Source organism: Paucilactobacillus vaccinostercus DSM 20634 (assembly GCF_001436295.1).
Lineage (GTDB): Bacteria > Bacillota > Bacilli > Lactobacillales > Lactobacillaceae > Paucilactobacillus > Paucilactobacillus vaccinostercus.
Genome location: NZ_AYYY01000014.1, coordinates 57,672 through 115,342, shown reverse-complemented (window position 1 = coordinate 115,342; position 57,671 = coordinate 57,672). Strand labels below are relative to the sequence as shown.

The following is a 57,671-nucleotide window of genomic DNA, read 5'->3' as shown; positions in this document are numbered from 1 at the left end:
GCGGTGGTGATTAACATTGCCAAAATGGGCACTTGTGCCTTGGGCTGATTGCTAAAGTAGACGTAGGTTTCGATGTTATCGTAAAACTGCGTCACGGTGTGTGGTGCAAATGGTGCTTGAGACATAGTGGTCAACTACTTTCTAATTGTAAGTAGCCACATTGTACCGTCTTCTCGGGAGAAGCGCAAAATAAACCACTTACGCTAGCACCAGTCACTGAGCGGTTCGGCGTGTTAAAAAATAAAAAGCCGAGCTCATTTGGCCCAGCCTCATCAAATTTACAATCGTTTGGAAATTTTGTATTCTTTCGGATGCTTTTCATGATCCTGGGGAAGGGCATCGTTGGCGTAGAAAATAGCGTATTCTTCGTCATCGGGCCCCTTCGCAACGACGAGTTCATCGGCCGATTTTTCCCGTTTATAGATTTGACCCTTACGAACGGCCTCGTTGTAATCATGAATATTGGCGATGGAATCACCGGGATTAAAGAAAATACGATCTGCCATGATAATCAGCTCCTTTAGTTATGCACGACTTACAATATCGATACTGGTTTGTTCAATGATGTGACCGGCACTGGCATGATAAAAGGCGTTGAGCCAGTAGCCGTCGGCTAAGTCCAACTTGGTATTTAGTGCGTAGACGGTTAGCGTGTATGTGTGATCTTGATCTGGTGGTGTCGGCCCCGTGTAATGGCGGGTAACGGCGGGATTAGTGCTACCCACGAGACTCCCCGCGTTACTGTTATTTCCCTGAATCATCTCAAATGAATGCTGGCGACTGGCGTCTGCCGGAAATGTGGTGATGTGGGGATCAATATTGGCGGCGGTCCAGTGAATCCACGTGAACCCACAAACTGGAATCGAATCATGATCGATCAAGGTCAATGCGAGTGACCGAGTTGAGGTTGGGACGTCACGAATGGAAAAGGGAAACGAAACAACAGGATGCCCATCGGTTTGATCAACGTGATCAGCATACTTACCATACCGATCGGCCAGTTGCCCGTTAGTAGTTGGAACTTGAATTTGCATGGCATAACCTCCTTAGCCAAATTAAATTGAGGCGTTGATAAAACGCTTGCGATTAACTTTATTATAACCGTTTTGGGGGACGATCGGCCAGTAATCGACCATTTAGTGCTTGACTTTTAAATGGTCACGAGATATTCTACTGTTAATTTAATATTCGTCCACATAAAACCAATGAGGTGGAGATCAAGGTAGCCGTGCCCGTACAGAGAGTTGACGATGCTGAGAGTTCAATCGAACGCAGACTACTAAATGGACCACCGAGGGAGCAGTGAAAGGCGTGCGTCATGCACGATCGAGTATTCTGTTACGTCAGACACGCGTCAGTTGTCAGGAATGTGTTTGCATTTCGAAATGGAGAGTAGAAGATTTTGTGTCGTCCCACATCAAAAAGTACCCCAGTAAGTCAAACGGGGGCTAACTGAATGGTCTGGGAGACCCGTCTTCTAAAATAAGGTGGCACCGCGGAAGAATCCGTCCTTATAGCAAATTAAATTTGTTATGTGGACGGATTTTTTGATTCCCAAAAATTGATGAAAAGGGGTAATACCGATGCAACCATCTCAAGCAACGCTCCAAAACTACCAAAATGACTTTCAATACGTCCCCGTCAAGATCGAGGCCGAAATTCCAGATTTTGACGTCTATCAAATTACAGATTATCTGGATCAATACTACGATACCTGCACCCAATTGACGATCAATAATCATGATCAACAAAAATACACCTACTTGGTCATTAATCCAAGTCAGGAAATTATTGTGGAAGAAGACCAGGTACTGGTCAATGGCAAACGCCAAGAACAGGATGCACATCATTACATTAAGCAACTGTTGGAGACGCATCGGACCCCGAAGATCAAGGGGATGCCACCGTTTAGTGGCGGGTTGATTGGCTATTTCGCCTATGAATATATCAAGACGGCGGTGACTAAGTTGCAGAAATTGAGACGGCTTCCAGATCACCAGCCACTAGCCCGGCTCTTACTGGCGGATACCGTTATTGCCTACGATCACGAGCGGCAAATCTGTGAACTAATCAAGGTGATCGGCACTGATGATTTAACTGCCAATTATGAACAGGCCGAAAAACAACTCACGGTTCTCAAGAACATGTTGACTCAAATTCCCCACCACGACTTACAAAATTTTAACTTACTGACTGATTTTCAGCCACGGTTTACGCTCTCGCAGTACAGTCAGGGGGTAGAAGAAATTCGTCGGGAAATCGAGCAGGGGGAGGTCTTCCAACTCATCTACTCGAATCCACAACATGCGCGGTTAACGGGTAATTTGATCCGTGTTGCCCAGCGACTAGCCCGCGATAATCCATCCCCCTACGAGTTTTACTTTCATCAGGGAGACTATCAGGCGGCAGTCGCCTCACCGGAAACGTTGGTGCGCCGCGAAGATGACAAGCTATTAACCTACCCACTGGCCGGCACCCGTCGCCGGGGGAAGACGGATAAGGAAGACGTGGCCTTCGAAAAGGAGCTAACGACTAGTACCAAGGAATTGTCGGAGCATAATATGCTGGTCGATCTGGGCCGCAATGATCTCGGACAGGTCAGTAAAATTGGGACGGTTAAGGTGACGAGTCACGCCCATATTTTACGATTTTCACAGGTCATGCATTTAGGTTCCACGGTTGAATCAGAAGCCATCGAGCAGCTCACGGCCATCGATTTATTAGACGCAGTCTTTCCGGCTGGCACCCTGTCTGGGGCACCGAAAGTCCACGCCATCGAGCTGATTTACCAACACGAGCGCATTACCCGGGGGCTTTACGGGGGCTGTTTCGGCTACTTTGACTTCAATGGTGATGTGGACATGGCCATTGGTATTCGGCTCGTGTACACGCAAAAAGACCAGGCGACGATTCATTCGGGAGCCGGAATCGTTGCGGATAGTAACGACAAGCACGAATTTCAGGAGTGTTTTAACAAGGCACGGGCAGTGAATTTGGCGATTGTCAAAGCAGAGGAGGGGTAACGGCATGAAGGTTTTGATTGATAACTATGATAGTTTTACGTATAACCTATACCAGCAAATCGGGGCGTTTGATCCTGAAATTATCGTGGTCAAAAACGATGAGATTACGCTTGACGACCTTAAGGCAATGCATCCGAGCCATTTGATCCTATCTCCCGGACCTGGTCGTCCGGAAGATTCGGGCATTAGTTTGGCCGCCGCACGCTATTTTGCCAACCGGATTCCCATGTTGGGTGTCTGTATGGGGTTGGAAGTTATTTGCGAGGCGTTGGGCGGTCAGTTGAAATTGGCGAAGACGTTGATGCATGGTAAGTCCGGCCAAGTCACCCTGGATACGACCGATCCCCTGTTCCGCAACTGCCCAACCGAGGCCATGGTGGCACGCTATCACTCACTAGTTTGTGACGGCGATTCACTGCCGGGAATTTTCAACGTGCCGGCTTACTCAGCTGATGGTGACATCATGGCGCTCACGATTCCATCCATGCAGATTTACGGGATGCAATTTCATCCTGAATCGGTAATGACCGAACCGGGCATCGGGGATCAAATGATTCAAAATTTTTTACAGGCGTCCATTGCAAGCGGCGCAACGAACTAAGAATGAGAAAAGTAAAAAAATGAAAAGAAAATGTTGACAAAGTTCTCATAATGTTTTAATGTTTATAGCAACTTAATATTCGTCCACAAAAAACCAATGAGGTGGAGATCAAGATAGCCGTGCCCGCACAGAGAGTTGACGTTGCTGAGAGTTCAATCGAACGCAGACTATTAAATGGACCACCGAGGGTTTTCCCGAAAGGCAGTACGCTGTCGAGTACGGAAAAACGTCGCGGCATACGTCAGTTGCCAGAAATGTGTTTGCATTTCGTAATGGAGAGTAGAGGGTCATAACGTTAAGTTTTCAAGTGCTGCTGAGTTCATCGTTCATTTTTATCAAATGGCGAATGGATTTGGATGCCGGATGACAGGTTACGCTAACCCTCTAAAATAAGGTGGCACCGCGGAAATAAAATCCGTCCTTATAACAAATCTAATTTTGTTATGTGGACGGATTTTTTTGTTGATTGAATTTAAGGAGGCAAACGCGATGCTTATCAAAAAACCAGCCAAACGATGGTGTTTTCCCGTTTAATTAATTGTCACTCAGCCAACTCAAACTAGAAACGGGGAAATTAACCATGATCGAAACAGCAATTAAAAAAGTCGCCAACAACGAAAACCTAACCTTTAACGAAGCCGAAAGCGTGATGGATGAAATCATGAACGGCAAAACGAATGACATTCAAATTTCGTCTTACTTAACCGCCCTGAGCATGAAAAAAGAAACCGTCGCTGAAATTGCCGGAAGTGCTAAAGCAATGCGTGATCATGCCTTACCATTCAACGCCGGTGAAGAAGTGCTTGAAATTGTCGGCACTGGTGGTGACCACGCCAACACCTTCAACATCTCCTCAACGTCAGCGATTGTGGTTGCGGCAGCCGGTGTTCCGGTTGCCAAGCATGGTAACCGAGCTGCGTCATCGAAGAGCGGCGCGGCCGATGTCTTGGAATCGTTAGGAATTAATATCAACCTAGCGCCAGACCAAAGTGAACAACTGTTGCAACAAGTTGGGTTTAGCTTCATGTTTGCACAGGAGTATCACCAAGCAATGCGTTTTGTAATGCCAACCCGCAAAACGCTCGGCATTCGAACCGTCTTTAACATTTTAGGGCCGCTCACCAATCCCGCCCATGCATCGCGTCAGTTGCTCGGGGTTTACGATGAAGCCTTACTGGAACCACTAGCCAACGTGCTGGTTCAGCTGGGGGTTACGGATGCATTAGCCGTTAACGGTCAGGACGGATTGGATGAAATTACCCTGACGGCACCGACGAACGCAATTGAGGTTCGACACGGCCAACTCACTAAATTAACCATTGATCCTCATGATTATGGGTTCGAGTACTGTGAGAAAGCTGATTTAGTGGGAGGGACGCCAGATGAGAACGCGCAGATTACCCGCGATATTTTAGCGGGAGCTAAGGGACCTAAACGTGATGTTGTCCTCCTGAATGCGGGGGTTGCGCTTCACGTTGCCAACCCTGAATTGACGTTCGCTCAGGGCATTGAAAAGGCCGCCGCAATGATCGATAGCGGCGCCGCATTAAATAAACTAAACGAGATTATTACGTTTACCAAAGGAGCGGTCGCATGATTCTGGACGATTTAGTTGCTGCCACAAAAAAACGGGTGGCGGCGAGCAAAGCGACCTTACCACTGACGGTACTGGAACGCGAAGCACGCGCCTTGCCGGTTAGTGAGCAACGGCCCTTTGAAAACCGCTTGAAACAGCCAGGCTTTCACATTATTGCCGAGGTCAAGAAGGCCTCACCTTCCAAAGGATTGATTGCCCCACAGTTTCCCTACCTCACGATTGCGCAAGAATACGATCGGGCTGGCGCAGATGCCATTTCGGTACTGACCGAACCAGATTACTTTCAGGGATCGTTAACCTACCTCAAAGAAATTGCTACAGCGGTGACAACGCCGGTTCTGCGCAAGGATTTCACGGTGGATCCCTACATGATTTACGAGGCTAAGGTGGCCGGTGCGGCCGCCGTTCTCCTGATTGTCAGCATCCTGACCGATGACCAATTACGAAATTATCTGGCACTGGCCGATGAGCTCGGGTTGTCGGCGCTGGTTGAAGCCCATGATGAAACCGAAATTAAACGGGCATTGGCTGCCGGTGCGCGGATTATTGGGGTTAATAACCGGAACTTGAAGACCTTCACGGTGGACTTTAGTAATAGTGAACGACTCCGACAACTGGTGCCTAACGATCGCGTGTTTGTTGCTGAAAGTGGGGTGAAGCAGGCGCGTGATGCTGATGAGCTTCAACAACACAACATTCACGTGTCGCTGATCGGCGAAACACTCATGCGGGCAACAAATAAAACACAACTGATTCATGAATTGAAGGGGATGAAAACGGGTGACCAAGGTTAAAATTTGCGGACTGAGCACGGTTGAAGCGGTCCAAACAGTGAACCAAATTCAAGCTGATCTGGCGGGCTTCGTGTTTGCACCAAGCAAGCGCCAAGTGAACTTTGATCAAGCGCAGCAACTGCGTCAAGTGCTCGAGCCATCGATTGCCGCGGTCGGCGTTTTCGTTACACCAGATCTGGCTTTGATATCACGGTTAGCGCAGGCAGCAGCCATTCAAATTGTGCAGCTTCACGGACCGCAAGATCAGGCCGTTACGGATCGCATTCATCAACTGGGGTTACGTGTTACTCAGGTACTTCACCCAGGGGACACCCTGACGACGACCCCCGATTACGTGATGTTTGACGGCGTTCATCCGGGAAGTGGGCAACGGATTGCCTGGCAAGACATCACCCAAATGCACCAACCGACGTTTCTCGCCGGCGGGTTAACCCCCGCTAACGTTGAGACCGCCATTGAGCGGGTACATCCCGACTTTGTCGATGTAAGCTCGGGAGTTGAAACGAACGGTATTAAAGATCCAACTAAAATAATTGAATTTACACGGAGGGCACATCATGCAGGAAACGAAAACAACAACTACTAATGAAGAAACAGGTCGTTTTGGGGATTTTGGTGGGCAGTACATTCCCGAAACCTTAATGAGCGAAATTGAACGACTGACTGAAGCGTACGACCACTATAAAAACGATCCTGAATTTAAGGCTGAGTTACACGATTTACTCGTTAATTACGCGGGACGGCCATCGCTGTTATACCACGCTAAGCGGATGAGCAAGGATCTGGGGGGCGCACAAATTTACTTTAAGCGTGAAGATCTAAATCATACCGGATCGCATAAAATTAACAACGCCCTCGGGCAGGCCCTACTGGCGAAGAAGATGGGCAAAACCCGTCTGATCGCCGAAACCGGTGCGGGTCAACACGGGGTGGCCACGGCCACCGTCGCCGCACTGTTGGGGATGGAATGTGAAATTTACATGGGGAAGCTGGATACGGAGCGGCAAGCGTTGAACGTTTACCGGATGGAAATGCTGGGTGCTAAGGTTCATCCCATTAGTTCCGGAACTGGGACGTTAAAGGATGCCGTCAATGCGGCACTGCAGGAATGGACACGACGGGTTGACGATACCCACTATCTGATTGGCTCGACGATGGGGCCCCATCCCTTCCCAACGATGGTGCGCGATTTTCAAGCGGTTATCAGTAAGGAAATTAAGGAACAAATCATTAAGGAAGCCGGTAAGCTACCCGATGCAGTGGTTGCCTGCGTTGGTGGGGGAAGTAATGCAATGGGCGCCTTCTACAACTTTATCGACGACCCTGAAGTGCGGTTAATTGGGTGCGAGGCAGCCGGTAAAGGACTAAACACGGAACAACACGCAGCGACCTTGGAAAAGGGTCGCCCTGGGATTTTCCACGGCATGAAGTCCGTCTTTTGTCAGGACGATGATGGTGATATCACGGAAGTTTATTCAATTTCCGCGGGGTTAGATTATCCTGGCATTGGCCCCGAACATGCTTACTTACAAGACATTAAGCGCGCGGAATACGTCGGAATTACCGATGATGAAGCGGTCGACGCCTTTGACTTTATTGCCAAAGAAGAAGGGATTGTGGCGGCCATCGAAAGCTCACACGCCGTTGCCTACGTGAAAAAATTAGCGCCAACGATGCGACCAGATCAAATTATCGTCTGCAACTTATCGGGACGTGGTGATAAAGACGTCGCTGCAATTGCGCGTTATAAGGGGGTAGATATTCATGACTAATTTACAAGCAGCATTTAATGATCCGCAGACACTAGTTGCGTTTACGGTGGCCGGAGATCCTAATATCGACAAAAGTATCGAGTACGTGGTGGCGATGGCGAACGCCGGGGCGGATGTGATTGAACTGGGAATTCCGTTTAGCGATCCGATCGCTGATGGTCCCGTCATTCAAAAGGCGGGCTTACGGGCGTTTGATGCGGGAATCGATACCGACAAAATTTTTGCGATGGTTAGTGAAATTCGGCAGCAAACGGATGTCCCGTTGGTCTTCTTGTCCTACTTGAACAAGCTCTTTGATTATGGGTACGACGCCTTCTTTACCGAATGCGAAAACCGCGGGGTAAGCGGGGTGGTGATTCCCGATCTGTCGTTTGAAGAACGTGGAGAACTAGAAGGTGCCGCCCAAGCGCACAATGTGGCCATCATTCCGTTGGTTGCGCCAACTTCGGGCCATCGCATTGCCAAAATTGTTGCGGGAAGCACCGGCTTTATCTACCTTGTGTCATCGCTGGGCATCACCGGCGTGCGGGACGATAATCAAATGTCTGCCGATTTGAACCAGTTGGTGACCGAGATTAAAAAGTACACGGACGCCCCCGTTGCCGTCGGGTTTGGGATTCATACTGAACAGCAGGTCACACAAATGAATCAGATTGCCGACGGGGCGATTATCGGCTCTGGCATCGTGAAATTGATTGAAGAGGATCCTGAAAATGCGACCGATAAGATTGTGGCGTACGTGAAAGCAATCAAGGCCTAGAAACTACACAAAAATCCGTTCTATACAACCACTAATGGGGTGTGTAGAACGGATTTTTAATGTCAGTGATACTGATACGCCATACAGGGTTAGCTAAATTTTAGGTGAACACTGACCGTTAGGGCCTGAAAGAGTTGTGCCCAGTCGGCTGACTTAAGGTCAATCGAACCTGCTTCGATTTTTCTTAAGTCGCCTTCAGAAAAATCAGGAATAATGTGAGTGACGTCCGTCAGGGTTAGTTGCTGTTTCCGACGGTAGTGTAAAAAATTCCATGATAGTCGATGGTTGAGGGCGAGGTTAAGAATCGGGGTGGGATCTTCGTCGTTAACCACGGCTGCGATAATTTTAGCTGTTGCCTCGGGGGTAACGTCTTTTTTAGCGTGGTCGCGTAAAAAATTCCATTCGCGCCAGGTGAGAACCCCTAAAATTTGATCGTAACGTTCTTTTGCGTCGTGATACGCGTCGCTGCCGAATTCGGCAGCATCGATTGTGGCTTGCCAAAGCTGTAGGTGCGTTAATACATCTTGATAAGTCATATCATCTTCTCCAGTGCTGTGAATTAAGTAATATCGTCTGTGTATATAATTATAATACATAACATAAGTTAAAAAAGATAGATAAACGTGCAACTTATTTAAATCATAAGTAAATTTTAAATTTTGGAATATTTTTGGTGGTTAATTCATGCGAAGGGCTGGCCGTTCGCTGAGGAATATGATAATTTTAAAGCAACGTCATCATGCAGCAAAAACGGTGATTATTTATTTATATAATATGGGGAACATGTGGATAGACTTAAGTGGGCTAAATTAAGGTGGTAGATTGGTTTGATGGGGCAAATAAATCAACAACAAAATAGCGCTGATGGCAGAAGCAATCGCTTGCGAACGTTGAACGAGTATCGCGACGCCATCAACGAATTAATGAGTGAGAACATGCAGACACATCATCGATACGCGGCGCATGCGATCGGTGCCGAGTCGCCCGATTGTACAGGGTGTGCACGCTATCAAATTTTGGTGCAGATTGAAAATATCATTCGGGGATTCATTAACGATGAAATCATGCATAATCAGCACTTGACGTTGACGTCGATGACAGCGGTGCATTACTATTCGGTCGTTGATGAGCGGGGGACACAGCAAATTTATCGGGCCCCGAGCATTGATCGGACGCGGAAATTATTTGCGCTGTACAATGGTACCTACCGAATGATGGGGATACCGGCTCGAATTGACCGCTGCAAGGTCGAAATTATGATTAAATACCTCATTGCTGACACCCACGAAAGCGACCGGCTGGTTCGATCACTCGCTAATGATCATATTTTTGCCGGATTGGTGATTGAAAATGATGATCACCAGTTGATGCGCGTCTTTGAAGATTTAGCAGCTCAGCTTTAAGCGACAATTTTGTGAACAGATTACGCGATTAACAATTAAATCGAATAAAAGCGTCTATTACTTTCTTAGTATTAGACGCTTTTTGATTTTCACTAAAAAAAAGCGTCTTTTTTCGCATGATGTTTACAAATTCATCATATTTTAAGCGTTGGGAGCTTAAATTTCTCGGTTAATGTACTTGTCAGAGTAACAAACGACATGTGAGTTGGAGGAGTTCAAATGAAATTAACACATCAAAATAGCACGCTAATCGTTGATAACCAAACCGTCACCTTTAATCACCGCTTGCTGTTGCAGCAAACAGATGAATCGCCCATCGTTTTTCTGGGGCATGGTGAAGAAACTGTGACCATGTATCGGGGCAACTTTGACATTGATGATCAGGTGGACACGCGATTGGCGCTCACAATCATTAATGCCTACCAAGTCGCGGATAAGCTGGCGCTCGAATTCGGGTTTCAAGATGTTCACTATTTGACACTGGAATTGACGATCGATGATCAGGGCCGTTTAGTAATGATCCCGCAACAAGTGGCGGCGCACTGGAATCGGATTTGGCTCCGACTAGCGGCGACGGCCGATGAAAAAGTTTACGGTGCTGGAGAACAGATGTCCCATTTCAATTTGCGGGGCCGCCACTTTCCGTTGTGGACCTCCGAACCGGGTATCGGGCGGAATAAACACACACTCACGACTTTTAAGGCGGACGCCGACCATGCGGGTGGAGATTATTACACGACCAATTATCCTGAACCGACCTTTGTTTCCACCCATAAATACTACTGTCACACAACTTCTTACGCCTACGCCGATTTTGATTTTCGGCACCCCGATTTTCACGAATTACAGCACTGGCAAGTGCCTACGTCATGGACGTTTGAAACGGCGGAGACCTATGTCGGCCTTATTGAACAATTAACCAGCTTATTAGGACGGCAAGCACCATTACCCGACTGGACGAATCAGGGGCTGGTTGCTGGCTTGCAGGGCGGGACGCCCCGAATTGAAACGCTCAAACGACGGTTTCAAGACCACCACGTTGCGTTGGCGGGTATTTGGGCGCAAGACTGGGAAGGCATTCGCATGACCAGCTTCGGTAAGCGGCTCTTTTGGAACTGGCAGTTCGATGACAACCTCTATCCTGAATTACCGGCGCAGGTGAAGCAATGGCGCCAGGAAGGGCTACGGTTCTTAGGCTATATTAACCCGTACGTGGCGGTCGACTCCCCAATGTTTGCCCAGACGAATCCAGATTACTTTGCGAAAAACAAACGGGGTGAAGTTTACGAAGTAGACTTTGGCGAATTTAATTGTGGCGTCGTTGATTTCACGAACCCGTACGCATTCAAATGGTTTAAATCGGTCATTAAAACGAATCTAATTGATGCCGGGTTTGCGGGCTGGATGGCCGATTTTGGCGAGTATCTTCCAACCGATGTCGTGCTTGCGGACGGCTCTGACCCGATGGTGATGCATAATCAATGGCCGATGCTTTGGGCTAAATGCAACTATGATGCGATTCACGAAGCCGGCAAAGAAGCTGAAATTGTCACCTTTATGCGGGCCGGTGCGACGGGCAGTCAGCGCTATAATCCCCTCCTCTGGGCCGGAGATCAAAGCGTCAATTGGAGTCTTGATGATGGAATTGCTTCCACCATTCCGGCCGCGTTATCAGCCGGGATGACAGGCAACGGCCTGACACACAGTGATATTGGTGGCTATACCAGTATGTACGGTAATCTTCGGACGAAGGAACTTTTTATGCGTTGGGGCGAAATGGCGGCCTTTACGCCGTTCATGCGTAGTCATGAAGGCAACCGGCCGGCCGAAAACTTCCAAGTGTACGACAGTGGCGAAGCACTGGATCACCTCGCGAAGTTTACCCACGTGTTTCAGCGACTCACACCGTACCGCCAAGCGGTAATTAAAGAAGTGGTGGCGCATGGCACGCCAGCACAACGGCCACTCTTTATGCATTACGAGGATGATCCGGAATCCTACAGCATTCAATACGAATACCTCTTTGGCCGTGATTTGCTAGTTGCCCCCGTCTACCAAGCAGAGAAGCTGAAGTGGTCGGTATACCTGCCCGATGATGACTGGGTTAATTTGTGGACCGACGAATCGTTTCGTGGTGGACACCACGAAGTCGATGCGCCACTCGGCCAGATTCCGGTGTTCTACCGGAAACAATCTAGCTATACAGATTTATTTAAAACACTCAAACAAGCTTAACTTATTAGACAGCTTCACGAATTCGTCACACAATTCTTATTTTGTTAGCAAAATGATCACTACTTTTCCATTAGTGATCCATAAACAGACCATAACTATTTAGTAAAACAGACTATGAAAGATTTATTATTCAAATAATGAATCGGTGAATAAAGGAGGGCGAGTAAAAATGGCCTATCAAATTATAAATCCCGCAACGGGAAAAATAGAACAAACTTTTGAACCAGCTGATAATCAACTCATTGAAGCGGCACTGAATCGCAGTGCTACCTATTACCGCACCCAGCGACAAGTCACTTTTCAACAACGGGCCGCACAACTCGCCGAAATTGCTCAGATTTTTCGGGATCATGTGGCGCAATTAGCCTCGGTGGCAGCCACTAACATGGGGAAACGATATCAGGAAGGCATTGGCGAAGCCACAGCGGCGGCCAATATTGCGCAGTACTACGTCGATCACGGCTTAACAGCGTTGACGGCGCGGCAATATACCTACCTCGATGGTAAAAAGGCAGTTTTGCAATACGAAGCGACCGGTACGGTACTCGCGGTGGAACCATGGAACTTTCCGTACACACAAGTGATGCGTGTCTTTGCTCCCAACTTTTTACTCGGAAATCCGGTGATTTTAAAGCATGCGCGAATTGTCGCGGGATGTGCGGACTTGTTCGAACAGTTAGTTTGGGCGGCCAACGTCGATCACGGGGCCTTCCAAAACCTCTTCATTAACAGTGAGCAGGTGGCAACGATGATTGCTGATGCACGAATTCAAGGAGTGGCGTTGACCGGTTCGGCGCAGGCTGGAAGTGCTGTCGCTGCCGAAGCCGGCCGGGCCATGAAAAAATCAACGTTGGAGTTAGGTGGCAACGATGCCTTTATCGTTTTAAAGGGTGCCGATATTGACCAAGCGGTGCTAGATGGCGCGACGTCACGGTTGCGCAATGCCGGTCAGGTTTGCACGTCGGCGAAACGATTTATCGTAGAACGCGATGTGGCCGAGGCCTTTACGACCGGAATGATCGCCCAATTTAGACAGCGGCAACTGGGGGATCCATTAGACGAAACGACCACGTTGGCCCCCATGGCGTCGAAAGCCATGCAATTGAATTTGCAGCACCAAGTAGACGTCGCTGTTGAAAACGGGGCTCAGGTCTTAGTTGAAGGTGGCGCGGTTCTTGATCGGCCAGGCAACTTTTTCAAGCCCGTCTTACTGACTAATTTGACCCCTGACAACCCGATGTACGATGAAGAATTTTTCGGTCCGGTGGGCCAAATTCACGTTGTCGATAATGAAGCTGCAGCGATTAGTTTAGCTAATCGCTCGCAGTTTGGTCTAGCGGGTGCGGTGTATGCCAAAACGGTGACGGCTGCGAAACGCGTGGCGGATCAGCTAGAAACTGGTCAGATTTTCTTAAATCAACCCTCTAACGGCTACCCAGAATTACCGTTTGGCGGTGTTAAAAATTCTGGTTATGGGCGGGAAATGAGTGATTTAGCGTTGTATGAATTTGCCAATCAAAAAATGATTGCGCTGGGATAGAAAGGAGCGACTTACAATGGAGAATCGAGAAGTGGCGGCCGCGACCGCCAAGAATGATGTTGCACCACGAACGTTAACGTTTAAAAATAAAATTGCCTATGCGGTTGGGGATGTTGGAAACAACTTTCTCTTCGATATGGGGCAACTCTACCTACTAAATTATTTTACCGATCAAGTGGGGTTGCCTAGTGCGGCAGCCGGAACGGTGTTTCTAGTGGCGAAGATCTGGGATGCCTTTGCGGATATCTCAGTCGGAACTTGGATTGATAACCGAACCAATATTGGTAAACGGGGGAAATTCCGGCCATTCATTTTGTGGGCCGCGATTCCACTGGGCATGTTGTTGATTGCCAACTTTACGACTCCCAACTTCTCGGTCACCGGTAAGTTATTGTGGGCCTACATTGCCTACATGCTATTCGGAACCTGCTACAGTATTTCCAACGTGCCATTTGGCTCAATGATTCCAACAATGACGCGTAATAGTCAGGAACGTTCCGAACTGGCGTCATATCGTCAGGCCGGCTCTAACTTTGGTTTGATGCTCGCAACGATTGGCTTTATGCCGATTGTGACCGCATTGCCTAATAAAAATATTGGGTACACGGTGGCCGTCGTTGTCTTTGCCATCTTCGGGGTGCTATGCCAGTGGTTCTCATACGCGAACATCAAGGAAAATTATCCGACCCCTGTCAAAAAGAAGGTCAGCAAGGAAGAAATTAAGGCGTCTTACCGGGCGCTATTGAAAAACAAACCGTTACTCGTTGTTAGCCTCGTCAATATCTTTACGTTCTCAGCCTTTAACCTGAAATTGGCCGTGCAAGTTTATTACTGCCAATACATTTTAAAGAATACGACGGCCGAATCATGGCTGGGTTTCTTCAGTATTGGGATGGTCTTCGTTTCCGTCGCCCTGACACCACTTCTGACCAAAAAGTTTGATAAAAAGATGGTCTACATTCTGGGGTGTGCAATCTGGGCCGTTGCCGATATTCTCGGGTTCTTCTTCGCTAATAGTACCTTCATGCTGGTCTTCTTGACGAGTATTGCTTACCTCGGGGATGGCTTTACCAGCGCCCTGAACTGGGCGCTCATCTCAGACTGTGTCGAATACGGCGAATGGCAAAGCGGAATTCGGTCTGAAGGGCTAGTTTATTCCTTCTTTACCTACTTCCGTAAGTTGTCACAGGCGATTGCTGGATTTATCCCCGGCATTGTGTTGGCCTGGGTTGGCTATGTTCCGAACGCGACGCAAACCGCAACCGCATTGATGGGCATTCGGGGCCTGATGTTTATCTATTCAGCTGTGCTCGCGGTTGCCACGATTGGGGTCATGCTTTGGCTGTACCCATTGACGGAAAAGCGGTACAAGAAGATTGTTGCAGACTTGACGGTTCGGCGGCAAAACAAGCAATTAGCGCCTGAATACGTAGTTTCGGACTAGCAAAGGGGAGTTTAACGATGAAATATTTTTTAGATAGTGCCAAATTAGATGAAATTAAAATTGCTTATGAACAATATGGTTTTGATGGGGTGACAACTAATCCCAAGCACATTATGAACAGCGGGAAGTCCTTTAAACAAGCGATTACGGACATTGCTAACTACGTGGTTGATAAGCCAGATTTTCCGGTCTCAGTGGAGATTAATCCCCACTTAGAAACGGCACCTGAAATGGTGGCGATGGCGAAAGAAATTAGTGCGCTCTCGCCAAACTTTGTAATCAAGGTGCCGACCAATCAGCAGGGTATTATTGCTGCCCGGCAACTGGAACAGCAAGGGGTGCGGACGAACATGACGTTAGTCTTCTCGCCGGCCCAGTCGATTATGCCCGGTAAAATTCATGCCAAGTACGTCTCACCATTTGTGGGATGGAAGGAAGATTACGGGGATGACGGCTTAGCCTACGTTAAAGACATTGTGGATCTTTATCACCGGTATGATTTTGACACTGAAATTATTGTTGCCGCGATTCGAACGGCTAAGCAGCTCCAGCAGGCGGCCATTTACGGGGCGGATATCGTTACGTGTGCGCTGTCTGTGTACGAAGCTAGCTTCAGTAATCCGTATACCGACCTCGGATTGAAGACCTTTCAAGACGCCTGGGATCATACCAAGGGTGCTCAGTAACCCGAGTGAGTCACACGAATTGACAGGTGACGAGCCACGCTTCCTGTGGGCTCATTGGGCCAGCAGGCAAAGTCGCAGCAGAACTTTTGTGAATCGAAAAAGGAGGAGGGGAACCATGACAACCTTAGAAAAAATTCAACAAGCTAATCCATCTTTAACCATTCATTCGGTATTTGATGACACGTTTGCCCTTTACGGACAGGTCATCACACTACCTCATCAGGATGAATTAAATCAAAATCTAACGACGTTAACCACTATTCCGGCCACTCAAAACCAGTACGTTCGTGATGCCCCAACCCTGTTAGCAGAGGTTAAGAAAGCGGCGATTGCACGCGAATTTTACGGGGAACAGCCGATTGAAATTGGCTACTGCAACGGCAACAGTGATCATTTGAACGCGTTTGAATGGCATAATTGCTCGGAGCTGAATCTGGCAGCGACTGATATGATTTTATTTTTGGCACACCGACGAGATTTAAACGGGACGACGATTACGACAGATCGGGCGCAAGCCTTCTTTGTTCCGCAAGGGACGGCGATCGAAGTTTATCCGACGACGCTGCATTTTGCGCCATGCCGGGTGTGGCAAGCTGGGTTTAAGTGCTTGGTGATCCTAACCGAGCGGACAAACACGCCACTAGCATCTGGGCATGCCGCAGACGAGACCCTGTTCCAATACAATAAGTGGCTGATTACCCATGCTGAAAATGAACGCATGGTCACTAACGGGGCCCTGATCGGGGTGACCGGAACGAACCTGATGATTAAGACAATTGATTAAGCAATCCAAGGAGGACTGACGATGAGTAACTTATTATATTTACCAGTTGTGCGGCGCAAATTTGATGCCGCGACGGCTGAACAAATCATGCAAACTACGCTTAAGAAACTCGCAGATTATGACCTCATTGCGCCTAAAGAGGCGCTGGGTGATCCGTCTGAACTAGGTGATTTTCTCAGCTCGATTCAAAACGAATCCGTGGCCGGCATTATTTTCCATAATACGACCTTTACGGATGCGGAGTTTATTCAAATGGTGCACCGGTACTATCCGACGACGCCCATTTTGTTACTGGCACCGTGTGAACCCAGCATTCACGGTTGGCTACGTCTGAATGCATTGACCGGCATTATTAGTTCGGGTAATTATCTGGTAAGCCAACACCATGATTTTGAGCATATTTACGGTAATCCAGATGAGCCGGCGGTCGCCCACAAAATTGCTTCGTTTGCTAAAGCAGTTCAGATTAAGGCCGATTTGAATGATTTGAATATTGGCGTGGTGGGGACCTATCCACCGGGATTCTTTTTCTCTGATGCGGATGCTGCAGAATTGAAACACCATTTTGGAACGACATTGAAGCACTACGAAATTGATACCGCCTTTGATCAGGCGGCTGCATTGACACCCGACCAGTATCAAGACCAGCTCGACTACGCGATCGCGCACTTTGAAGGGTTGGATGCTGACGGGGATGAGACGATCCGGTTTGTGAAGTTTGCGACGCTCATGCGGCAATACCAGCAACGTGATCAGCTTGGTGCCTTGGCCTCCCGTTGCTGGCCAGACTTTTTTGACAAGTATCATAGTGCTCCCGGAGCGGTATGGTCACAACTTAGCGACCAACAACTCCCGACGGCGATGGAATGTGATATTCATGGCGCCCTTTCGATGTACATTTTGCAACAAATGACGCAACAACGTGATGCAGTATTTTTGGGCGATCTATCCAGCATGGATCTAAGTGATAATACCTTAACCACGTGGCACGATTACGGGGCCTATTCGCTAGCCAACCCGAAGTATGGGGTTGAGGCGAGTGTTCATCCTAATCGCAAGGTTCCCGTTAGTCCCCAAATGGTTTTGAAACCGGGCGAAGTGACCTTCTTACGAGTTCACTACAACGCCGATGGCTACCAGTTGATCGTGACTAAGGGGACGGTACTAGATACGGAAGCCCAGTTTAATGGGGCTTCTGGTCGGGTTCAAATGGATCAGCCGGTCGCAACGCTGGTCGATCAGTTTGTAGAACACGGCTACGAATCCCACTTTGCCGTCGTCTACGGTGACTATGTGGCTGATATTGTGGCCCTAGGCAAACTGTTAAAAATTGAGACCGTTGTATACTAATTGAAAAAACTCTCCTGACAGGCACTTGACGGTGTCCGTTCAGGGGAGTTTTTAGTCGAGATAGCGTTTTTGTAAATCACGCATGTTTTGCGGTGTGATTCCGAGGTAGGCTCTCAGATAGTGACGAATACTACCGTAGTCGTGATCGATAATTTGCAGGGCGGTACCGATGTAATCGGGGGAGACGCTCATTAAGGAGAGGGTGTTTTGAGCAAAGGCCGGTGATTTCCCGGCCTGAGTGATTTTTTTAACGACCCCGTCAAGGAGCGCTTGGTTGACTTGATTGGTTAACAGATAGTCGTTGATCGAGGTTTGACGATCCACGTTGAGTGCGGACAACAGCAAGATGGCGCCCATCCCCGTCCGGTCCTTTCCCGCGGTGCAATGGAAGAGAACGGCACTTTCGGGGTCACTGTCGAGTAACAGGTCAAAGAAGTATTGGTAGGCCGCTTTGGCTTTACTGGCCGTTACCATTTCGCGGTAGACCTGCAACATGTGGTGATAGCCAGCCTGAGGATCATCTGAAAATTCCGCTTCAATTTCTTCTTGGCTATGGGAAGCATCGGTGCGATCGGTCTGGAAGACGGATAGCTGGTGATAGGTGGCGGTGACTGGGACGTGATCGGGCTGCGCCTTAATTTCACCAGGGGCCCGAAAGTCCACGTCGAGGGTGATGTTGAGACTGGCTAATAGGTCCAGATCGGGTTGGTCCAGCGTGTTAAGGTGACCCGAACGAATGAGCCGGTGCCATTTGACCGTGTGACCGTCCACTGTGCGATAGCCACCTAAATCGCGAAAGTTCCGTCCGTTTTTTATTGGTAACAGCCGATTAGTTGTCATGAGATGCCCGCCTTTACTTTGATTTCTACCTATTCATTGTAGTCAACCTTGCGGAAAAATACTAGATATAGGGTCGCAATACTTGTGCTAACCGGCGTCCGGCGATATCTGAACCGTGCTGATCGGGGTGGAGACGATCGGTGTAGGTAAGGGCCCAGTCGGCGGTTTCGATGAGCGTGATTGAAGGCAGCTCATGAATGACCGCTCGAAAAACGGGGGCAAAGACTTGTGCGAAGGGCACCATGACCATGATGGGCGCGGCAAAACAGTCTTGAACCTGATGTAAGAAGGACCGCAGGACACTCTCGAAATCGTCAGCGAAGTATTGCCGGTCGTTGACCCCGAGGTTAATCACCACTAAATCGGTAGCCGTGGGCTGCCAAACAGTGTCTTGGTCAAGATGGGTCAGAAATTGAGGGGCTGCGGGGACATGACCGGTGCCGCCGCGGATGATGCCGGCGGCCGAGTAGGCAATGCGACAGCTATCGCACGCTAAGTGATCACTACACTGGGCGGCATAGTTAGTGTCGGCCGCGTAATCTTGAGCCGGTCGTCTTCCGTGGACCCAGCACCCAGCGGTAATCGAATCACCAATCCAAGTGAGATGCGGTCGTGGTGGGGTGGGCTGAATCTGGGCGGTTGCGTCAGTGGTGATGGACTGCAGGGCAAACCCTTCCTGTTCCAGCCACACATTATCGAGATCGGTGTTGCCAACCGTCATGATTTCAATCACGTGGTGGGCTGCGGTAAAATGGATGGTGGCGGGCATGTGGTTGGTCGCAAAGTGTTGCCACGAGTGATCATCCACGCGGATGCCGATGACCTGCGCGGCACCAAAGGGATTGCCATTATTGAAGAAATTCACGGTCAACGTGGTGGCTCGTTGAATTTGAAAGCGGAGCGTACTGCCCAGGTTGGTCGTGTAGAGGGTGTCAACCCCGTGACAGGGTTTGAGTTTCCAGCGGCCGAGAAGTCTAGTGTGGGTCGTAAGCAGGGCGGCAGATAAAGTTTGAGTGAGCATAGTTAAGTTTCCATTCTTTTCGTTAATTATTGGTTAAGATCGACGGAGATTCGATTAATTTACGATTAAGGCCCCCCGGTGTTAATGGTGAAATGGTAAAATAGGAGCATCATTTAGGAGGTACAAAATCATGAAGCTTATCAAACGCTTAGCGTTAGTGATGGTGACATTATTATTAGCAGCAATCGTGGTGCCCGCAGTAACGGCGCACGCGGATACGACGACCACTTCTTCTTCAGATACTACTGATGAATCAAGTAGCAGTCAAGCGGTCCAAACGAAAGCCCTGTCGAGTGCGTACGTGGTGTACGGAGCTGGGGTGGCCCAAAGCGATCGTTCGTCGATTGGCAGTGCGCTTGGAATCAGCGACAATTACAAGACGCTGACGTCAACGGCGAGCGATTACAATCAATATATTGGTAACGGGACAACGTCGGATGCCGCGATGATTAGCTCGGTTTCCATTGCACCGGCTGATCCGGGAACGGGTGTGAAGGTCAACATCGTCAAATACGATGGAAACAGCAACATTACCAAGGTTACTGCACAACAGTATGCGATGGTGGCTACCATGGCCGGGGTCAATGATGTGATCATTACCGTGACGGCCAATAAGGCGGTTTCTGGTGAAGCTGCTCTGGCCGGGGTATACAAGGCGTTGGCTACGGACGGGATTCAACTGAGTTCGGAAAATACGTCTGCGGCGAACAGCGTGTTGGAAGCGACCCAACCAGCGATCGATGCTAACAGTGATGACAGCAAGTATCCTGGGAAATTAATGGCCGCAGTGGGGTCAGTTTCTAAGGAACTAGCTCAGCAACGGCAAGATGACAATGATTATGCAACCAAGGCCGAAGTCCAAGAAATGTTGGCCAAGGCGTTGAAGAAGTACGGCATTGATGACAGTACCCCATCTAGTTCCCAGACAACGATTGTGAACGCGTTGATTCAGGTGCAAAAAGCACCGGTATCGTCATCGAAGACGTATATTAGTAACGTTACAAACGTGACAAAGTCGGTGAAAAATAGTGTTGGGAGTGCCATGGCTAAGTTGAGTGACTTTGCGAACAGTTCGGATGGCAAGGCGCTAATGGCCAAGTACGGTAACCTCTTCCAAAGAACATGGGCGAAGATTGTGGCGTTTGTAGAAGGACTCTTTAATTAAAATTGTAAAAGTGTGGCGAAGAGCTACATGCTAGATGTTAAAAGCGCTAATCACCTGAATTTGGTGGTTAGCGCTTTGGTGTTGCTTGCGAGAAAATTGGTTGCCATTGGGCACTAGCAACCGATGTGGTTGAAGTCACAGAATTAGGCAAAAGGTTTTTGAAAACAAATGCGGTTGCAAAATGATTATTTACCTCGTATAACAAATGTAATATCAATCAAACTGATCGATTGGAGTGGTAAAAATGCAGTACAAAACAATTCAAGTACAGGGATTAAATATTTTTTATCGGGAAGCGGGAGCGGCAGATGCGCCGACAATGTTGTTGCTACACGGTTTTCCTTCCGCTAGTCATATGTTTCGAGATTTAATGCCGCGGCTGGCAGATCGCTATCATTTGATTGCACCCGATTTTCCTGGATTTGGTCAATCAAGTGCGCCAGATCATGAACAATTTGAATATTCATTTGATCATATTTCTGAAATCATTGAGACGTTTATGATCAATTTAAATGATACTTTCTTCTATATGTACGTATTTGATTATGGAGCACCAATTGGGTTTCGGATAGCTTTACGTCATCCAGATTGGATTCGAGGCATTATCAGTCAAAATGGGAATATTTATGAAGAAGGCTTGGGAGAAAAATGGGCACAAAGAAAAGATTTTTGGCAGAATCCAACGCCCACTAAACGTGATGTTTACCGGTCTGCGTTTGCACCAGCGACGATTAAGGGGCAATATCAAACAGGAACACAAGCGAATCAGGTATCTCCAGATGGTTATACACTCGATATTGCGTATACGCATAGTGAGGGATATGCACAACGTCAATTGGATTTGATTTTTGATTATCAAAATAATATTAAATTATATCCGCAATTTCAAGCTTATTTGCGCCGTTATCAACCACAATTACTAGCGGTATGGGGAAAGAATGATCCGTCTTTTATTTATCCGGGCGCGTTAGCGTTTCAGCGTGATGATAATAATGTACAAGTTAACTTATTGGATTCGGGCCATTTTGCACTGGAAACCCATGCAGCAGAAGTTGCGGTATTAATTAAAAAGTTTTTTTGAATTTTAGTGTAAAAATTAACGTAAAAAGTAACCAGTAAAAATGATTTCGTGCTATCATTCAACCAATAACAAACTGGAGGTAATACAATGAAAGCAATTGGCATTTACCAAGGAACGGATATTGAGTCGCAGACGTTTACAACGGAAACACGGCCCGTTCCAACAGCGCAGGGCACGGATGTTCTTGTGAAGGTCCAGGCCGTATCGGTGAATCCGGTGGATACAAAGGTGCGGCAGGTCACGGATCAGACCGAGTTGAAGGTGCTCGGGTACGATGCCGTCGGGACAATTACTGCGGTTGGTGATCAGGTCACGGCGTTTAAAGTGGGCGATCGGGTCTTTTATGCGGGGAGTAATCAGCGTGATGGCGCCAATCAAGAATACCAGCTTGTGGATGCGCGCTTAATCGCACTGGCACCGGCCAAGTTGTCCGATGAAGATGCGGCTGCCATGCCGCTCACCTTACTGACAGCGTATGAGCTACTGTTTGAAAAGTTTCATAATCCGTTTGCTCAGGGGGCCAACGGACAAAAGACGGTGCTGATCATCAACGGCGCCGGTGGTGTCGGCTCGGCCGCGATTCAGTTGGCTAAGTGGGCTGGGTTTCACGTGATTGCGACCGCTCATCGACCAGAAACCGTGACCTGGGTTCAGCAGATGGGGGCCGACGAAGTCATTGATCATCACGAAAGTTTGACGAAGCAACTCGCCGATCGGCAAAATCAAATTGATAATATTATGATTCTGCACACCACGGAAGCGTATTTTGAAGCTGCCGCTCAATTAGTGACCCCCCTCGGACACGTGGGTTCGATTGTGGAGTCTCAACAAGCACTACCACTTGGAATGCTCAAGGATAAGGCAGCCAGTTTTGACTGGGAATTTATGTTTGCAAAGGCAAAATACGGCGTTGACATGACCAGCCAGGGACGGATTCTGGCCGAGATGGCGCAGTTACTTGATCGTGGCGCATTGCGGTCGACCCGCACCCAAACGATTGAGACGATGACAGCCGAAACACTGCACCAAGGGCATGAAATTGTTGAGCGGGGCACGATGATTGGTAAGTTAGTCCTAAAAGCCTCGTTTTAAAGAGAATAATCATGAAGAAAGCTTGACAAGTCGCGGTAATTTTAGTAAAATTTTACTAAAATGTAACCGCTTTATTTGGTAGGAGGAAAAACGATGAATAAGGAACAATTGTTACAAGAATACGAGCAAGTCTTTCATGAAGCTGGCAAGAGTGTGTATTTTTCACCAGGTCGGATTAATTTAATTGGGGAATATACCGACTTTAACGGTGGGCACGTGTTCCCATGTGCCATCAGCCTTGGGACTTATGGGGTGTACGCACCACGGACAGATACGAAGGTTGAAATGTCGTCAGCTAACATGACCGACAGCCCGATTGTTTCTTTTGATATCAACGATGCCGAACCCGAAAAGGGAAACGGTAAAACGTGGGCCAACTACCTAAAGGGTATGATCGTGCAACTCCGTAAGGCGGGATACACCTTTGATCATGGCTTTAACCTGTTAGTTCATGGGAACCTCCCATACGGGGCGGGCCTTTCCTCGTCAGCTTCGATTGAACTATTGATGGGATACATTCTTAAGGCGGAATACGACTTGGATGTCGAACAACTGACACTGGTCAAGCTTGGGCAAAAGGTTGAAAACGACTATATCGGGTTGAACTCAGGTATTATGGATCAGTTTGCGGTTGGAATGGGTAAGAAGGACAACGCCATTTTGTTAGATGCCAATACGCTGGCCTACAACTACTATCCATTGGAACTGGGTGACTACATTGTGGTCATCATGAACACGAACAAGAAACATTCATTGGCCGATTCCAAATACAACGAACGGCGCGCACAGAACGAAGAAGCCGTTAGACGGCTGCAATCAGCCCTCGATATTAAGTATTTGGGCGAATTAACGAACGATCAGATCGATCAATACTCATACTTAATCGGCGACTACACGTTGATTCGTCGTGCCCGTCACGTGGTACTTGAAAATCAACGGACCTTACAGGCGAGAGATGCCTTGTTGAACGGCGATTTGGAACTATTGGGGCGCCTAATTAACGCCTCACATGTTTCATTGAAAAATGACTATGAAGTTTCGGGTGTTGAATTAGATACGCTTGCTGAGACGGCATGGCAACAACCAGGCGTTTTGGGCGCCCGGATGATCGGCGGTGGCTTCGGTGGTAGCGGCATTGCGATCGTGAAGAAGGACCAAGTAGCGGCCTTCAAGCAAAATGTTGGTCGGGTGTATGAAGACAAGATTGGTTACAAAGCGGACTTCTACGATGCTGAAATTGCGGGCGGTCCTCAACAACTATAATAATCTTTAAATAGATGACCGAGATTGTGCCAAGCTAATTTGGCACAATCTTTGATTTACAGCACTTTTCATGGCACACTAGTGGTTAGCGTAAAAGATGAGTAAGAGGGAGTAATAAGATGAAATTAATTGAACAGTTTGCAGAAACGGTGATTCAAAGTGGCACGTATGACCCAATGGATCGGTTCTATGTGATCAATAAGATCCGGGCGCTGGTGGGAGATCAAGACGCCTCGGTCCAAGACGGTGCGCAGGTCAAGGATCAACTCATCGATTTGGCCGTTACCAATGGCAAAATCGAAGGCACGATTACCGACCGTGAAATTCTCAACGATCAATTAATGGATTTAGTGACGCCCACGCCGGCACAGATGAACCGTGAATTCTGGCAACGTTACGAAGCAGCGCCTGAAGATGCCACGACTTATTTCTACGATTTTTGTAAACAAAATGATTACATCAAAGTAGCGGCAATCAAGAAAAACGTCGAATTTAGTCGGGCAACGCAGTACGGTGATTTGGAGATTACGATTAACCTTTCTAAACCAGAAAAGGATCCGAAGGCCATTGCCGCGGCCGCACAACAAACGAGTGCACAGTATCCACAATGTCAGTTATGTATGGAAAATGAAGGTTATTTAGGCCGGTTGGGCTACCCCGCACGAAGCAACCACCGTATTATTCGGATGGAAGTTGGCGGACAGGAATGGGGATTTCAGTACTCACCGTACGCCTACTTCAACGAACACTGTATTTTTCTGGATGCGAAGCATGAACCCATGCAAATTAACGCGCAAACGATTAAAAATTTAATTCAAATTGAACAGACTTTTCCGGCTTATTTTGTCGGTAGTAACGCTGATTTGCCGATTGTCGGGGGATCAATGTTGGCACACGAGCACTATCAAGGCGGTCGGCATATCTTCCCAATGATGAAGGCGACGATTAAAACGCCGTTGACGTTTACCGGCTTTGAGCACGTGACAGCCGGGGTGGTCAATTGGCCAATGACCGATATTCGCCTAGTGAGTGCCGATACTGACCAGCTCGTGGCGTTGAGCGATAAAATCATGACGGCGTGGAAGCAGTATAGCGATCCGAGTGTCAGCGTGGTCGCAACGACCGATGATACGAGTCATCATACGGTTACTCCCATTATGCACCGGGGAAAAGAGACCTATGTGTTAGACCTTGTTTTGCGCGACAACAATACGTCGGCACAGTATCCGAACGGTATTTTCCATCCCCACGATGAAGTGGCCCACATTAAAAAGGAAAATATTGGCCTGATCGAAGTTATGGGTCGTGCAATCTTACCCGCACGACTTAAGACGGAAATGCAAGAGGTTAAAAAGTACTGGCTGGGTGATGCCAATGAAATTGCGGCCTACCACCAACCATGGGCCAATCAAATCAAGACCCAGCAGGCCATTACGGCAACCAACGTGGACGACGTTATGGAACAGGCGCTGGCAGATGTCTTTGCTCAGGTGCTAGAAAACGCCGGCGTCTTTAAAAATGACGATAAAGGGCAAGAAGCATTGGCAAAATTCGTGCAGACAATATAGAATAAGGATGTAGCGTGAAAGCGGTTAGGCATTTAAGCACGCTGCTTGCCGACCATTATTTTAGAGCAAGTTAAAATTATCATGTAAAGAAGAATAATCAAATTCCAGAAAGGGGTGATCTACAATGTCAGTAACGTTAAAAGATATCGCCAGTAAAGCTAACGTTTCGTTAGCAACGGTTTCTCGAGTGCTCAACAATGATCAGACCCTTTCGGTAAATGATTTGACGCGTAAGAAGATTTTTGAAATTGCCGAAGAGCTTAACTATACCAAGCATAAGCGGCCAGCTACCAAGACCCCCAGTAAGCGGATTGCGGTAGTGCAGTGGTACACCCAAAGTCAGGAACTCGATGATCTGTACTATATGTCGATTCGAATGGGCATTGAGGAGCATTGCCAGCAGGTGGGTTACAAAGCCATTTCGATTTACGAGAGTAGTCTCGATCAAATTCCAGCGGGCGTGGACGGCATTATTGCGTTGGGAAAGTTTAGTCCGAACCAAATTCGCCAGTTACAACGGATTTCCAGTAACGTTGTTCTGGTTGATTTTGATGGGCTTTCGCACGGCTGCGATAGCGTCGTGACGGATTTCGAACAGTCAGTTGATATGGTCATTGACCGCTTCCAGCAAGCCGAGATCAATGATATTGGGATGATTTACGGTACCGAGAAAACGACGGACCAAAAACAAACGATTAATGATCAACGCTATCATTACTTCGTGAAGGCGGTCACGGCGCTGGGCATCTATAACCCTGATTTTGTCTTCGAGGGTGATTTTACATCACAAGCGGGATACCAGGCGATGAAACACGCAATCGAAACGCTGGGTGATCGGCTCCCCCACGGCTTTTTTGTGGCGAACGATCCGATGGCGGTTGGGGCGCTTAAGGCGTTACAAGAAGCCAAAATTCAAATCCCGGAACGGGTCAGTCTAATCAGCTTCAATGATACAACCATTGCTAATTACGTCTATCCAGGCCTTTCTGCCATTCACGTGGCGACGAAGGACATGGGGCAAAGTGCGGTCGAATTAATGGTTGAACAGCAAAACGCTCCCCGTGACTTTACTAAAAAAGTCGTATTAGGGACGCGATTAATCGAGCGGCAAACGACGAAATAAACACTTAATCCTTGTTAACGGGCAGATGACAATCTGTCTCCTTAGCAAGGATTTTTTTAAACTCATTAGGAGGTAATCATCATGGCACAATCGGTTTTACAGGCGATTATTGTGATTAACGCACAGAGTATCGATTTACGAATTGTAGATTTGAAATCATTGCAAACGATTGAGCAGGCCAGTGCACCAGTCGTTTTAGGCGACCATCTTTTTACCTCGGGCGGTATTGATCCCCAAATGGTGGACGAGGCGATCATCAAGTTACGGGATTTCCAGCAGTTAATTCATGACGATGGCGTTGAGCAGACGCAAGTAGTCGTCAGTCACGCGGTTTCGCAAGCTGAAAATATCAGCTTTGTGCAGGATCAAATTTACGTTCAAACCGGTCTGACGATGACGCCACTGACGGTTAACGAGGAATTGATGTACCGTTTCCAAGCGAGTGCCGTGTTGTTGCCCCACTTTAAAAAAATGGCCAGTAAGGGGACCATCCTCATTCAAATTGGGGCTAGTGTCATCACGATGATGGTGTGCGAAGAAGAGCGGGTAACACTGGTTAGGGAACTGCCATTAGGCCCCCTGCGAGTTGCTCAAATTTTAGCAGGTATGGAGCGGCAGGTGGCCTCCTATGAGGAAGTGCTGGATGATTACCTTTCCTCAAAACTGATGGATATTTGGCGCATGATGCCCACCCACCACTTTGACCGGGTGATTTTGATGGGCTCGAAATTGACCCTGTTGGAAGAGATGATTCCCACGCACAAGCACGATACCAGCATTACGCACGACCAGTTTGATCAGCGGTTTAGCGAAGTTATGAAACAGTCGGATCAAGACCTCGCCGAACACCTCCCACAAATGGAAGTCGCTGAAGTGGCCCCGACGTTCTTGCTGCTGGACCAAATTTTTGATCACCTGCACGTTAAGGAAATTTGTTTAACGGATATTAAGTTGATCGACGGGCTAATGGTCCATTTGAGTGATCAAAAAGGGCATTTAAAGACGAACTGGGATTTTAATCAGGTTGTCATTGATGAAGCCAAGTGCATTGCTCAGCGCTACCGGGTGGATCAGCAACACCAACAACAGGTGCTTAAATTTGCTGGTCAGCTATTTGACCGTCTAAAAAAGTTGCATGGGCTGGGGAAAGAAGAGCGCTTATTACTGCAATTGGCAGCAATCTTACAGGATACCGGGGTTTTTCTGGATGCCCATCGTCATTCGTTTCACTCGGAATACATTATTCTTGCCAGTGAAATTTTGGGATTAAACCGGGCCGAACAAACGGTGGTTGCGGCTGTAGCGCGATATCACAGTGCAACGGCACCCTCGCTTGACCTCAGCCAGATGCATCAGGTGAGTGCCGCAGACCGGCTCCGAATTGCGAAGCTATCGGCGATTTTACGGCTTGCCGACGCACTTGATGATAGCCACCAGGCCAAGATTTCCAAGATTAGCCTGCATTTGGATACGGATCAGGTGGTGATCACCGCACAGTCAACCCGGGCGATCACCCTTGAGCAGTGGACGTTTCAGCATAAGGCCAACTTTTTCCGGAAAGTTTATGGGTTGAAGGCCGTTTTGAAGAGTAACCGATTAAAAGGATAGGGAGGCGTTAGGATGTCATATAGAAAACCAGAATATTTTACTAATCGTGAGCTAAGTTGGGTCGACTTTAACGATCGGGTACTGGATGAGGCCCGTGATAAACGCAATCCACTCCTGGAACGCGTTAATTTCTTGGGAATTACGCAAAGTAATTTAGATGAATTCTTCATGGTTCGGGTGGCGTCATTACGAAAAATGGAGGCCGTTAATTATGATAATCATGATGCGGCGGGGATGTTACCAGCAGAGCAGTTGAAGGCGCTGAGCGTTAAAATTCACCAACAGGTTTTGAAACAGTATTCCACGCTGTCCCGTTCGTTAATGCCACAGTTAATGGAAGCTGGGATTGAGCTGCTAGATTACGAAAACCTATCGAAACGGCAATTAATGTATGTGAGTCAATATTTTCATCAGGACCTGTATCCGGTGCTAACCCCGATGGCGGTCGATAGTTCGCGGCCGTTTCCGTTTATTGGAAACAATGCGTTGTATCTAGCGGTACGGCTGGCGAAAAATAGTTTGTTATTGCCCGAAGACGATAAAAAAGAGCGACGTTACGCGCTCGTTCAGGTGCCCGATGTCTTTAATCGGATTGTTCAGTTGCCCGGCGATAATCAATTTTTACTGCTCGAAGAGGCCATTAAGCCCTTCATTGCCGAACTTTTTACGGGGTACAAGGTCAAAGAAGTTCGGACGCTGCGGGTTATCCGTGATATGGACTTTGACGTCGCGCAGACCGACACGTCTAATCTGATGAAAGACATTGTGTCGCAGCTTGCCATGCGGGAGCATACCAAGGTGATGCGGCTGGAACTGGAGGCCAAGACGGGGAAAAACTTACGGAAGTGGCTGACCGAGCAACTAGATGTTCGGGAAGACGATGTTTACGAAATTAACGGGCCCATCGATCTGCACGCCATGAGTCAGCTTGCAAAGGCGGTCACGGATCACGCTGATTTACGGTCCCCGCCGTTTCACCCATTCTTACCCAAGACCCTACAAACGGATGACCTATTTACGACCATTTCTCGGGGGGATGTTTTCTTACACCACCCGTACGACAGCTTTAAACCGGTGGTCAGCTTTATTCAGCAGGCCGCCCAGGATCCCGATACGCTGGCGATCAAGATGACACTGTACCGGGTGTCGAGCCGTTCCCCCATTATCAAGGCCCTTGGTGAGGCTGCCCAAAATGGCAAACAGGTCACCGTGCTAGTGGAACTGAAGGCGCGGTTTGACGAGGAGAATAATGTGCATTGGGCGCACGAATTGGAAAAACGAGGCTGTCATGTGATATACGGCTTAAAAGGATTGAAGACACACTGTAAACTATTGCTAGTGGTTCGTCGCGAAAGTGCGGGTATTAAGCGCTACGTGCACATGGCGACGGGCAATTATAATGATGTGACGGCTAACTTTTACACGGATATGGGGCTCTTCACGGCGGATACCCGCATTGGCGTGGATGCGTCGAATATCTTTAACATGCTGTCAGGGTTCTCGGAACCGCGCCGGTTTGAAATGCTCAACATTGCCCCACTGACGATGCGTGATTTTTTGGGTGAACGTATTAAAGATGAAATCAAGGCGGCTCAAGCTGGCCGGCCAGCAAAAATTCGAATGAAGATGAATTCTTTATCGGATCCGCGAATCATCGATCAGCTTTATCAAGCATCAGCTGCGGGCGTAAAAATTGATATTATTGTGCGGGGAATCTGCTGCCTCAAGACGGGAATTAAGGGCGTCAGTGACAATATCACGGTTCACTCGATCGTCGGCCGATTCCTTGAACACAGCCGGATTTATTATTTTTACGCCGATGGACAGGAACGCCTTTTCTTGTCGAGTGCGGATATGATGAACCGCAACTTGTCACGGCGGGTCGAACTGCTATTTCCAGTCTTGCAAGCTGATATTAAAGCCCAGATCATCCAAATTTACGATTGGATGTGGCAAGATAACCTGAAGACTCGGGTATTAATGGCGGATGGCACTTATCAGAAGGTGGATCGGCGGGGCTTAGATCCGTTTGAGGTGCAGGAAGCACTGATGGCTCAGGCAAATGCGGCACGAGTCCATGAGGTCGACCAGGCCGTGAAGCAGGAACGGACCACCTTTGAGCCGCTTCGTAAACCGCAGGATAAATTCGACTAGGAGGCACACACAATGGAAAATTTGGCAGTCATTGACTTGGGGTCTAACTCGGCGCGCATGACGGTGACCGAGATTCATGATGATGGGAGCTATCAGGTGGTTCAACGAATGAAGCGCATGGTCCGATTGTCAGAAAATATGGGTGAAGAAAAGACCTTGAAGGATTCTGCGATGGACAGAACCATTCAGGCCTTAAAGGATTTTCAAGAAGTTTATCAGCAATTACCTAACGTCACGTTGCGGGCGGTTGCGACGGCGGCCGTACGGATGGCCAAAAATCAAAAGGAATTTTTGGCCCGCGTGGCCGCAGAAGTAGATGGCCTCAAGTTGGAAGTCATTACGGGGACGATGGAGGCCCATTACGATTATCTGGGCGTCATCAATACGTTACCGGTGACCAACTGTGTCATCATGGATACCGGTGGGGCAAGCTGTGAGTTGGTGCTCGTGCAAAACGGGAAGGCCCAGAATCTAGTGAGCCTCCCGATTGGGGCGGTGAACCTTTCCGAACAGTTCTTTAAGAACCGGACGGATGTCCTCCGAGCGCAGGACTTATTCTGGGAAACGACCTTTGTGAACCGCCTCTTTAACGGTATTTGGTGGCTCCATCGTGGTCAGAACCTTCCCATTGTGGCCCTCGGTGGGAGCAACCGCACCCTGGCGAAGATCTATCGCAAAAAGGTTAAGGCACTAGACTTCGAGGACATTCATGGATACCGCATGGCGGTTGACCAGATTGAGACGGTGTATGCTGATATCATTGGTAAGAACCTGGCTGAGCGGCGCGACATTCCGGGATTAGCTCGCGATCGGGCCGACATTATTGCCGGAGGAATTACCCCAATTGTGACGATCCTGCGCTATCTGGATTCCGATCGGGTATTCTTTTCTCAAAATGGGGTACGGGAAGGAATCTTATTCGAACACATTACGGAACGTCAGGATCACGATCAGCTAAAGTAGTTCCAGTGCGGATTCATCGTTAATCTGGATTTGTTTACTACCAGTTTGGGTGATAATCCCGCGTTGTTCGAGCTCCGCTAGTTTGCGGCTAATGGTTTCCGGCGTCGTACCAAGATAGGTGGCCAGATCCTTCTTTTTAAGTGGTAATTTAAAGTTTTGACTCTCAAACTGGGCGGCGGTTTCCACCAGATAATCGGCTAGCCGTGATTCGACGGACGTGGTTGCTGTCTTGGTGGTCCGTTTTTCAAGATCTGTCAGCCGCTTTCCAAACTCGTTAAGCAGATTCAGGCTGATGGTCGGATACTTCTGCATTAGTCGCTGAAATTCGGGCCGGTTAATCTGGCAGATTTGCGTCGGCATGAGGGCCTGGGCAAAAGAATTGTGGTTAGCTTGAGAAAACAGGGCCGTTTCACCATCAAAGTCGCCCGTGGTGAGCAGGTAAAGAAGTTGCTCCTTACCGTTAGCGGCCAACTGGAAGACTTTCACCTGACCACTGGCAACGATCATTAAGGCGTCCATCGGATCACCGGCGGCAAAAATGGTTTCTCCAGCCTGATAGTGGTGACGGTGAACGATAGATTCAATGGTGGCCTGTTCGGATTCAGTTAACTGACTAAACAGCGGCACGAGCGAAACGCAATTGTGATGTGGCATATTGACCCTTCCTTTCAAGTGTTTAATGCAAGCATAGCACGAAATGAACCGGATGTGGAGCAAAGCGGCTAGCGTAAAAAGCCGGCCCGTGAAAACTAAAAACAGTGGTTCTTCCAAGCGCCGGCTTAGGAGAACCACTGTTTTATATTATTTCTGCTTATCTATTGTATGCTTCTTTGAACAAAGCAACAATATCTTCTTTTGATCCCTTACGAGGGTTAGGACCGGCATTGCCGTCCTTCAAAGCGTTTTCTGCTAATAGTTCGAAGTCTTCTGGTTTAGCGCCTAATTGCTTAACGGTCCGAATACCAACAAGGTCTGACATCCGTTGGAGCGCATCAATGGCCTTTTGGGCGGCATCCCAAACGCTTAAACCGTCGACGTTTTCGCCCATGAAGCGTGCAATGTCAGCGAACCGTTCTGGTGCGGAGACGATGTTCCACTTTTCAACGGTTGGCATTAAGGCTGCACAGCATTCACCGTGAGGGGCGTCGTATTGGCCGCCTAATTGGTGGGCCATGGCGTGAACGTAACCGAGATCGGCGTTGTTGAAGGCCATTCCGGCGAGCAATGACGCTTCGGCCATCTTCGTACGAGCTTCAACGTTGTGACCATCCGCATAAGCCTGTGGCAAGTACTTGCTGATCAGCTTGATGCCTTGAATGGCTTGGGCATCGGTGATGTCGTTGCGGTGGGTTGATACATATGATTCCACACAGTGGGTTAAAGCGTCCATCCCGGTTGCAGCCGTTAAGCCCCGAGGAATGTCAAGCATTAACAGCGGATCATTGAATGATACCAATGGAACATTACGCCATGAAATGACAACGAACTTCAGCTTGGTTTCTTCGTTAGTAATAACGGCGTGACGGGTAATTTCGCTAGCAGTTCCGGCAGTTGTGTTAACAGCGAAGAGTGGTGGCAATGGGTTTTCTAAGGTTTCGATTCCGGCGAGTTTTGTGATGTCGTCACCGTTAGTGAGCACGATACCAATCCCCTTAGCGCAGTCGTGTGATGATCCCCCACCAACAGAAATAATGCTATCGCAATTGTTGTCGTAGTAGGCTTGCTTACCTGCTTCAACGTTCCGAACCTTAGGATTTGGTTCGACTTGGTCGTAGAATGCGTAGTCAACACCGGCAGCCTTTAATGATGCCTCGGTTTGTTTAACCGGGCCATTTTCCATTTGGCGCAGGAAGGGGCCAGTTACGATTAAAGGTTTCTTCATATTGAGCATCTTAGCACGGTCACCAATTTTGCTGATCACACCAGGGCCAAAGAAGTTAACGTTGGGCATCATAAAGTCTGTATTAGGTTCTACCATTATAAAATTCCTCCAGAAGTTAATTATTGGAAATTAATTCACAAGTACGGTGAAAATTAACTGAAATAGGAAACTATTCCATGCATCATTTTCATTACGTTTGTATTGTATTATTTATAATTACATTTTTCAACCCCTATTTATCAATAAAATATGCAAATTTTTTCATTAAAACTAGACCAATTTAAATAAAATGAAAATTGTGTACTGATATACAATGACGAGTGTGCAATCGCTTGCACGATCGAAAATGAGGAATTGAATAGACCAATGCTAAAGAAAATTAAAATTAAATGGCAATTTAAAGCGCATTCAAAGATATAGGGTATATACTGTTGATTTATAAGTGTGATAAACTTGTGAATGTTCGGAAACTTACATATATAGCAATAGGAGGAAAAGTTGCTCATGCGTCGCTATCGATCAATGCGTTTAAGTTTAGGATGGCAAATTGTCATCGGATTGATTTTAGGAATTATTGCTGGGGTTATTTTTTACCATAACCAAACTGCGATTACGGTCATGTCTAATTTAGGAACAATTTTCATTAGTTTGATTCAAATGATCGTGTTACCTATCGTGGTGTCATGTTTAACCGTCGGGATTGCCGGAATGGGTGATATTCATAAGTTGGGCCGGGTTGGTGTGAAAACGCTGATCTACTTCGAAATTATGACCACCATTGCGATTGCTATCGGACTGATTGTTGGGAATATCACACAAATCGGGACCTTTATCGACATACATCAATTACAAAGTACGGATATTTCTAAGTATATGGCGACGGCCAAATCAGCGTCACACACGGGAATTTGGGACACACTGTTGGGCATTATCCCGACCAACTTCTTCAAGTCCCTTTCTGAAGGCGACATGATGCCAGTTATTTTCTTCTCTGTCTTCTTTGGGCTCGGAACCGCAGCCATTGGTGAACGCGGTAAGATTATTACCGACTTCTTACAGGCGGTTTCGGAAGTCATGTTCAAGGTAACAAACTGGGTCATGAAATTTGCACCAATCGGGGTTTTTGGCTTGATTGGAATGACGCTGGCTGAAATGGGAATTAGCGCATTATTACCATTAGGATTGTTCGTGTTAGTCACTTACGCAACCATGGCCTTTTTCATCGTAGTCGTCTTGGGTCTGGTGGCACATCTGTTCAAGTTTAAGTTCTGGACGTTGATGAGCGTAGTGAAAGAAGAGTTTTTGATTGCCTTTTCAACGGCTAGTTCAGAAGCAACATTGCCACGGTTGATCAACAAAATGCAAAAGTATGGGGTCAGTGAGGGGATCGTATCGTTCGTGATTCCGACGGGCTATACCTTTAACTTGGATGGCTCGGCCATCTATCAATCATTGGCCGCGCTGTTCTTAGCACAGGCCTATGGCATTCATCTGACAATTGGGCACCAAATTACACTCCTCGTGGTGTTGATGATTACGTCCAAGGGGATGGCTGGGGTGCCAGGAGCCTCATTCGTGGTCTTACTAGCCACGGTTTCAACGATCGGTGTGCCGATGTCTGGCCTGACCTTTATTGCTGGGATTGACCGGTTTGTCGATATGGCGCGGACATCCGTTAACGTGGTCGGAAACTCGATTGCCACCATCGTGATCGGTAAATCAGAGCACGAATTTGATGCTGAGAAAAATAAACGATATTTAGAAGAAATTAAAAACGCCTGAAAGGATTGATCTGGATTGGCTGAGACAAAACAATTACCAAACCGTAGTGAAGTTGCTGATGAGTTGAAGTGGGACTTAACCCTGCTATTTGATTCGGATGATGAAATGAGAGCCGCTTTAAAGCAAACGGTTGCCTTAGTGACCGACTTTGTGAAGCTAGAAGGGCAGGTCGGAAAAAGCGCCCAGAACCTGCTTAATGCGCTTCAAGCGGAAAAACAAATTGACGAGCAACTGGAACGTGAATATGTCTACGCATTTATGCGCCGGGATAGCGATACAACGGATACGGCGGCCGTAAGTGTGTTTGGGGAGGCTGCGAACACCCTCAGTAAACTGGGGGCCCAGATGGCGTTTTTGGAACCTGAAATTGTAGCCATTAGCGATGAACAGCTGGCACAGTTTCAACAAGCTGAACCCCAACTGGCTGAATTTGAATTTTTACTGAAAAAGTTGCGGAGTCAACGGGCCCATGTCCTTTCGGATGTTGAAGAAAAACTACTGAGTCGGGCGCAAAAGTCACTGGACGCCTCTGAAGAAATTTACAACACGCTCAATGACGCGGATCTTGATTTCGGACAGGTCCACAATGACGATGGCAAACTCGTTCAGTTGACGCATGGTAATCGGAGTCAGTTTACCGAATCGCAAATCCGTGAGGTTCGTAAGGAAGCAACGTTAGCTTACGAAAAACCATACCAAAAGTTACGAAATACCTTTGCCCAAACATTTAATAGTTTTGTTGATTCACAGAACATGCAGGCGCAAATTCGGCATTATGACAGTGCCCGTCAAGCGGCGATGTCAGGTAATCACATCGATGAGAGCGTTTATGATACGTTAGTTAAAAGCGTTAATGACCATCTATCATTGGCTCACCGGTGGTACGCACTAAAAAAGCGGGTTCTCGGCTTAGATACGATGTACAAGTACGATTTGAACGTTCCGTTGGCCGGTTCGGATATGCTGAAGACCACCTTTGAGGAAGGCAAGCAAATGACCTTGGATGCGTTGAGTGTGCTCGGACCACGCTATACGGCGGGGCTCAAGCAGGAATTTGACCATCGCTGGATTGATGCGGCCGAAAATAAAGGCAAGCGGTCTGGCGGCTACCAAATTAGCGTTTATGATGCGAACCCGTTTATTCTACTGAACTGGACCGATAAGCTGTATAGTACGTCGGTTTTGGCGCATGAATCTGGTCACGCCATGCATAGCTATTTTTCATCGCAGGCACAACCATCTGAATATGCCGATGCCCCCATTTTTCTGGCGGAAGTGGCATCGACCTTTAACGAAAATATTTTGACGGACTATTTGTTAGAGAAGTATCAAGATGATCGGCAAAAATTGATCTTTATTTTAGAACAATATATTACTGGTTTCATTGGTACGATTTATCGGCAGACCCAGTTTGCTGAGTTCGAGCATCAAGCCTACCAAGCGCAGCAGGCGGGCACCACGCTGACTGCCGATTACCTGGATCAGATTAGTGGTGATTTGGTCAATAAGTACTATGGCCCATCAGTCACCGAAACCGGGACGAGAACGCAGAGCTGGGCGTATGTTCCGCACTTCTATATGAACTACTACGTCTATCAATATGCGACCTCCCAAGCGGTGTCAACGGCATTGTCGCAGCGAGTCTGGCAACATGAGGACCACGCATTAGAAAACTACTTTAGCTTTCTAGAGGCCGGTGGCTCGGACTATCCAGTGAATATCTTGAAGCACGCCGGTATCGATGTGACGACCGACCAGTATTTGAAGGAGGCCTTCAAGGTCTTTGAACAACGGTTGGATCAGATTGAATCCCTGCTATTAAAGTAAAAGAAAAAAGCCTCACGAAATTTCGTGGGGCTTTTTTACTGCAACTATTTAGCAGCGTTCTTTTCAATTTCAGGGGTATTAGCGGTGGCGTCGTCACCAAGCTTTAAGCCACGCCGATTGACGCTCGTGGAAAAGACGATTTGTGTGCTGGTCTTACCAAAGGAACTCTGCAGGCCATTCACGAATTCATCAAGGGCGGCAGTGGATTCAAACACCACTTCTAAGAGTTCAGAGTAATCACCCGTGACGCAGTTACATTCCAAGACGTTGGGGATGGAACGAACATAAGGATAGAAGTCTTTTTTTTGCGTCGGGTCGAGTTGGAGACGGATAAAGGCTTTGACATGGTAATCCAACTTTTCGTAATTTATCGTCGTTTGGTAGTTCGCAATCACGCCTTGTTTTTCGAGGCGATTGATCCGTGCTGCGATGGCGGGGGAGGAAATGAAACAGTGTTCAGAAATGGTCTTTAATGAAATCCGAGCATTTTCTTGCAACAGGTTTAAAATTTTACGATCAATTTGGTCCATGCGATCACTCCTTTAAATTAAAAGCTATTTTACCATTATTATGAAATAAAACAAACCGGATCGGGGTTATGAGAGCTGATCTGATTAACATTCTTAAGCTGTTCGAAATTGCGACTGTGTTTTGACGTCGTTACTTCTCTGGATAAAATTAGCGAAAAGCGCTTGAGACTCCTTATTATGCTTGTACATGTTTTCAGGATGCCATTGCACCGCCAAAACTTGGTTGTTTTTTTTCGACTCGATGGCTTCCACGACACCGTCATCGGCCGTGGCGACCGTGTGGAGGGAACTCGCCAGTTCATGGATGGCCTGGTGATGGCGGGAGTTGACGTAGCTGCGCTTACTGATCAGCGTGGAGAGTAGGCTATCATCTTGGACGGTTACGTGATGGGTCGGTAAATTACCGGGTGCAAGCTGACTATGCTTAAGTCGCGCCTGAGGGTCTTCAGACAGGTCCTGGTATAACGTGCCACCAAGGGCGACATTAATGACCTGCATCCCCCGACAAATCCCCATGACGGCCTTACCAGCATCAATTGCAGCTTTTAGAAGGGCAATTTCAAACATATCGCGTTTTCGGTAAGTTTCCCCCAGCTCATAATGCGGTTCTTCGTTAAAGAATGTTGGATCGACGTCAAAGCCGCCCAGCATCAGGAGGCCGTCAAATAAATCGATGTATGCGGGAGCATCGGCTGGATCAATGGTTGGCAGAATGATCGGAATACCGCCCGATTTAGTAATGGCCTGAATTGCCTGATAAGGGGCAAATTCAGCGTTTCGCTGGTTGATGATATTAGTTGCCTCAGTGAATGTATCAGCGGGCAAAGCGATTCTTGGTTTCAATATGTGATCCCCCTAAGAGTTGTGTGATTGGTAACGGTGTGATATGTAAACTTTTAAATTGCAAGAATTGTATGCTAAATTGCTAAGGATGTCAACCAAATCAGAACTACAAGTGATATAAAGCCCACCGTGAACTTTTGATTATTAACTTGAGCGGGATTATTTTGAATTAAGACTTGATTACAAATCCATCTCTTAGTAAAGTTAATAAGGGTTAACTATTGCGCTAGTGAACATTTTGCTGTAGGAGGTCATTTAATGGAAGACGAGCGCCAATTATTCGATGCATTTATTAATTCATATTTATTTTCGTTGAAATACTTACAGGATTTTCTATCGGCTCCGGCGGAAAAGTACGGGGTTTCGTTTGACCAGTTCCTGATTATGCATGAAATTAATCAGGCCCACGATAATATTACCTTGATGGAGTTGTCAAAGGCGCACCAAGTATCACGATCGGCAATTTCACGGCAGATTAGCGGGTTACTGGCCGCCAATTACGTGGCGCAACAGACTGACTTAGATGATCGACGGCGGCGGATTTTAAAACTCACGACGCAGGGGCGTCAAGTAGAAGATACCCTATTTAAAGAGGGCCTCAAGAAGGCCCAAAGTACGTTAAATGTTTTTGGGGCCGATAAATTAGCCCACACGCTCAAATTTATTAATGACTTTACTGATGAAATTATGGTCAAGGATAATGACCAGTTGTTCGAAAAAAACAAGCATAAGAATTTAATATAGTAACTGGTAGGCTAGCCGTGGTGATCCGTCGCGTTGAATCGTGATGATCCCACGGTATTTAAATCCAGTCGATTTGATGAGGTGTTGCATGGTATGGTTTTGCTGGTGGGTGTCGATTCGAAGGTCGCGAAAGCCCAGTTCATAGGCGCGAGTTACGAGATTAGAGATGAACAGGCGGCCCAAATGGTGCCCACGAAATTGGGCACTGATAGCAACCCGGTGCAAGGTTGCATAGTGTTCTGGTGTAGTATAGCGGCCCCACGCACCATCGATTGGCTGGTAGTTCGGGTCGGGTGTTTGTAAGAGAGCGGTGTAGCCCGCAAGTTGTTGATCGACAACGAGAACGTAGCCGATTTGTTGGACAATATCAGCCTGAATGGTCGCTTGATTAGGGTGACCATCTTGCCACTGAGGAATGCCCTGTTACGCTAGCAGTTGACGGGCACTTTCGATGATTGGCATGATGGCGGGCACATCAGTTGGCCGGGCCAGTCGAATATAGGGGATGGTCATGAGAACACTTCCTTTAAGTGATTGCATAAGTGATTGCAAAAATTATAAACCCGAATGTGGTGCGATACAATGCTGATGGAGGATTCTTGAAGGGTTCTAACTGGTATTTCAGTCAAACTTCTCTATAATAAGTAACAATAAAAAAGGAGTGATGATTATCAAAGTATTTGTAATTGGTGCCCATGGTCAAATTGGTCAGCACCTTATCAAGTTATTAGCTGCTCGCGGTCACCAAGTATTTGCCGGGGTACGCGATGTGACCCAGTTAGATAAAACGACAGGAATCACCCCTGTGGCGTTTGATTTAGAAGCTTTGCCAGCAACGCTCGCCACCCCGCTAAAGGGAATGGATGCCGTCATCTTTACGGCCGGTTCCGGTGGGCAAACTGGTGCTGATAAGACGATGTTGGTTGATCTGGATGGCGCTATTAAAAGTATGCAGGCCACTGAAGCGGCGGGGGTTGCGCGGTTTATCATTGTGAGTGCCCTATATACCGACGATCGAAGTAAGTGGTTGGGTGCAATGAAGCCGTACTACGCCGCTAAATACTATGCAGACGAATGGCTTCGCCACCATACGAATTTAGCGTATACGATTATTCGACCGGGGGGCCTCACCAATGACCAGCCGATTGATAAAGTTCAACTTGATACCGATCAAGACGTTGCCGGAAAGATCGCGAGAGCTGATGTAGCAACGGTTATCGCGGATACGTTGGAAAACCCGCGGACCGTCAAACGGACCTTCAACGTCATTAGTGGTGAGAAATTAATCAAAAATGCAATAAATGACTTATAAAAGTAGTGTGATGTAAGCGCATTTATGGTACAATATAATCAACAAACGGATATATATTGAAGGGATGATTGCTTATGGATCAAGTATACAAAAACATTTTAGTGCCGGTAGACGGTTCTAAGGAAGCAAAATTAGCTTTAGAAAAGGCGGTTGCGGTGGCAAAGCGTAACCATGCCCACATTGATTTATTAAATGTGCTAGATACCAGGGCAGTCACCTATAACTATGCTGGTATGTCAGATGGCAGCATCACATATCAGCTGGTTAATGAATCGAAAGAATATTTAAGCAAGTTAGTCAACCACTTGCGATCGACGGATAGCTTTACCGATGTAGATATCCATATCCGTTTGGGCAACCCTAAAACCGTGATTGCCTATGATTTTCCTAAAGATCACCAGGTTGATTTGATCATGATGGGGGCTAGCGGACTTTCAGCCATGCAACGGGCTGTGATGGGGTCAGTAACGTCATTTGTTAACCGCAATGCGATTGTAGATGTGTTAGTCGTTCGGACCTCAGTTCAAAACGAACAGGTTGATAAATAAGCAATAAGTGATTATCAGAATATAAAGAACGGTAGCCGAGGGTTACCGTTTTTTGTTGGGGTTAATGTGTCAAATTGTATTGCACCACGGTATATCCTGACGAGTTGGTGGCTGTTTGTGCGTCAGACCTTTCCGTTTCACTCCACATCCGGTCTTGTTTATGCTAATATAATATCAACTCAAATTTGGAGGGATATTTATTTTAACAATTCGTAAAGCTGAGCCGGACGATGCCGGCCAGATAGTGCCGCTGATGTCTTTGATTTATGATGAGATGGAATTAGAAGAGTTCGAGTCAGTTCCTGACGAGGACCCCCAGCGAATGATCGAAAACGCCTATAAACGCCGGGCGCTATTAGGATATGTTGCAACCACCCTGGTGGCCGAAGTTGACGGCCAAGTGGTGGGGATGGCGTTTGGATATCCGGATACGAACGAAACAGCCGTCAACCGTGTGTACGCACAGGCTGCGCAAAGTATTCCGTCCATCAGGGACGTGGATTTTTTTGCCGATCCGGAATCGTTTGATGATGAATTTTATCTCGACTCGCTTGCCGTTGACGCTAACTATCGTGGCTATGGGATTGCCACGCGCCTCATCGATGCGATTGCCCAACACGCCCATGAACTGGGATATGACATGTTGGGCCTCAATGTTGACTTCACTAATCCGGGTGCTGAGCGTTTATACCGCCGGCTAGGGTTTGAAGATGCCGGTAAAATTATGATTGGTGATCACCACTACCGTCACTTACAGATGGACAGCGATCGTCAGATTTTAGTTCACTAACGATAATGTTTAAATAGCGTAATTAGGTTCTGTTATGGAATCTAGTTACGCTATTTTTAGTTATTGAATAGATAACTAAATGTTTATTTTTACAAAATTTCATTTTATTAGTTTACAAATGTGCAGATTCCTGTTAAGCTTGATCTATCAAATATGAAAGGGGTTTCACAAATGAAGCTTTCGAACGCAGAACTCGCAAAATATATGGATCATACTCTTTTAAAGGCCGATGCCACTCAGGAACAAGTTGAGCAAACACTGGCCGAGGCGAAGCAGTATCATACTGCCTCAATCTGCATTAATCCTTACTGGGTCCCGCTCGCAACTCAAGTACTGAAGGATACCGACGTCAATGTTTGCACGGTCATTGGATTCCCACTGGGGGCCACGACGACGGCAACCAAGGTTTTTGAGGCACAAGAAGCAATTGACAATGGGGCTGTTGAAGTCGATATGGTGATTAATATCGGTGAATTAAAGCAGCATCATGATGCCGCTGTTGAAGCGGACATTAAGGCTGTGGCGGATGCGGCTCATGCGAAACATGCTATTTTGAAAGTGATAATTGAAACCGCTTTATTAACGGATGAAGAAAAAGTACGGGCGTGTGAACTCTCTCAAAAGGCCGGGACGGACTTTGTTAAAACATCGACTGGGTTCTCAACGGCGGGAGCCAAGGCAGCGGACGTGAAGTTAATGCGTGAAACTGTCGGACCCGATTTAGGTGTCAAAGCGTCTGGCGGCATCCATAGTGCTGAGGATGCCTACGCCATGATTAATGCCGGTGCGACTCGCCTAGGGGTGAGTGCCAGTGTCGCCATTTTAAAGGATAACGAGCAATAGAATTAAAGGGAGTGGAATAGCATGAAATACAAACGCATCTTTGGAATCGTGTTGGATTCAGTTGGAACGGGGGCAGCGCCCGATGCTGCTAAGTTTGGCGATGTGGGCTCGGATACCCTCGGCCACGTGGGTGACTTCTACGATGGAAAATTGGCGATTCCTAATTTACAAAAACTGGGAATTTCCAATCTCCGCGACCAACCGATTAAGGGCGTCGCACCAGCAGAAAAGCCATTAGCATACTTTGGTAAGATGCAGGAAGTTTCAGCTGGTAAAGATAGTATGGATGGTCATTGGGAAATGATGGGATTGCCCGTCAAGCACGCGTTGGCATTATTCCCAGACGGATTCCCAGATGAAATTATTGACAAGCTCAAAGCCTTTTCTGGGCGTGATGTGATTGTCAATAAGCCTTATTCAGGGACGGACGTCATCCACGATTACGGCGAAGAGCAAATGAAGACCGGTGCCTTGATTGTGTATACATCAGGGGATTCGGTTCTCCAAATTGCGGCCCACGAAGATGTGATTCCACTAACTGAACTCTACAAGATTTGCGACTATGCTCGGAGTCTCGTGAATGAACCACCATACGTGGTCGGTCGGATTATTGCTCGGCCATATGTGGGTCCTGACAAGGATCACTTTACTCGAACTGCGAACCGGAAGGACTTCACCTTGGAACCGACTGGGAAGACGGACATGGATCGCCTGCAGGATGCTGGGTACGAGGTAATCGGCATTGGGAAGATTAATGATATTTTCTCAGGCCACGGTATTACCAGAGGATTCCATAACGAGAGTAACCATGATGGCATGGATCACGTTTTTAACAACATGAAGGACGATTTTACCGGTTTTTCATTCACTAATTTAGTCGATTTTGATGCGATGTATGGTCACCGCCGTAATCCGAAGGGCTTTGGCGCTGCATTAATGGAATTTGATCAACAGTTAGGTGAAGTGTTGGCTAATTTGAAAGATGATGATCTGTTACTCATTACGGCTGATCATGGGAACGATCCTGGTTTCCGTGGGACCGACCATACCCGTGAGTTTGTCCCATTGCTGGCTTATTCACCAAGTTTTACTCAGGTCGGACAATCATTAGGAATTCGGAGCCCGTTCTCTGATTTTGGGGCCACAATTTTAGATAACTTTGGCGTTAAAAACGTGGTTGGAACAAGCTTCTTAGACGAATTAAAATAGTCATTAAACAAGGAGGAAGAACTTATGAGTACTCACATTGGTGCCGAACCCGGCCAAATTGCAAAGACCGTCTTATTTCCAGGGGACCCGCTGCGGGCCAAGTTTATTGCTGAAAATTTTCTGGATGATGTTGTTCAATACAACACAGTACGGAACATGTTCGGTTATACCGGTAAGTATAAGGGTCACCTGATCTCAGTTCAGGGAAGTGGAATGGGAATTCCGTCACTCTCAATTTATGCAACCGAGCTCATCAAGTTTTATGGTGTTCAAACGATCATTCGGGTTGGTACCGCCGGCGGGATGCGCGAAGATGTGAAAATTGGGGATGTTATCCTCGGTCAGGGATCGACGACGGATTCCGCCGTTACAGCCAATACATTTGGTGCCGGCATTTACTACGCCCCACTGTCCAATTTTGAATTATTGGATAGTGCTTACCATGTGGCTCAGGAGATGAACGTGCCCGTACGCGTCGGCAATATCTTTGCGGCCGATCGTTTCTATAACGATGAGATCGACATGAAGAAGCTAGCTGATTACGGTTGTGTGGCGACTGAAATGGAGTCTGCGGGCTTATTCTTGATTGGTGCTAAGTACAATATCAAGACACTTAGTATTCTGACATGTAGCGACAATCTGGTGACGGGGGAAGCCGCTTCAGCTAAGGAACGGGAACAATCCTTTACCGACATGATGAAAGTATCGTTAGAAACTGGCATTCGTGCATAAGTTTCCATTGAGTGGGAACCATGACCATTTTAATCATTTCGCCCGAGGGTTATAATTAACGATGGTCAAATCCAGGCAAAGTAGGTCATGCAATTGAACACTCAAAATAGTAAAATTCAACAGAGCATTGAAGTGGCACACCTGTATTACGAGCAAGAACTCAGTCAAAATCAAATTGCCGCACAGCTTAATATTTCACGGCCAACGGTCTCACGATTGCTTAAAAGTGCCAAGGAACAAGGTCTGGTGCGCATCCAAATTATGGATCCCTTGGAAAGTGCCGAAGTTTTGGAGCAGCGAATTAGTGAGAAGTACGGCGTGGGTGAAGTGCATGTCGTTCCCATTCCGATGGTGAATAGTGCCGCAGCTTTGGATACCGTTGGCAACTATGCGGCGCACTACCTGGAAGACACAGTAACTGATAATGATATTATCGGAATCGGTTGGGGCAAAACCATTCATAAAATTGCCAGTTATTTGGATGTTAATGAAGAGGTTAAAAATGTTCAGGTCGTTCAATTAAAGGGAAGTGTCTCGCATTCAAAACAGCACACCTATGCTTACGAAAGTATTAATTCGTTTGCCGCGGCTTTTCGCAGTATCCCACAGTACTTGCCATTGCCAGTGATTTTTGAACAGCAGATTACGAAAGACTTAGTTGAACAGGAACGCCATATTCAGTATTTAATGGATCTGGGACGAAAGGCCAACGTTGCGGTGTTTACCGTGGGAACGGTTCGTGACAGTGCCCTAGTATTTCAGCTCGACTTTTTCTCCGAAGAAGAAATGCAGTATCTCAAACAGCATGCCGTCGGTGACGTCTTTTCTCGGTTTATTGATCAAAATGGTGCCATTGTTTCGGATAAAATCGACCGCCGGACAATTGGTATTCAATTAGATGATTTGCGGCAAAAGGAACATGCGATTTTGGTGGCTGCTGGGAGTGCCAAAGTACCGGCTGTGGCTGCTGCATTACGGGGCGACTACGCCAACACGCTAATCATTGATCAGCATGCAGCTCAAGAGTTGGTGGATAACCAACTTGATTGAGACCGTAATTGAATAGGTTTGGTGCACGTTGGCCGAATCTATTTTTTATTTTTAACAATTGAAACCGGTTACAAAAATGGAGGCTATTATAATGAGAATGTTAGATATCATTGATACGAAGCGCAATGGACACGAGCTAACCGACGAGCAAATTGATTTTTTTATTAGTGGCGTGGTTGATGGCTCAATTGAAGATTACCAAATTAGTGCTTTGCTGATGGCGATTTATTTTCAGGGGATGACCGCTCCCGAACAAACTAAGTTGACGATGGCGATGTTGAATTCGGGTGATCGGCTGGATTTATCCGCGATTGACGGGATAAAAGTAGACAAGCACTCTACCGGTGGTGTAGGGGATAAAACAAGCCTCCCTTTAGCCGCAATGGTGGCAGCATTGGGTATTCCGGTACCAATGATTTCTGGCCGGGGACTGGGGCATACTGGCGGGACGCTGGACAAGCTTGAGGCCATCCCCGGATACCGGGTGGCATTATCCGAAACGGAATTCATCCATCAGGTCCAAACAATTGGACTAGCGATTGTGGGTGCGACCGGAGAAATTGCACCGGCAGACGCCCGAATTTATGGATTACGCGACGTGACGGATACGGTAGACTCGATCCCATTGATTGCCAGTTCGATTCTAAGCAAGAAGTTGGCTTCTGGAACGGATGCTTTGGTTATCGATGTGAAGACAGGGTCCGGCGCATTTATGCGCGAAGAACGAGACGCACAGAAGCTTGCCCATGCATTGGTGGAGATTGCCAATCAAGCGGGGGTGAAGAGTATGGCGATTATTTCGGATATGAATCAGCCACTCGGTAATAAGATCGGCAATTCACTCGAGATTGAAGAATCGATTGATGTTCTGAAAGGCAAGGGTCCGGCTGACCTGGTTGATTTGGTGCTCACACTGGGATCACAGATGGTGGTGTTGGCTAATCAGGCACCAGATCTTGAAACGGCCCGGCTGATGCTAGAACAAACGATTAAGGATGGATCGGCACTGGAGAAGTTTAAGCAGATGATTATCATGCAAGATGGTGATCCGGCGGTGATTGATGATTATGGGGTGATGCCCCAAGCACAGTATCATATTCCGATTGTGGCCGAGCGTGATGGTATTGTGACTAAGATCGCTGCGGATGAAATGGGAATTGCTAGTATGCGGCTTGGTGGTGGACGTTCAGCCAAGGATGATCAGCTCGACTATGCGGTGGGACTGGTGTTGCACCATAAAGTTGGTGACAAGGTGCGACAAGGGGAACCACTTGTGACGGTCCACAGCAATCAAAAAGAAATTGATGGTGTTGAAAAACTTATTCGGGCCAATTTTATCATTGGTGATCAAGCACCAACGATGAAACTAATTCACGAAGTAATCACCAAATAAATACAAAAAAGCCTTATCAAACCGAAGTTTGATAAGGCTTTTTGAATACGCGGTGCGTATCCTATTGTTCTTCGTACCATGAATAGTGGAAGTTACCTGGGCGGTCAACACGTTCGTATGTGTGGGCACCGAAGTAATCACGTTGTGCTTGGAGCAAGTTAGCAGGAAGCACTTCTGCACGGTATGAGTCGTAGTATGTGACAGCAGCACTCAAGCTAGGAACTGGAACACCAGCCTTGATAGCTAAAGCAACAACTTCACGAGTAGCACTTTGGTACTTAGCTGAAATGTCCTTGAAGTAGTCATCTAACAAGAGGTTAGTTAACTTAGGATCCTTTTCAAAGGCGTCAGTAATAGTTTGAAGGAATTGAGCACGGATAATGCAGCCTTCACGCCAGATTTGAGCTAATTGACCAAATTGGAGGTTCCAATCGTATTCTTCTGAAGCAAAACGTAATTGTTCGAATCCTTGAGCATAGCTCATGATCTTACCAAAGAATAATGCTTGGCGAACCTTTTCAACGATTGTAGACTTGTCAAATTCAACCTTTTCAGTTGGGCCGGCAAGAACCTTGCTTGCAGCCACACGTTCGTCCTTCAACATTGAGATGTAACGAGCGTAAACTGATTCAGTAATAACTGATTGAGGAACACCGATTGCAAGGGCATCTTCTGATGACCACTTACCAGTTCCTTTGTTAGCACCACGATCCAAGATAGCGTCGACGATTGGCAAGTTCTTGTCGTCACCTAAGTCATCTTTACGAGTTAAGATGTCAGCAGTGATTTCAACAAGGTAACTGTCAAGTTCGCCTTCGTTCCATTCTTTGAATGTGTCGGCTAATTCATCCATTGAAAGGCCAGCAACGTTCCGTAAAATGTTGTAGCTTTCATCGATTAATTCTTCGTCACCATATTCGATACCGTTGTGGACCATCTTAACGTAGTGGCCGGCACCGTTAGGACCAATGTATGAAACACATGGCTTGCCATCTTCAGCTTTAGCAGCGATTTGTTCCAAGATAGGAGCAACCAAGTCATAAGCTTCTTTTTGGCCACCTGGCATCAATGAAGGACCTTGAAGGGCACCTAATTCACCACCAGAAACGCCCATTCCGATGAAGTTAATTCCTGACTTGTCCAACTTAGCGTTACGAGCCATTGTATCGTGGAAGTTTGTGTTCCCACCATCAATTAACACGTCACCCTTGTCAAGCAATGGAAGTAATTCGTCAATCACGGCATCAGTTGGCTTACCAGCCTTAACCATCATCAAAATACGACGTGGTGTTTCAAGTGAGTTGACAAAATCTTCAACAGTAAAACTAGGAACCAATTTCTTTTCAGAATGGTCCTTCATCATATTATCGGTTTTTGCACGGGAACGGTTGTAAACACCAACAGTGAATCCACGGCTTTCAATGTTCAAAGCCAAGTTCTTACCCATAACGGCCAGACCGACAACGCCAATTTGTGCTTTTTGATCAGACATGTGCTAACTCTCCTTCGTTTTAATTAAAGTGTTTTCATGACTATAGTACCATTATTTTCTAAAACATCAAACTGTAAATGCAAAAAAAGCAAAATAAAGTTACAAATATCACAATGCACGCATATTGTAACTCATTTTGCTTCGATAATTCAAATTATTGGTTCAAGCGATAGACCCATGAGCGCCCATCACGCTGCAACAATTCGTCTGAGGCAGCTGGTCCCATGGAGCCGGGAACGTAGTTTGGAAAACGTGGTTCTTCAATGTCCCAAAGCTTCCGAATCGCATCGACAAATTTCCAAGCGTAGGCCACTTCGGTCCATGAGGCAAAGTTCGTACTATTACCTTCAAGGGTGTCGTGCAAAAGACGTTCGTAGGGTTCTGGCACTTCTTTTTCTTTGTCAGCATCTTGGTAGAAGTCAAGGTTGATGGGTTCTGTTTCAAAGCCTTGACCGGTACTCTTAGCGTTAACCCGCAGTGAAAAGCCTGATTGTGGTTCAACATAAATCGTCAAAACATTGGATGACAAAGCGGCATCTTGATTTTGTGGGAAAGCAAAGATATCGATCAATGGCTTTTTGAAGACAACATCAATGCGGGTAAATTTGTCGGCTAATTTCTTACCAGTTCGGATATAGAAGGGAACACCTGACCAACGGTAATTATCAAATAGTAATTTGCCGGCAACGAAGGTTTCGGTGGTTGATCCTTCAGGGACTCCGTCTTCATCACGGTAGGCGTTGCTATTGTCACTGGCATCGTACTGACCACGGACAAAGTTAGTAGCGGCTTCAGTCGGGCTATAGACGCGGAGACTCCGAAGGGCCTTCACTTTTTCAACCCGCACATCATCGTCGGTAAAGGCGACGGGTTGTTCCATCGCTAACTGGCTTACGATTTGGAGAATGTGATTTTGCACCATGTCACGAAGGGCACCAGATGTATCATAATAGGAAGCACGTTCCTCAACACCCAGTTTTTCACTTAACGTAATTTGGATATTATCAATGTAACGATTGTTCCACATTGATTCAAAAATAGTATTGCCAAAGCGTAGTGCTTCGATGTTTTGAATCATTTCTTTACCAAGGTAATGATCAATCCGGTAGATTTGATCTTCTTCAAATGAGGCGGTTAGGGCATCATTTAATTCCTTAGCAGACTTGTAGTCGCGACCAAATGGTTTTTCGATGACCAATCGGTTGTATCCTTCGTCAGTAATCAAGCCTTCTGATTTAAGGTTTAATGCAATTTGGCTGAAGAACGAAGGGGCCATTGAGAAGTAGAACAGGCGGTTACCCAACGCATCATATTGTTTGTTCAGCTTGGTAATCAAAGCATCCAGTGCGGCGTAGTGCGGCTTATCAGTGACATCATGTGCTATATAGTAGAAATGACTCACAAATTTAGCGGCTTGGCCGGCTTTTTCTTCTTTAATTCCCTTAATTGATTCAGCAACAATTCCTTGAAACTGATCGTCGGACCACTTTGCCCGGGAAGTCCCGATAACAGCGAAATGTTCCTTGAGGTAGCCCTTTTGGTAAAGCTTAAACAACGATGGATATAGTTTACGTTTGGCGAGATCACCTGATGCGCCAAAAAATGTAAATACGGCCTTGTTTTCTTTTGTCAAAACTTTCACTCCTTTTGGTCAATGGTAGAACACTAATCTAACAATCACGATTATATACTCTCTTGTGACATTGTGCACGCCCTAAAAGACAGCGTTTTCAGTGATTAACCCCGTTAAAGGAAATCTACGGTAATTGGGTAGGATTAACGAAAGTAAAAATGGTGGTTGTTTAGTAAAGTTTTAACGAATTGGTATAGATCGTTAATTTTCTAAAACTTTTTTTCGGAATTAAAGACGAATTTGCGTTTTTCGCTCCATATCCCGGCTAAGGAGAACAAAATAGTGATTAGAATCATGACTAGGAGACTGGTTCCCCAAGAGTGAGTGACCGATTGAAGCGAACCCGTTAAAACCGGTCCAACGGCAGCGATCAAGTATCCCAAAGATTGTGCCATTCCGGAAAGACTGCTTGTTTCTTGAGATGTCTTGGTTTTGAGTCCAAAGAGTGTCATCAAGAGGGAGAAGGTTGCGGAAGTCGCGAGACCTAAAATGATATTTAAGACCACAAAGTAGGTTACCGAATGAATCGGGAGCATGAGTCCCAAAAGACCGATAATGGTGGCGGCACCGGCCCCAAAGACGATCGGCTTGCGGTTGGTCATCTTTTCGGCGAGAACGGGGATTACAAACGATGGGGGAATTGAAGCCAGTTGGAATAAACCGGCTAAGAGGCTGGCGGTATTGGCCGAAATACCGGCATTGATTGCAATCGTGGGGAGCCACGCAATCAGTGTGTAGAACACAAATGAGGATAGTCCGAAGTAGAGTAGCAGTAACCAAGCGGTTTTATTGGTCCAAGGATTGGGAGCCGTCCCCTGTTCGGTTGGGGTTTCCCGTTTGTTAAAGCGAATATTGGGCAGCCAGAGAACTAATGTGATCAGTGCCAGTAACGTTAGAATGATGACGACAAACTGCCAGTTAATCGCCTGAGCGAGGGGGGAACTGATCCCGGCGCCGATGGAACTAAAAGTGGCCATTGAAAGAATGTACAAGCTGGTCATGGTTCCAATTTTAGTGGGGAGATTATCTGTAATCAGTGCGGGCAGCAAGACGTTGATGAAGGTCAGCGCCACACCGACAAGTAAGGTCCCGATAAATAAGCTCGAAATATTGAAAATCCGAAGATATGATCCGGCTGTCAGGAGGATCATGGTGAGGGCAATCGTGACTTCATTGCCCAGTTTGGCACTGATTTTTGGAACAAAGGGTGAAATGAGCCCAAAACAGATTAGGGGGAGCGTCGTTAAAATTCCTAAACTAGTTGATTTAACCCCAATCCCGTCAGCGATACTATTCAGCATCGATGGAATTGAAGTAATGGGGGTTCTCATACAAGCGCCCAGAAGAAAAATACCTAAAATTAAAAATGTGCTATGCTTGCGATTTTTCAAACAAACACTTCCTTTCTTGACTGTTAGATGACGAAAAATAGATGGTTAAGAATAATTGATTTAATCATTGTTAAAACGTTTTACCTGATCGACGAATGGAATTAAATATTTCCAATTCGTATTATAACAAAAATAATTTAATCTTGGGAAGCAGGTTTAAACATTTGAGTGGCCGAGACAGCGTTTTGCCAGCCGCGATACAGACGATGGCGTTTGGATTCAGCCATTGCCGGTTTAAATAGTTTTCCATCGTCAAGGACATCCCGTAATTCATCCGTATTATGCCAGTAGTCAACCGCGAGCCCCGCTAAGAAAGCAGCCCCCAACGCGGTGGTTTCTTCTTCGGCTGCGCGATCGACTTCGGTATTTAAAATATCGGCCTGAAATTGCATAAGATAGGTGTTTCGTGAGGCCCCACCATCGGCTTTTAAGGTCGGGATGGAGAGCCCGGTATCAGTTTTCATGGTCTCAATAACATCCTTAGTCTGGTACGCGATGGACTGTAAGGTGGCCTTGATGAAGTCGTTACGGTTAGTTCCCCGTGTGAGCCCGAAGACCGAACCTCGGGCTTCGGGGTCCCAGTAGGGCGCGCCAAGTCCAGAAAACGCAGGCACCACATATACCTCGTCTTCGTTAGTTGAAGCTAAGGCGGCCTCTCGCGATTCAAAGGCGTTGTTAATCATGCCCAAATTATCTTGGAGCCAATCAACGGCCTGCCCAGCCACGAAGATACTTCCTTCGAGAGCGTAGGTGACTTTGCCATTAATACTGTAAGCAATCGTCGTGATGAGGTTATTTTGGGATAGTTGCGGCTGATCACCGGTGTTCATCACAATAAAGGAACCAGGGCCGTAGGTGTTTTTAACGGTTCCCTTTTCAAAGCCGGCCTGGCCGAACAAGGCGGCCTGTTGGTCACCGGCAATTCCCGCAATCGGCACCTCAGCACCGTAAAATTGAAATGTCTTCGTTGTCGCATAAATTTCGGAACTGGAACGGACCTCGGGGAGCATTGCGGCAGGAATGTTAAGGAGGTTTAAAAGTTCTGAATCCCATTGTAACGTGTGAATATTGAACAGCATTGTCCGGCTTGCATTCGAGTAGTCAGTAACGTGAACTGCACCTTCCGATAGCTTCCAAGCAATCCATGAGTCGATGGTCCCGAAGAGCAGGTCACCGGCTTCGGCCCGTTCTTGGGCCCCGGCAACGTGATCGAGAATCCAGCGGATTTTGGTGGCTGAGAAATAGGGATTAACGTTTAATCCAGTTTTGTCACGGAATTGCTCGTTATGACCACTGGCGATCAATTGGCGGGCGATTTTGGCGGATTGCTGAGACTGCCAACCAATCGCATGATAGATGGGTTCGCCGGTTTGACGGTCCCAAACAACGGTGGTTTCACGTTGATTAGTAATGCCGATTGCCGCAATGTTTTGCGGCTGAATGCTAGTATTGATAAGAATTGTCGCGATGACTTGTTGTACCGCGTTCCAAATTTCGTTTGCGTCGTGTTCCATCCACCCTGACTGTGGTGAAAAACTTCGCAGTGGCCGCTCAATTTCAGCGACCTTGAAGCCGGTCTGGTTAAATAACATTGCCCGGGTAGTCAAAGTGCCTTGGTCAATGGCGAGAATATACTTACTTGGTGATTTTAATGCCATGAATTGCTCCTCCAAAACATAACTAGTAAGCCTATTTTAACAGTAATTGATGGCGTTTTCAAAAGATGTGGTCCTTAATTTGCTAAAACTAGTTTGACGCATCCACGAAATACAAATATAATTAATACGTTAGTGTATCGGAGGAATGAATGGATGACAGCAAAATTGTATCCGTATATCACGTTTACAAACGCGAAAGAGGCGTTAGCGTACTATCAAGAAATTTTTGGTGCAACCGATGTTTTTCGGGAGCCAGTATCAGAAGACCAGGCCGAGTATTACGGACTGCTCGATACTAATTTGACTGACACCACGTTTCATGGCGGATTCAGTGTTGCTGGAACACAGGTGTTGTGCTCGGATGCGTTTATGGCCGATCCCCAGCCATCATCAATTATTTCGATCCTGTTGGATTTTGATGAGGATGATGCTGACGATGTACGTACAGCCCAGGACTTGTTCAAGAAAGTGACCGACTCAGAAACGGTTCGGGTGACCCTGCCATATAGTACCCAAACCTTTGGCGGTAAAATGGCGCAGTTTGTTGATCGTTACGGAATTACGTGGATTATCCGGGTCGACGAACGGGAATCGTAGCGTTATTAAGGAGTTTTATGAAACCAGCAACAGAAGTGAAAATGAAGTGGGTTGTCCTCGCGAGTTTTTTTAACAACGCGGGGGCAGCTTTTTTATGGCCGTTAACTACGGTCTACATGCATAACTACTTACACCAATCCTTAGCCACGGCGGGACTGGTCTTGTTCATCATGTCATGTGCGATGATCGCGGGAAACTATCTCGGCGGGATTTTATTTGATCATTGGCACCCCTATAAAACCGCCATTGCGTCGGTCAGCATTGCGACGCTTGCCGTGATAACCCTTATTTTTTGGCATAGCTGGCCGGTATTTGCCGTTTTATTGGTCATTGTCGGTTTTGGGGATGGTGCGAATATTACGGTGGTTAACGCCTACGCTGCTTCGATCAAGGGACAAAGTGCGCGCTACGTATTTAATATTTTATACATGGCGTTGAACGTCGGCGTCGTTGTGGGCACCTTACTAGTTGGCTTTTTACTCGATCTAGGGGTAACAGTCGTTTTCGCGGTAACCAGCGTGTGTTACATGGCCTTCCTTGTGTTAACCGTGCTGACGTTTAACGTGACGGTTAAACGTACAGAGGTCGAAAAAGTGACCGCCACGGTCGCCAGTAAGGCCCACCATGAAAAGTTGGTGTGGTTAATTTGTCTCGTGACCGCCACGGCGTACCTCAGCTATGTCTTATGGGAAAGCGTCATGGCGGTCCATCTCACCAACATGCATATTCCGTTTTATGCGTACAGCTTGCTATGGACGATGAACGGGATTCTGATCATTGTTGGTCAGCCGTTTGTCAATAAGCTGGCGCCCTACGTGAAACTGCGCCGGCAAATTGAAATTGGCATGTTGATCTTTGCCACCTCTTTTTTCCTATTGATCTTTGCCAAAACGTTTTCGTTTTTTATCGTGGACTTCTTGATTTTGACCGTTGGTGAGATGCTGGGATTACCAGCAATGCCGGCGTTAATTGATGAAATCACGGACCCCAGTCAAACAGGAAAGTATCAGGGCATGGTGAACATGTCAATGTCGATTGGACGGGCCATTGGGCCGCTTTATGGGGGCCTGATTATTGATCATGCGAACTACTCGATCCTATTTTTGTCGGTGACGGTAATGATGGTGGTTAGTCTGATCGCGATGAGTGCTCGGGCACGGATTGAAAACCAATAGATTAAGCAACGGCGCGGCCAATTTGGGCTGCGCTTTTTTAGATACCTTTATTGTGCGTGGTTGCTTTCGCTAATCAAAGATCATATGATTGGAGACAAACGAAGGTAATGAGGCGAGGAGAATGAGTATGTTAAAAATGGGATTTCGATGGTTCGGCGCCCAAGATGATCCGATTACACTTTCTCAAATTCGGCAGATTCCAGGGACGACTCAGGTAGTAGGGGCCCTATATGATGTCCCGGTGGGAGAAGTGTGGCCGCTGGAGAAGATTCAGGCGCTAAAAAAACAGGTAACCGACGCTAATCTGAGCCTGGAAGTGATCGAGAGCGTTAATATTCATGATGATATTAAGATTGGCAAGCCGAGTCGGGATCGCTATATTGAAAATTATCAACAAACGATTCGGAACTTAGCCAAGTGTGGCATCAAAGTCATTTGTTATAATTTTATGCCGATTTTTGACTGGATTCGCACGGATCTTGCCTATCCACTCCCAGATGGGTCAACGGTCATGAGGTTTGAGCATCAGCAAGTGGAAAAGTCGCCGGAAGAAATGATTGCGACGGTGCAAAATAATGCCAATGGATTTGAATTACCCGGGTGGGAACCGGAACGGTTGGCGCGGGTACAGCGATTGTTTACGGATTATCGAGATGTGGATGCGGCCAAGTTACGGGCAAACTTAAAGTACTTTTTGGATGCGATTATTCCAGTTTGTGAGGAATGTGATGTGAAAATGGCCATGCATCCGGACGATCCACCAATGTCTTTGTTTGGATTGCCACGAATTTATAAGAATCGGGATGACATGCAACAAATTTTAGCAATGCATGACAGTCCATATAACGGATTGACGATTTGTACGGGGAGCCTCGGTGAAAATCCTGCGAATGACTTACCCACCATTATTCGAGAATTTGTTTCCCGGGACCGAGTGCCATTCATGCATGTTCGTAACATTAAGTTTATGAATGAGCAGGGAGACTTTCACGAGTCGGCCCATCTGTCGCGTGAGGGATCACTGGATATGGTTGCGATTATGCAGGCGTTGCATGAAAAACATTTTGACGGGTACATTCGGCCAGATCACGGTCGCAATATTTGGGGTGAAACTGGGCGTCCCGGGTATGGACTGTATGATCGGGCACTGGGAATTGCCTATCTGAATGGCATTTGGGAAACCCTTGATCATGAAAAGTAAAAAAGTGGTATGACAATTTCTGTCATACCACTTTTGTTACTTTCCTGGAGCGATATCGTCTGTATTGTAAGGCGAAGGGTTTAATGCGAATTGGTCATCGGCAGGGATGGCGGATTCGTTGATCGGTTGATCTGATTTATGGAGGGTCACGGTACCCCATGCGGGCACCGTCACGCGTTGCCATCGAGCGCCATCACCGTTTATTGTCACGGCGGCTTGAATAGGGGTGCCAGTTGGATTGTACAAATGAGCGGCGATAGCGCCATCGGAAGCGAGGAAGGCGACGGAGCCAAGACCGCCGGTGAAGCCATCGGGGGTGTAGTTCGAAGAGTGAATGAGCTGCGAGCCGACGGCCACGTCTTGGCCGAAGTTACGTAGCATAAAGTATTCGAGGCTTCGCTGGACTTTTCCCGTCGTATGGTCAATGGTGACCACACCACGGCGACCGGTAGAATCTGCCGCGTTGGGGAGTCCCCGTTCGTCTAGCGCAAGGTTCCAGAGGGTCACCATATTCAGCCCATTGCGAACGAGCCAGTTACCGATGATGCCGAACATGATATGAGCGGCATTTTCGGGTGTTTCTTCCATCATGCAGCGGCGTTCCGTCATGATTAATGACCAGTTGGGAAAGGCCCGGTTGGCGTGATAGAGGTTTTCGTAGGGCCCAGAGTACGTATGCACAGCGAGCCCATCAAAGGCCATGGCCTGTTCGAAGGGAACGTCGTCGGTGATCGGTTTATCGAGGGCGTGGAAGCTATCGTCTAATAAGTACATTTTAGTATCTGGGAAGCTCTGATTCAATGCTGGTCGGAGATAGTGGTAGCCAAAATCGGCTAGTTCGGACACTGTCCAGATCATGGCCGGCCAGTGAGCGGCGTTTGAAGGTTCATTTTGAATCGTAACCCCGTAGATTGGGATGCCCAACTTTTGGTAGGCCTCGATGTAGCGCACGAAGTAGCGGGCGTAGATGGCTTCGAACCGGTTTTCATCGGTGTAACCATTTCCTGTAAACTCGCCAAAGCGAAGGCGACCACCAAATGTCAGATGGCCGGTGTTCTTCATCCAAGCCGGTGCTGACCATGGGGAAGCAATGATTTTAACCGCCGGATTAATCCTTAGAATTTCTTGAAGGACGGGAACAATGTGTTTGAGATCCTTGGTGGCATCAGGTG

Annotated in this window: 53 protein-coding genes (2 of these 53 cut by a window edge); 37 read left to right on the top strand and 16 right to left on the bottom strand. The window is 47.1% G+C overall.

Annotated elements, in window-relative coordinates:
• The 3 genes from FC26_RS04060 to FC26_RS04050 all read right to left on the bottom strand — a co-directional run.
• Positions 1-125: the 5' portion of a hypothetical protein gene (locus tag FC26_RS04060; protein WP_057778050.1), read on the bottom strand. The gene continues 163 nt to the left of window position 1, outside the view; only the first 125 of its 288 coding nucleotides appear in the window; it begins with the start codon at positions 123-125; the stop codon falls past the left edge of the window.
• Between the two features lie 153 nt (positions 126-278).
• Positions 279-506, bottom strand: a complete 228-nt coding sequence (locus FC26_RS04055; RefSeq protein WP_057778048.1) for a hypothetical protein — start codon at positions 504-506, stop codon at positions 279-281.
• A gap of 18 nt (positions 507-524) precedes the next feature.
• Complete coding sequence (locus tag FC26_RS04050) at positions 525-1,034, bottom strand: YbhB/YbcL family Raf kinase inhibitor-like protein (protein WP_057778046.1); 510 nt, start codon at positions 1,032-1,034, stop codon at positions 525-527.
• A gap of 549 nt (positions 1,035-1,583) precedes the next feature.
• On the opposite strand from FC26_RS04050, the gene FC26_RS04045 reads away from it, so the two are divergent.
• The 7 genes from FC26_RS04045 (at position 1,584) to trpA (ending at position 8,547) form a co-directional block, all read left to right on the top strand.
• Positions 1,584-3,023, top strand: coding sequence for an anthranilate synthase component I family protein (locus FC26_RS04045; protein ID WP_057778044.1), 1,440 nt, complete (start codon positions 1,584-1,586; stop codon positions 3,021-3,023).
• Between the two features lie 4 nt (positions 3,024-3,027).
• Complete coding sequence (locus tag FC26_RS04040; protein ID WP_057778042.1) at positions 3,028-3,624, top strand: anthranilate synthase component II; 597 nt, start codon at positions 3,028-3,030, stop codon at positions 3,622-3,624.
• A 580-nt stretch (positions 3,625-4,204) separates the two neighbouring features.
• Positions 4,205-5,221 carry an anthranilate phosphoribosyltransferase gene (gene trpD, locus FC26_RS04035; RefSeq protein ID WP_057778040.1) on the top strand — a complete coding sequence of 339 codons (1,017 nt, stop codon included), beginning with the start codon at positions 4,205-4,207 and terminating at the stop codon, positions 5,219-5,221.
• Positions 5,218-6,015, top strand: coding sequence for an indole-3-glycerol phosphate synthase TrpC (gene trpC, locus FC26_RS04030; protein WP_057778039.1), 798 nt, complete (start codon positions 5,218-5,220; stop codon positions 6,013-6,015). Before trpD ends, trpC begins: the two co-directional genes overlap by 4 nt.
• Entirely contained in the window at positions 6,002-6,601 is a 600-nt protein-coding gene (locus tag FC26_RS04025) for a phosphoribosylanthranilate isomerase (RefSeq protein WP_057778037.1), read from the top strand. The genes trpC and FC26_RS04025 overlap by 14 nt, the downstream gene beginning before the upstream one ends.
• Entirely contained in the window at positions 6,573-7,787 is a 1,215-nt protein-coding gene (gene trpB, locus FC26_RS04020; protein ID WP_057778035.1) for a tryptophan synthase subunit beta, read from the top strand. Before FC26_RS04025 ends, trpB begins: the two co-directional genes overlap by 29 nt.
• The gene (trpA, locus tag FC26_RS04015; protein ID WP_057778033.1) at positions 7,780-8,547 is read left to right on the top strand and encodes a tryptophan synthase subunit alpha; all 768 of its coding nucleotides are present in this window, start codon (positions 7,780-7,782) and stop codon (positions 8,545-8,547) included. The genes trpB and trpA overlap by 8 nt, the downstream gene beginning before the upstream one ends.
• An 89-nt stretch (positions 8,548-8,636) precedes the next feature.
• On the opposite strand, the gene FC26_RS04010 is transcribed toward trpA, so the two are convergent.
• The gene (locus tag FC26_RS04010) at positions 8,637-9,083 is read right to left on the bottom strand and encodes a hypothetical protein (protein ID WP_057778032.1); all 447 of its coding nucleotides are present in this window, start codon (positions 9,081-9,083) and stop codon (positions 8,637-8,639) included.
• 294 nt (positions 9,084-9,377) lie between these two features.
• Here FC26_RS04010 and FC26_RS04005 point away from each other — a divergent pair, with 294 nt between their 5' ends.
• The 7 genes from FC26_RS04005 to FC26_RS03975 all read left to right on the top strand — a co-directional run bounded on the left by FC26_RS04005 (position 9,378) and on the right by FC26_RS03975 (position 17,989).
• On the top strand, positions 9,378-9,950 hold the full coding sequence (locus FC26_RS04005; RefSeq protein WP_057778029.1) for a hypothetical protein: 573 nt from the start codon (positions 9,378-9,380) through the stop codon (positions 9,948-9,950).
• A 219-nt stretch (positions 9,951-10,169) separates the two neighbouring features.
• Positions 10,170-12,185, top strand: coding sequence for an alpha-glucosidase (locus FC26_RS04000; protein ID WP_057778027.1), 2,016 nt, complete (start codon positions 10,170-10,172; stop codon positions 12,183-12,185).
• Positions 12,186-12,354: 169 nt separating this feature from the next.
• Positions 12,355-13,725 (top strand): aldehyde dehydrogenase family protein, encoded by a 1,371-nt coding sequence (locus FC26_RS03995; RefSeq protein WP_057778025.1) that lies wholly within the window; start codon positions 12,355-12,357, stop codon positions 13,723-13,725.
• Positions 13,726-13,741: 16 nt separating this feature from the next.
• Complete coding sequence (locus FC26_RS03990) at positions 13,742-15,169, top strand: glycoside-pentoside-hexuronide (GPH):cation symporter (RefSeq protein WP_057778023.1); 1,428 nt, start codon at positions 13,742-13,744, stop codon at positions 15,167-15,169.
• 17 nt (positions 15,170-15,186) lie between these two features.
• A complete protein-coding gene (locus FC26_RS03985) occupies positions 15,187-15,855 on the top strand; it encodes a transaldolase family protein (RefSeq protein ID WP_057778022.1) in 669 nt (222 codons plus the stop codon).
• 115 nt (positions 15,856-15,970) lie between these two features.
• Positions 15,971-16,639 (top strand): DUF4867 family protein, encoded by a 669-nt coding sequence (locus FC26_RS03980; RefSeq protein WP_057778019.1) that lies wholly within the window; start codon positions 15,971-15,973, stop codon positions 16,637-16,639.
• A gap of 21 nt (positions 16,640-16,660) precedes the next feature.
• Positions 16,661-17,989, top strand: coding sequence for a hypothetical protein (locus FC26_RS03975; RefSeq protein WP_057778017.1), 1,329 nt, complete (start codon positions 16,661-16,663; stop codon positions 17,987-17,989).
• A 51-nt stretch (positions 17,990-18,040) separates the two neighbouring features.
• Here FC26_RS03975 and FC26_RS03970 read toward each other — a convergent pair whose 3' ends face one another.
• Both FC26_RS03970 and FC26_RS03965 read right to left on the bottom strand, forming a co-directional pair.
• Positions 18,041-18,829, bottom strand: a complete 789-nt coding sequence (locus FC26_RS03970) for a tyrosine-protein phosphatase (RefSeq protein ID WP_057778015.1) — start codon at positions 18,827-18,829, stop codon at positions 18,041-18,043.
• A 61-nt stretch (positions 18,830-18,890) separates the two neighbouring features.
• Positions 18,891-19,850, bottom strand: coding sequence for a GDSL-type esterase/lipase family protein (locus FC26_RS03965; RefSeq protein WP_057778012.1), 960 nt, complete (start codon positions 19,848-19,850; stop codon positions 18,891-18,893).
• A gap of 130 nt (positions 19,851-19,980) precedes the next feature.
• Between FC26_RS03965 and FC26_RS03960 the strand changes: the two genes are divergently transcribed.
• The 9 genes from FC26_RS03960 (at position 19,981) to FC26_RS03920 (ending at position 31,867) form a co-directional block, all read left to right on the top strand.
• Positions 19,981-21,015: a DUF1002 domain-containing protein gene (locus FC26_RS03960; RefSeq protein ID WP_057778010.1), complete on the top strand. Its 1,035-nt coding sequence runs from the start codon at positions 19,981-19,983 to the stop codon at positions 21,013-21,015.
• 244 nt (positions 21,016-21,259) lie between these two features.
• The gene (locus FC26_RS03955) at positions 21,260-22,096 is read left to right on the top strand and encodes an alpha/beta fold hydrolase (RefSeq protein ID WP_057778008.1); all 837 of its coding nucleotides are present in this window, start codon (positions 21,260-21,262) and stop codon (positions 22,094-22,096) included.
• 87 nt (positions 22,097-22,183) lie between these two features.
• Complete coding sequence (locus tag FC26_RS03950) at positions 22,184-23,188, top strand: zinc-binding alcohol dehydrogenase family protein (protein WP_057778006.1); 1,005 nt, start codon at positions 22,184-22,186, stop codon at positions 23,186-23,188.
• Positions 23,189-23,281: 93 nt separating this feature from the next.
• The gene (locus FC26_RS03945) at positions 23,282-24,451 is read left to right on the top strand and encodes a galactokinase (protein ID WP_057778004.1); all 1,170 of its coding nucleotides are present in this window, start codon (positions 23,282-23,284) and stop codon (positions 24,449-24,451) included.
• Between the two features lie 119 nt (positions 24,452-24,570).
• The gene (locus FC26_RS03940; protein ID WP_057778003.1) at positions 24,571-26,019 is read left to right on the top strand and encodes a UDP-glucose--hexose-1-phosphate uridylyltransferase; all 1,449 of its coding nucleotides are present in this window, start codon (positions 24,571-24,573) and stop codon (positions 26,017-26,019) included.
• A gap of 124 nt (positions 26,020-26,143) precedes the next feature.
• A complete protein-coding gene (locus tag FC26_RS03935) occupies positions 26,144-27,142 on the top strand; it encodes a LacI family DNA-binding transcriptional regulator (RefSeq protein WP_057778001.1) in 999 nt (332 codons plus the stop codon).
• A gap of 81 nt (positions 27,143-27,223) precedes the next feature.
• Positions 27,224-28,750, top strand: a complete 1,527-nt coding sequence (locus FC26_RS03930; protein ID WP_057777999.1) for a Ppx/GppA phosphatase family protein — start codon at positions 27,224-27,226, stop codon at positions 28,748-28,750.
• 12 nt (positions 28,751-28,762) lie between these two features.
• Positions 28,763-30,904 carry an RNA degradosome polyphosphate kinase gene (locus FC26_RS03925; RefSeq protein WP_057777996.1) on the top strand — a complete coding sequence of 714 codons (2,142 nt, stop codon included), beginning with the start codon at positions 28,763-28,765 and terminating at the stop codon, positions 30,902-30,904.
• Positions 30,905-30,916: 12 nt separating this feature from the next.
• Complete coding sequence (locus FC26_RS03920) at positions 30,917-31,867, top strand: Ppx/GppA family phosphatase (protein WP_057777995.1); 951 nt, start codon at positions 30,917-30,919, stop codon at positions 31,865-31,867.
• Here FC26_RS03920 and FC26_RS03915 read toward each other — a convergent pair.
• Entirely contained in the window at positions 31,859-32,521 is a 663-nt protein-coding gene (locus FC26_RS03915) for a Crp/Fnr family transcriptional regulator (RefSeq protein ID WP_057777993.1), read from the bottom strand. The genes FC26_RS03920 and FC26_RS03915 overlap by 9 nt on opposite strands.
• 157 nt (positions 32,522-32,678) lie before the next feature.
• Positions 32,679-33,845 carry an iron-containing alcohol dehydrogenase gene (locus FC26_RS03910; RefSeq protein ID WP_057777992.1) on the bottom strand — a complete coding sequence of 389 codons (1,167 nt, stop codon included), beginning with the start codon at positions 33,843-33,845 and terminating at the stop codon, positions 32,679-32,681.
• 408 nt (positions 33,846-34,253) lie between these two features.
• Between FC26_RS03910 and FC26_RS03905 the strand changes: the two genes are divergently transcribed.
• Entirely contained in the window at positions 34,254-35,531 is a 1,278-nt protein-coding gene (locus FC26_RS03905) for a cation:dicarboxylate symporter family transporter (RefSeq protein WP_057777990.1), read from the top strand.
• Positions 35,532-35,546: 15 nt separating this feature from the next.
• Complete coding sequence (gene pepF / locus FC26_RS03900) at positions 35,547-37,358, top strand: oligoendopeptidase F (protein ID WP_057777987.1); 1,812 nt, start codon at positions 35,547-35,549, stop codon at positions 37,356-37,358.
• 44 nt (positions 37,359-37,402) lie between these two features.
• Here pepF and FC26_RS03895 read toward each other — a convergent pair whose 3' ends face one another.
• A complete protein-coding gene (locus tag FC26_RS03895; protein WP_057777985.1) occupies positions 37,403-37,888 on the bottom strand; it encodes an Lrp/AsnC family transcriptional regulator in 486 nt (161 codons plus the stop codon).
• 93 nt (positions 37,889-37,981) lie between these two features.
• Positions 37,982-38,731 (bottom strand): gamma-glutamyl-gamma-aminobutyrate hydrolase family protein, encoded by a 750-nt coding sequence (locus tag FC26_RS03890; RefSeq protein WP_057777984.1) that lies wholly within the window; start codon positions 38,729-38,731, stop codon positions 37,982-37,984.
• A 258-nt stretch (positions 38,732-38,989) separates the two neighbouring features.
• On the opposite strand from FC26_RS03890, the gene FC26_RS03885 reads away from it, so the two are divergent.
• Positions 38,990-39,475, top strand: coding sequence for a MarR family winged helix-turn-helix transcriptional regulator (locus FC26_RS03885; protein WP_057777982.1), 486 nt, complete (start codon positions 38,990-38,992; stop codon positions 39,473-39,475).
• Here FC26_RS03885 and FC26_RS12460 read toward each other — a convergent pair.
• Positions 39,467-39,841, bottom strand: coding sequence for a GNAT family N-acetyltransferase (locus FC26_RS12460; protein WP_338045550.1), 375 nt, complete (start codon positions 39,839-39,841; stop codon positions 39,467-39,469). The genes FC26_RS03885 and FC26_RS12460 overlap by 9 nt on opposite strands.
• Positions 39,842-40,145: 304 nt before the next feature.
• Between FC26_RS12460 and FC26_RS03875 the strand changes: the two genes are divergently transcribed.
• From FC26_RS03875 to FC26_RS03840, 8 genes are all read left to right on the top strand, one after another.
• Positions 40,146-40,787 carry an SDR family oxidoreductase gene (locus tag FC26_RS03875; protein ID WP_162259964.1) on the top strand — a complete coding sequence of 214 codons (642 nt, stop codon included), beginning with the start codon at positions 40,146-40,148 and terminating at the stop codon, positions 40,785-40,787.
• 74 nt (positions 40,788-40,861) lie between these two features.
• Positions 40,862-41,335, top strand: a complete 474-nt coding sequence (locus FC26_RS03870) for a universal stress protein (RefSeq protein ID WP_057777976.1) — start codon at positions 40,862-40,864, stop codon at positions 41,333-41,335.
• Positions 41,336-41,588: 253 nt separating this feature from the next.
• Complete coding sequence (locus tag FC26_RS03865; protein ID WP_235809464.1) at positions 41,589-42,125, top strand: GNAT family N-acetyltransferase; 537 nt, start codon at positions 41,589-41,591, stop codon at positions 42,123-42,125.
• A gap of 171 nt (positions 42,126-42,296) precedes the next feature.
• Positions 42,297-42,968 carry a deoxyribose-phosphate aldolase gene (deoC, locus tag FC26_RS03860; RefSeq protein ID WP_057777974.1) on the top strand — a complete coding sequence of 224 codons (672 nt, stop codon included), beginning with the start codon at positions 42,297-42,299 and terminating at the stop codon, positions 42,966-42,968.
• A gap of 21 nt (positions 42,969-42,989) precedes the next feature.
• Positions 42,990-44,177, top strand: coding sequence for a phosphopentomutase (locus FC26_RS03855; protein WP_057777972.1), 1,188 nt, complete (start codon positions 42,990-42,992; stop codon positions 44,175-44,177).
• 24 nt (positions 44,178-44,201) lie between these two features.
• The gene (gene deoD, locus FC26_RS03850) at positions 44,202-44,909 is read left to right on the top strand and encodes a purine-nucleoside phosphorylase (protein ID WP_057777970.1); all 708 of its coding nucleotides are present in this window, start codon (positions 44,202-44,204) and stop codon (positions 44,907-44,909) included.
• A gap of 93 nt (positions 44,910-45,002) precedes the next feature.
• Positions 45,003-45,959, top strand: coding sequence for a sugar-binding transcriptional regulator (locus FC26_RS03845; RefSeq protein WP_235809463.1), 957 nt, complete (start codon positions 45,003-45,005; stop codon positions 45,957-45,959).
• 91 nt (positions 45,960-46,050) lie between these two features.
• Positions 46,051-47,352 (top strand): pyrimidine-nucleoside phosphorylase, encoded by a 1,302-nt coding sequence (locus FC26_RS03840; protein ID WP_057777966.1) that lies wholly within the window; start codon positions 46,051-46,053, stop codon positions 47,350-47,352.
• 61 nt (positions 47,353-47,413) lie between these two features.
• On the opposite strand, the gene gndA is transcribed toward FC26_RS03840, so the two are convergent.
• The 4 genes from gndA to glpK form a co-directional block, all read right to left on the bottom strand.
• Entirely contained in the window at positions 47,414-48,844 is a 1,431-nt protein-coding gene (gene gndA, locus FC26_RS03835; RefSeq protein ID WP_057777964.1) for an NADP-dependent phosphogluconate dehydrogenase, read from the bottom strand.
• A gap of 154 nt (positions 48,845-48,998) precedes the next feature.
• Entirely contained in the window at positions 48,999-50,477 is a 1,479-nt protein-coding gene (gene zwf, locus FC26_RS03830) for a glucose-6-phosphate dehydrogenase (RefSeq protein ID WP_157061033.1), read from the bottom strand.
• A 209-nt stretch (positions 50,478-50,686) separates the two neighbouring features.
• Entirely contained in the window at positions 50,687-51,868 is a 1,182-nt protein-coding gene (locus FC26_RS03825) for a CynX/NimT family MFS transporter (protein WP_057777959.1), read from the bottom strand.
• A gap of 137 nt (positions 51,869-52,005) precedes the next feature.
• On the bottom strand, positions 52,006-53,526 hold the full coding sequence (gene glpK, locus FC26_RS03820; RefSeq protein ID WP_057777957.1) for a glycerol kinase GlpK: 1,521 nt from the start codon (positions 53,524-53,526) through the stop codon (positions 52,006-52,008).
• A 153-nt stretch (positions 53,527-53,679) separates the two neighbouring features.
• Here glpK and FC26_RS03815 point away from each other — a divergent pair, with 153 nt between their 5' ends.
• The 3 genes from FC26_RS03815 (at position 53,680) to uxuA (ending at position 56,499) form a co-directional block, all read left to right on the top strand.
• Positions 53,680-54,123, top strand: coding sequence for a VOC family protein (locus FC26_RS03815; protein WP_057777955.1), 444 nt, complete (start codon positions 53,680-53,682; stop codon positions 54,121-54,123).
• A gap of 17 nt (positions 54,124-54,140) precedes the next feature.
• Positions 54,141-55,298: an MDR family MFS transporter gene (locus FC26_RS03810; RefSeq protein WP_057777953.1), complete on the top strand. Its 1,158-nt coding sequence runs from the start codon at positions 54,141-54,143 to the stop codon at positions 55,296-55,298.
• 121 nt (positions 55,299-55,419) lie between these two features.
• Positions 55,420-56,499: a mannonate dehydratase gene (gene uxuA / locus FC26_RS03805; RefSeq protein ID WP_057777951.1), complete on the top strand. Its 1,080-nt coding sequence runs from the start codon at positions 55,420-55,422 to the stop codon at positions 56,497-56,499.
• A gap of 36 nt (positions 56,500-56,535) precedes the next feature.
• Here the strand turns inward: uxuA and FC26_RS03800 are convergent, their stop codons facing one another.
• Positions 56,536-57,671, bottom strand: partial view of a glycoside hydrolase family 30 protein gene (locus FC26_RS03800; protein WP_083483741.1) — the 3' portion only. 397 nt of this gene lie beyond the right edge of the window; 1,136 of the gene's 1,533 nt are visible here — the last part of the coding sequence; its start codon lies beyond the right edge, outside the window; it ends in the stop codon at positions 56,536-56,538.

Excerpts from the sequence above, each read along its gene's own strand:
- FC26_RS04055 (WP_057778048.1), bottom strand. The coding sequence starts at position 506 with ATGGCAGATCGTATTTTCTTTAATCCCGGTGATTCCATCGCCAATATT.
- FC26_RS04050 (WP_057778046.1), bottom strand. The coding sequence starts at position 1,034 with ATGCAAATTCAAGTTCCAACTACTAACGGGCAACTGGCCGATCGGTAT.
- FC26_RS04045 (WP_057778044.1), top strand. The coding sequence starts at position 1,584 with ATGCAACCATCTCAAGCAACGCTCCAAAACTACCAAAATGACTTTCAA.
- FC26_RS04040 (WP_057778042.1), top strand. The coding sequence starts at position 3,028 with ATGAAGGTTTTGATTGATAACTATGATAGTTTTACGTATAACCTATAC.
- trpD (WP_057778040.1), top strand. The coding sequence starts at position 4,205 with ATGATCGAAACAGCAATTAAAAAAGTCGCCAACAACGAAAACCTAACC.
- trpC (WP_057778039.1), top strand. The coding sequence starts at position 5,218 with ATGATTCTGGACGATTTAGTTGCTGCCACAAAAAAACGGGTGGCGGCG.
- trpB (WP_057778035.1), top strand. The coding sequence starts at position 6,573 with ATGCAGGAAACGAAAACAACAACTACTAATGAAGAAACAGGTCGTTTT.
- trpA (WP_057778033.1), top strand. The coding sequence starts at position 7,780 with ATGACTAATTTACAAGCAGCATTTAATGATCCGCAGACACTAGTTGCG.
- FC26_RS04010 (WP_057778032.1), bottom strand. The coding sequence starts at position 9,083 with ATGACTTATCAAGATGTATTAACGCACCTACAGCTTTGGCAAGCCACA.
- FC26_RS04005 (WP_057778029.1), top strand. The coding sequence starts at position 9,378 with ATGGGGCAAATAAATCAACAACAAAATAGCGCTGATGGCAGAAGCAAT.
- FC26_RS04000 (WP_057778027.1), top strand. The coding sequence starts at position 10,170 with ATGAAATTAACACATCAAAATAGCACGCTAATCGTTGATAACCAAACC.
- FC26_RS03995 (WP_057778025.1), top strand. The coding sequence starts at position 12,355 with ATGGCCTATCAAATTATAAATCCCGCAACGGGAAAAATAGAACAAACT.
- FC26_RS03990 (WP_057778023.1), top strand. The coding sequence starts at position 13,742 with ATGGAGAATCGAGAAGTGGCGGCCGCGACCGCCAAGAATGATGTTGCA.
- FC26_RS03985 (WP_057778022.1), top strand. The coding sequence starts at position 15,187 with ATGAAATATTTTTTAGATAGTGCCAAATTAGATGAAATTAAAATTGCT.
- FC26_RS03980 (WP_057778019.1), top strand. The coding sequence starts at position 15,971 with ATGACAACCTTAGAAAAAATTCAACAAGCTAATCCATCTTTAACCATT.
- FC26_RS03975 (WP_057778017.1), top strand. The coding sequence starts at position 16,661 with ATGAGTAACTTATTATATTTACCAGTTGTGCGGCGCAAATTTGATGCC.
- FC26_RS03970 (WP_057778015.1), bottom strand. The coding sequence starts at position 18,829 with ATGACAACTAATCGGCTGTTACCAATAAAAAACGGACGGAACTTTCGC.
- FC26_RS03965 (WP_057778012.1), bottom strand. The coding sequence starts at position 19,850 with ATGCTCACTCAAACTTTATCTGCCGCCCTGCTTACGACCCACACTAGA.
- FC26_RS03960 (WP_057778010.1), top strand. The coding sequence starts at position 19,981 with ATGAAGCTTATCAAACGCTTAGCGTTAGTGATGGTGACATTATTATTA.
- FC26_RS03955 (WP_057778008.1), top strand. The coding sequence starts at position 21,260 with ATGCAGTACAAAACAATTCAAGTACAGGGATTAAATATTTTTTATCGG.
- FC26_RS03950 (WP_057778006.1), top strand. The coding sequence starts at position 22,184 with ATGAAAGCAATTGGCATTTACCAAGGAACGGATATTGAGTCGCAGACG.
- FC26_RS03945 (WP_057778004.1), top strand. The coding sequence starts at position 23,282 with ATGAATAAGGAACAATTGTTACAAGAATACGAGCAAGTCTTTCATGAA.
- FC26_RS03940 (WP_057778003.1), top strand. The coding sequence starts at position 24,571 with ATGAAATTAATTGAACAGTTTGCAGAAACGGTGATTCAAAGTGGCACG.
- FC26_RS03935 (WP_057778001.1), top strand. The coding sequence starts at position 26,144 with ATGTCAGTAACGTTAAAAGATATCGCCAGTAAAGCTAACGTTTCGTTA.
- FC26_RS03930 (WP_057777999.1), top strand. The coding sequence starts at position 27,224 with ATGGCACAATCGGTTTTACAGGCGATTATTGTGATTAACGCACAGAGT.
- FC26_RS03925 (WP_057777996.1), top strand. The coding sequence starts at position 28,763 with ATGTCATATAGAAAACCAGAATATTTTACTAATCGTGAGCTAAGTTGG.
- FC26_RS03920 (WP_057777995.1), top strand. The coding sequence starts at position 30,917 with ATGGAAAATTTGGCAGTCATTGACTTGGGGTCTAACTCGGCGCGCATG.
- FC26_RS03915 (WP_057777993.1), bottom strand. The coding sequence starts at position 32,521 with ATGCCACATCACAATTGCGTTTCGCTCGTGCCGCTGTTTAGTCAGTTA.
- FC26_RS03910 (WP_057777992.1), bottom strand. The coding sequence starts at position 33,845 with ATGGTAGAACCTAATACAGACTTTATGATGCCCAACGTTAACTTCTTT.
- FC26_RS03905 (WP_057777990.1), top strand. The coding sequence starts at position 34,254 with ATGCGTCGCTATCGATCAATGCGTTTAAGTTTAGGATGGCAAATTGTC.
- FC26_RS03895 (WP_057777985.1), bottom strand. The coding sequence starts at position 37,888 with ATGGACCAAATTGATCGTAAAATTTTAAACCTGTTGCAAGAAAATGCT.
- FC26_RS03885 (WP_057777982.1), top strand. The coding sequence starts at position 38,990 with ATGGAAGACGAGCGCCAATTATTCGATGCATTTATTAATTCATATTTA.
- FC26_RS03870 (WP_057777976.1), top strand. The coding sequence starts at position 40,862 with ATGGATCAAGTATACAAAAACATTTTAGTGCCGGTAGACGGTTCTAAG.
- FC26_RS03865 (WP_235809464.1), top strand. The coding sequence starts at position 41,589 with ATGTCTTTGATTTATGATGAGATGGAATTAGAAGAGTTCGAGTCAGTT.
- deoC (WP_057777974.1), top strand. The coding sequence starts at position 42,297 with ATGAAGCTTTCGAACGCAGAACTCGCAAAATATATGGATCATACTCTT.
- FC26_RS03855 (WP_057777972.1), top strand. The coding sequence starts at position 42,990 with ATGAAATACAAACGCATCTTTGGAATCGTGTTGGATTCAGTTGGAACG.
- deoD (WP_057777970.1), top strand. The coding sequence starts at position 44,202 with ATGAGTACTCACATTGGTGCCGAACCCGGCCAAATTGCAAAGACCGTC.
- FC26_RS03840 (WP_057777966.1), top strand. The coding sequence starts at position 46,051 with ATGAGAATGTTAGATATCATTGATACGAAGCGCAATGGACACGAGCTA.
- gndA (WP_057777964.1), bottom strand. The coding sequence starts at position 48,844 with ATGTCTGATCAAAAAGCACAAATTGGCGTTGTCGGTCTGGCCGTTATG.
- glpK (WP_057777957.1), bottom strand. The coding sequence starts at position 53,526 with ATGGCATTAAAATCACCAAGTAAGTATATTCTCGCCATTGACCAAGGC.
- FC26_RS03815 (WP_057777955.1), top strand. The coding sequence starts at position 53,680 with ATGACAGCAAAATTGTATCCGTATATCACGTTTACAAACGCGAAAGAG.
- FC26_RS03810 (WP_057777953.1), top strand. The coding sequence starts at position 54,141 with ATGAAACCAGCAACAGAAGTGAAAATGAAGTGGGTTGTCCTCGCGAGT.
- uxuA (WP_057777951.1), top strand. The coding sequence starts at position 55,420 with ATGAGTATGTTAAAAATGGGATTTCGATGGTTCGGCGCCCAAGATGAT.